Raw genomic sequence first — 57,505 nt, 5'->3', positions numbered from 1 at the left:
TTGATGCGATTACCCTGCTTATAGTAGTCAGAATAGTCTAATTGAATATCTAAAACAAGTGCTGGATAATTTTGGTCACGAATATGTAATTAATTTTGCCTAAGTACTTATCTTTGTCAGAGAATTAACGAATATTCTGCTTTAAGATTTTTTAGCAATTGCCTTTGTTCAAATTCGGATAAACTATCAAATATTTTTGGACATTTTTTATTCCGATATACATTTGAATATCTAAATCTTTCGGTAAGCATAGAATTTAAAACGCTTTTATTCTTTCTTGGTAGATCGATTTGAGGTTGGGAAACTGTGTTGGGCATTGTTTGATTTTTTTTAGTTTTATTGAAGTATTTAAAATGTAACTTGCAAGCAATGTCTAATTTGAAACCAAAATACTATTTGAAAGATCGATCGCATTACCGACTTTCCGCTTCGCCTGGTGTAAATCGCGGTCGACAATTGGCATTTCTTGCCAGCAGTGACGGCAGAACCAGTATTCTCTACGGTCGCTAAAATGATGTAATAAAGGAGTTGAGCAGCAAGGACAAGGAATTGAGGTATTCATAATTATTTAAACCAAGTTTTTATCAAAAATATTGAATGTCTCTAATTCTCTTCAAAACTAATTAGTCTATCTGTAGATCGTCACAGTTAATATTTTCTTGTAATATTTCTCTGCCGTTCTGTTTAAATGATAGTTTTTAAATCTGAAGAATCTGTGAGGATTCTGCACAAAACCTCAAAAATATTTATTATTTTTGGTCAAGATGTATAACAACTATTGAAGAATTTAAACAAAAAATAACTACAGCAAGAGATCTAAAATCTGTTTTTAAATGTTGGGGGGAAAATTGGCGATCGCCCAAATGAACTCAATACTCAGTTTAATCAAGAGCGTCAAATTACATATTACAAAGGAATTATTAGATAATGTGGCGGGTTTTGAGGCGTTAAATGGTTATTGCCAGCCGAGGAAGCCAGAGATTTGACTGGCGAGGGTAAGAGCATCGAAGGGTTTGTTGATTACTCCTTTTGCTCCTGCATTATAGAAACGACGACGATCGCTTGCTTGGGCTTTGGCAGTAATAAAAATAGTGGGGATATTCTTGGTTGTGGGGTTACTCTTTAATTTGGCTATAGTTTGAATACCATCAAGGTCGGGCATCATCGCATCTAAGAGGATGGCATCGGGTTTTTCTTGTTCGGCGATCGCAATTCCCTCTTTACCACTAGAAGCACTTATCATTAACCAGCCAGCTTCAGATTCTAGGCAAAACTGCGCCAGAGTCTTGATGTCATCTTCATCATCAATAAATAAAATACGTTTTATTTTCATCTCGCTCACAACTGACAGATTATAGAATCATACCCATCAAATATAATTATCCTGTGATGGTTTATTATTTCTAAGCTTAATACTACAGTATTCGGGAAATTAGAAATTAGAAATTAGAAGATAGGTAAAGAAAAACAGAAAGTACTCCCTTCCCCATAGACACTTTCTACCCAAATTTTGCCTTCATGTTGTTCGACAATATGGCGACAGATAGCCAAACCTAAGCCCGTACCACCTTTTTTACGAGCATCAGAAGCATCTACCTGTTGAAAACGTTCAAAGATAGTTTCGAGTTTATCTGTAGGAATACCTCTACCTTTATCTCGAACTGAGAATAGGATATTGTCTCCCTGTAATTGAGATGAAACCATAACCGTACTATCGCTAGAGGAAAACTTAATCGCGTTGCTCAAGAGATTAGTCAAGGTTTGAGTCAGACGATCGCAATCTCCCTGAAATTCAATCGAATCAGAGTTTGTTTTCAAGGTGATTTCTTGTTCTTTTGCCATGGAAGATACGGTGTCTATTGCCTGCTGGATTAAATTGGCACTATCGCAAGTAGTTTTATTAATCTCATCTCTGCCCGACTCCATACGTTCCAAGTCGAGAATATCGCTGACGAGGTTTGTCAGGCGATCGCTATTTCTTAATGCCATATCTGCCAACACTTTTCCCTGTTTGGTAAGTTCCCCCAAGCGACCCGCACAGAGTAATTTAACTACGCCGTGAATTGAAGTTAAAGGCGTTCGCATTTCGTGGCTAGCAATAGAAATAAATTCGCTTTTCATCCGATCTACGGTCTTGCGATCGGTGATATCATCCACCATCGAAAAGAACCCTTTGACCTGCCCATCAACACCGATATCGGGAATATAAGTCGCACTCATCCAGTAGGAACTACCATTTTCAGCTACAGGCTGACTTTCAAACGTGACGTTTTTACCAGCCAAAGCCGTTTCAATGTAAGGCAGCATTTTTTGATAGTTTTCTGGACCAACTAATTCTTTGACATGAATCCCAGTCAAACTGGAACGAGGTTTGCCGTACCAGGTTTCATAGGTGCGATTGGTGTAGCGATAACATTGTTGGTCGTCTATATAGGCAATTAATACTGGCAGGGCATCGGTAATCAACTTTAACTGTTCTTCACTCCGATGCAAAGATTTTTCAGCTTGAATGCGATCGCTCACGTCCATAATGGTCTCAAGAACCCTGAGGATTTTTCCCTCGGAGTCGAGGGTTGGTTCGCCTCTACTTTCTAGATACTTAAGCTTGCCATTGGGGTAGAGCAATCGATAGGCAATTTCCCAAGGTTCGCCCTGTCCGTGACCTGCACGCAGGGTATTTTTAACTAGACGAAGATCGTCGGGATGAACCAATGCTAGAATTTCTTGGCAAGAAGGTATGGGCTGGCTACTATCAAAACCCAAAATATTAAACAGCTGTTCTGACCAGCGTCTTTCATTAATTTCGTGGTCGTATTCCCAACTGCCGATTTTGGCGATTTTTTCCGCCTTTGCCAGCAGGGCTTTAGAAGTTTCTAGTTTCTCTTGGGTTTGTTGGCGATCGCTAATGTCTTTAAGCATAACCGTAAATAACATTCCCGATCTAGTTTGTTGTTTTGCCACAGATGCTTCAGCAGGAAATTCACGACCATCTTTACGACGACCCAAAACATTACTATTGCGCTCTGCCATCGTACGAGACTGTTCTTGCGCCTTGCCAAATTGATTGACATGGTTTCGATGCACCTGACGAAATATTGTAGGTAAGAGAATATCTAGGGGCTGTCCGATTATTTCTTCAGCTTGATAACCAAAAACCTTTTCTGCACTCCGATTAAATAGCTGAATCTGCTGTTGTTCGTTGATGGTAATAATTGCTTCGCCAGCATTATCGAGAATGCCCGCAAGTTTTGACTGATTTTCGATTAGATCTCGCTCTGTTTGCTTGCGTTCGGTAATTTCCGACTCCAATAGTGCGTTGATACTAGTTAACTCTTTTGTACGTTCTAATACTAGCTTTTCGGTATAGTCAAACAGTTGAGCTTGAGATAATGCTACACCCAAGCGATCGCCTATTTGGTTTAAAAGTTTAATTTCATTATCTTGCCACTGTCGCGGACTATGGCACTGATGGGCGATTAACAATCCCTTGAGTTCACCTTGAGCTAGAATCGGCACGACTAATTTTGCTCGAACCTGAAACTGTTGTAAAAGCTGCTTAATATCTGGATTGATTGAGGCATTAGCCAAATTATCGATCGCCAGCACTTTTCCCTGATGATATCTGGCTAAATGTTCCCCCGTTAATAAAGGATCGGCAATTTGATAACCTAGCATAGGTGTCAAATCGGGTAAAATTGCCTCACTAATAGGAATAACAGTATTGTGAGAATTAATTTCGACGATCAAAACGCGATCGCAAGCTAGAAGTTGTTGCACCTCAGTAACCGTAGTTTGCAAAATATCGTTTATAGCGATCGATATCCGAATTTTGTCGGTAATTTCGGTTAATAGTTTAGTTTGCCGATATTGAAATTCCAGCTTGTTCCATACTCTTCGCTGTTCGGTAACGTCAATCCCCGTAGCAATAATAAATTCTATCTTTCCCTCTCGATCTAGCAAAGCGGTATTCGACCAGGCAATTAAATGCTTGCTACCATCTTTTGCCAGCCAATAGTTTTCATATTGATTATGAAACTGTCCTGTAAGTGATTTTTCAAATACGGCTTTAACTACTGCCTTTTCGACCGTCGGAATTAAAAACTCCCAAACTTTTTTGCCCATAACTTCAGTAAAGCTATAACCTGTTACCCTTTCGCAGGTATGATTGAAGCTAACTATTGCTCCTTGGCGATCCAACACCGCTACTAATGCCCCGACGGTATTAATTACCGCCTCAGAGAAATCTCGTTCTTGCTGAAGCTGAATTTTTGCTTGTTTGCGTTCGCGAAGTGCAGCCTGCTGTTCGCTAATATCTTGTCCTGCTGCATAAATTAGTCCTTCATCTAGATCGGCTTCTGCCGTCCACAACAGCCAACGATACTCGTCATTTTTGGTACGATAGCGATTTTCAAAAGAAAATGTAGTTTTGCCTTGAGTTAATTTATTTACTTCGGCAACAGTAGCTGCGCGATCTTCGGGATGAACAAAATTAATAAATGGTTCCGCTAATAGTTCCTCAGCAGAAAAGTCTAGAATTCTAGTAAAAGCAGGATTGACACGCTTAAAATAACCATCTAATCCCGCAATGCACTGTATATTATTGGTCAGATTAAAGAATCTTTCTGTCTCTTCTTGGCTAATATTTCCCAATTTTTTATGACTGTTGATCGTCTTTTTTACATAACTTAATTCTAACTCTCCTACGAATAATATTTCTGCTGAAGTACTTTGTTACTAACATCTTCAGCAGAAATTAACTATTCAATGTTGAGAAAATTTTCAGATCTTCTGAAGTTCCCTATACTGCTTTAGTTTTCGCTGTGCAGCATTAAAAGCATCGCGAATGACAACATAGGCATTGTTATTGAAGCTATTTGAATTATTTCGGTCAATTACCAATTTTTCTCCAGGCAAAGTGAGGTTAATTCTGATGTGATACGAATTTCCTTTATGACAATGCTGATGAGGAATTTCTACTACCACTTGACAATTAACAATGCGATCGCAGAAATGGCAAAGTTTATCAAACTGCTGCTCGATTCTGGAGGCGATCGCTTCTGAATGAGGAAGATTGTGGAAAGTAATTTGTAGGGGAACTTGCATATTATCTCGTCTCCTCAAGGGAATTGATTCTGAAAGCTATTTATCTAGCTATAGTTTTAAAATAGGCTAGAAACTTGAGGAATTTGTGATGATCGATACGGTTGGTAGTTCTTGACCTTATTGCTTGCTGCGTTTCAAGCGATTGAGAATACGATTAGCTAATACTGAGCCAGTTACAGGCTTGCAAACATAATCATCTGCACCTATGTTGAAAGCTCTATTCTGAGTTTGTTGGTCTTGGTGGACACTTAGGAACATAACTGGTAGATGTTGCCAGTAGCGATCGCTTCTTAAGATCTGACAGAGTTCGATACCGTTAAGATCGGGCATATCGATGTCTAGGATCAAAATATCTGGCCCTACACTTTCGAGAACTTCCCAAAACTGAGTCGATTTATCTAAAGTAGTTATCTCAAAACCCCAGGGTTCGAGAGACATTTCTAAGGACAACAGCACTTGAGGATCGTCATCGATGATTAGGACTTTAGCAGCATTACCCAAATTTTCTAGTAATTCGGATACCGCTGTGATGGCAGCAATGGGTTCGACTGAATTTGGTAGAAATAAACTTCCTCCTTTTTGAACAAAGTTCAAGCGATCTAGTAATTGGGAAGATTGGGCGATCGCGACAACGGGTATGTTTGCTTGGCGTTGGTGTAGCTGTTGGAGAAATTCTAAGTCTTCGCCGTCAGGAAAAACTATTTTGTGCAGCAGAGCATCGATTGATTCTTGTGTCAGTATGGTTTTAGCTTCAGTTAGATCGTTAGCAATATAGGTTTTCATGCCATTATTATTAGCTTCTACGATCAATTGTCGATCTAGACTTTCATCATGATTGCGATCGATAATTAATAAAGAAATATTTTTGCTTAAGGCATTTTCAACAGTTTCTTCAAAGGGCTGATGTTGTAATTCAGCATTGAGAGAAGCAATAAGTCTGACTAGCTCTTTTAGGTCAACTTTAGCGATGGGACTAGGTACTAATAGCTGTTCGACTTGCTTAGCAATTCTTGAACCTTCAGGAAAGCCGAAACACCCTAAAGAACCTGCAAGTTTGTGGGCAGAACTTTTAGCTTGTTGATATAATTCACTCGTTTGGCTATTTTCTACCGCTGCCACCGCAAAATTTTCCAAATCTGCTAGTCTTTGGAATGCTTGCTCTTTGAACTTCGACCAAATTTTAGTAATAGTTGTTTGTTTGTCTTGCTCTTGGTTAGGTGTAGATAGTGATTTATCCTTCTGCTTAACATCATCATCAGACTTGAGACGATAACCTACACCATAAACCGTTTTAATCGTATCTTTCGCCATCCCCACAGTCTTAAGCTTCTGACGCAAACCTTTAATATGGGTTCTAACAGCTTCTTCCCCTGGAGGATCTTCTCCTGCCCATAGATTATTAATGATTGCCCCTGGACTAAAAACCTGTTGGGGATGGCGCATGAATAGTTCAATCATGCCGTACTCTTTGGGAGTTAGAGGTAAAAGCTGTTTTTGATACCTCACTTCATGAACTTTGGGATCGAGGCTCAAATCCTGCCATTCTAAAATCGGTGAAGATACGTTGATTTCACGGCGCAATAATACTCGTATTCTGGCAGTTAGTTCGTCAAAATCGAAAGGTTTGACTACATAATCATCTGCACCAGAGTCTAAGGCTAATACTTTGTCATTCTGGCTATCGCGGGCAGTCAAGAGCATAATTGGCATAGTGTAGCCTTTCGCTCTAATTTGTTGACAAAGCTCGATTCCATCAATATCTGGCAACATCCAATCGAGAACCACTAAATCGAAATCAAACAGCAAAACGAATTCCCAGCCCATTTCGCCGTTGTTGGCAATGTCCACAGCATAAAGCTGTTCGATGAGTTTGCTTGCCACAACTTCCATTAGCTGTTCATCATCGTCTATAAGTAGAATTCTCATTAATTGACCAGCTATCTTTCAGAAATATAGTATGCATATAATACATGTAGTGTTCAATCTCATTCTTCATCCAAGGGTAAGCCAAATCTAACTTTACCTCTGGCAAAATAACGACCAAACTGCATCATGTAAACTTCATCCTCATCTTGGGTTTCTACTTCCAGATCCGATCGCGGATAGCTGACGCAAAGTAAAGCATAACCTTGTTCTTTAAGTTTAGGAGAAAGTCCCATGGCTTCTGGCTGTTCTAGTTCGCCTGAGATAACTTTTACCGCACAACTAGTACAAGCACCATTGCGACACAAAAAAGGTAACTTAGCATCTTGCTGTTCGGCAGTCTGCAAAATGTATCTATCTTTAGGTACTTCTACGATGTGTTCTCTACCAGAGGCGCGATCGCGAACTTTAACAGTATAGGTTTGGCTCATAATGTTAATTATAAAATTAATTTAAGAATTCTACGCTTGTTTAAATTTGTGTGATTTATCCAATGGTCTCATTCGTAGTCTACAGCAAAAAAGAATTGCGCAAAACTTTGACACGGTCGATCTTCCATGTATAATGGTAAATCGTAACCTTGCCTGGAGAGATGGCCGAGTGGTCGAAGGCGCAGCACTGGAAATGCTGTAACGGGGCAACTCGTTCGAGGGTTCGAATCCCTCTCTCTCCGTACCCCCTGTCGGCTTTACGGTTTTTTTGAAATAAATTTAACCATCAAAATTTATACGCCGACATATCCCTTAATCAAATTGATAAACTTTTCTACGGCTACTGCACCAAAAACTAAGATAGATGTAGTTAGGGCTAGTCCTAAAGAACAAACAAACAAGCCTATAATACAGATTAATCCATCATCTTCGAGTAAACCAAAAGCAGTGACAAAAATGCCCATTGCCGGTAGAGTATTTGTCCCAGGGATGGGAATCATCATGGAAATCGACATTAAAGCGATCGCGCAACCCAGGATAATTTTACCTGGAATACTGGTGCAAAGATAAGCTAGGCGAGGTTTGGTAATCTTTTCAATTCTTTTTACCCAAGGAAGACCCATTTTGAGGAATTTCTGGACTGTTTCCAGTTTCATCGAACCTTGAAGCAATTTATCGGGAAACCAAGGGCGATCGCGTCCAACAACTAGCTGTATTGCCAAAAAAAACATCGCAATACCAAAAGGAATCGAGTAACCAGGGGCTGGAATAGGTAAAGCAGAAGGTAAGGATAAAACTGCTAGTAAAAAGCCAAATACTCTTTCTCCAGTTAAATTGAGAATGTCTGATAAAGTTACTTTTTCCGCTCTTTCCTCTTGAAAAAAATAACGATTCAGTTCCACAGAGAGTTTAGCCATGTTGTAATTAATTTTGATTTTTCTTAAAACAATATCAATAGATTAATAAATAACAATAAAGGAAAAGGTGAGCAAATGCCCACCTTTTTAAAATGCTTAATCGATTTTTAAAGCTTAGAGCTTTTTAATACTTATAAGCGTCAGTTTTGAAAGGACCATTGATAGGTACGTTGATGTACTTGGCTTGTTCGGCTGTTAATTGAGTAATTACACCATCGAATCCAGCAACCATATAGCGAGCTACTTCTTCATCAAGATGCTTGGGTAGCACTTCTACAGTAATTGCATTGGATTTTTCTGCATCCGACTTATTGGCAAACTTGCGTTCGTATAAGAACATTTGTGCTAATACTTGGTTAGCAAAAGAACCATCCATAATTCTAGAAGGGTGTCCTGTAGCATTACCTAAGTTAACCAAACGCCCTTCGGATAATAGAAGTAAGAAATCTTGAGGATCGTTACTGCGATAGACTTGGTGTACTTGGGGTTTGACTTCTTCCCAACGCCATTCCTTACGCATGAATGCAGTATCGATTTCGTTATCGAAGTGACCGATATTACAGACTACCGCGCCTTTTTTGAGTGCAGATAGCATATTAGAGTTACAGACATTGTAGTTACCAGTAGCAGTTACCACCATATCTAAAGAACCCAAGAGGTCTTTGTTGATACTGTTCATCGTGCCATCATTGACACCATTAATGAAGGGAGATACTACTTCAAAACCATCCATACAAGCTTGCATGGCACAGATAGGATCTACTTCAGCTACCTTAACGATCATGCCCTCTTGTTGCAGGGAAGCAACAGATCCTTTACCCACATCACCATAACCAATGACAAGAGCTTTTTTCCCAGCCATTAGGTGATCCAAACCACGTTTAATCGCATCGTTGAGACTGTGGCGACAACCATATTTATTATCGTTTTTAGTTTTCGTTACCGCATCGTTAACGTTAACCGCAGGTACTTTTAGTTCGCCATTTTCGAGCATTTCCCAAAGGCGGTGAACCCCAGTGGTAGTTTCTTCAGTAACACCGTGAATGTTGTTGAGCATTTGAGGATATTTCTCATGGATATGACCAGTCAAGTCACCACCATCGTCAAGAATCATGTTGGCATCCCAAAGATCGCCCTCTGGGTTGTGGCAAGTTTGTTCGATACACCAAATATATTCTTCTTCTGTTTCTCCTTTCCAAGCATATACGGGAATACCCGCAGCAGCGATCGCAGCAGCAGCATGATCTTGGGTAGAGAAAATATTACAAGAAGACCAGCGTACTTCAGCACCCAATTCAATTAGGGTTTCGATCAAAACTGCTGTTTGAATGGTCATGTGAATACAGCCGATAATTTTTGCGCCGTTTAAAGGCTTGCTTTGGCTGTATTTATTACGGATTGCCATTAATGCGGGCATTTCACCTTCAGCAATCGAGATTTCTTTGCGTCCCCATTCTGCTAAGGAAATATCCGCTACTTTATAATCTTGAATATTTTGTTTTTCTTTTGCTGGTGCTTGTGCAGTCATAGATTCTTGGGTTACTTAGAGTACTATTTGTTAGGTATTTTCTCTGTCAGTTTTGTCAAGGTCTAATGGTGAACTGTTAGTTACCTAAAAGCAGACCCTGAATGATAACTAAATCTTTATCTTATATAGGATATATAATTTGTCCCGTTTAATGCTATTGAAAATTAGATCTGAAGTTTTAATAGACTACAAAATCAGTCTAAGGAAATATAACATAGTTCTCAAAAATTAGACTAAGTATCTTGAAAGAATTTCAAGGTAATTAGAGACGATCTTAAGAGTTTCCCTAGTTATCTTCAAAAAGTACGATTTCCCGTTAACCTAGATCTTGTAATAAGATAATTTAACCCAATAAACTCATCTATTCTGTTTTTTTGAAGTATTTCAATGACAATCCATCGCATCTCAACGGGTATTTCTGGTTTAGATAGTATTTTGTCTGGAGGATTGATCGAAAATCAAGCTTATTTAATCAAAGGTCAACCAGGTAGTGGTAAAACCATATTGGGGTTCCATTTCCTCGACTGCGGAATAGATCAGCAAGAGAGTAGTTTGTTTATCAGCTTCGGCGAATCAGAAGCCAGGCTACGTCGTAACGCCAAATTGATTGGTATCAATTTAGAGAAGGTGGAATTCCTCGACTTGAGTACTGGAGAAGATTTTTTTACCGAAGATCGCAGATACGATATTTTTTCTCCTTCAGAAGTGGAAAAAGCTCCCGTTACCAAAAAACTTATTGAAGCGGTTGAACAAGTTCAACCGAAACGTGTTTTTCTCGATGCCATAACTCAATTTCGTTTCTTAGCATCGGACACTTTTGAGTTTCGCAAACAAGTACAGTCTTTTCTCCGCTTTGTAATCGATCGCGATATCACTCTTCTATTTACCTCCGAAGGTAGCGATCGCAATCCCGACGACGATCTCCAGTTTATGAGTGATGGAGTAATCGAGTTGCATAGTAATATTAATAAACGCTGCCTTCGAGTTAATAAATTTCGGGGTTCTGGTTTTGCCAAGGGTCATCACGATCTGAAGTTGGGCGATCGCGGAATGTCCGTTTTTCCGACTCTTATTCCCGAAGCTTATCAACGTAACGTGCCTTTCGAAGTTATTTCGGCGGGTATTCCAGAAATTGATGAATTACTTAATGGCGGTATCGAAAGGGGGACGACAACTATTCTCAGTGGTCCATCAGGAGTAGGTAAATCTACCTTTGGTATCCAGTTTATGAAAGAAGCTGCGGGGAGGGGCGAACGTTCGATATTATATGCTTTTGAAGAAGCTGAAGATACTATCCTCAAACGTTGTTCTGCGGTCAATATTCCCGTTCATGCCATGATCGATCGCGGAACTCTTTCCATAGTAAATATCGAACCATTAAAATATACTCCCAATCAATTCGCCCATTTGGTTCGTCAAGAAGTAGAGCAAAACCAGGTCAAAATAGTCATGATCGATAGTACTTCTGGCTATAAATTATCTATGGATGGGGAAAATTTAATTCGCCAGCTACATTCCCTCTGTCAGTATCTTAAGAATATGGGGGTAACGGTAATTTTAGTTAACGAAACCCATATCATTGCAGGAGGAGAGTTTAACGTCACGGAAGTAGGTTTATCTTATTTGGCAGACAATTTAATTTTTCTGCGTTATTTAGAAATAAATGGAGAATTGTGTAAAGCGATTGGCGTACTGAAAAAAAGAGTATCAGACTTTGAGCGTACCTTGCGGGAATTTGAGATTACTAAATACGGTATCAAGGTAGGAGAACCTTTGACTCAGCTAAGAGGAATTTTAAGTGGGATTCCTACTTCCATTAACAATCAGCAATAAAAAATGAACGATCGCAAAATACTTTTGTTAGTAGAACACCAACAGAATCGACAATTGTTAGCTCAATCTTTGGAACAATACTATCAAGTACTTGTTCCTAGGGCTGGGGAAGATTTTAATCTGGTTGGCGAGCAAATGCTAACTCAAGAGTTCGATTTATGTTTTATTGACTACACTGCTATTCATCATTTGCGCGAAAAAATGTTGGCGAGAAGAGAGACAGCCATCCCAACATTTTTACCCTTTGTTTTTCTGACTACTATCCAAGATATTGGCATCTCTACAGACCATTTAGAACCACTAATCGACGATATCATCTATCTTCCCATCGAAAAAGTGGAATTGCAAACTAAAATTCGAGTATTATTGCGATCGCGCTCTTATTCCCTACAACTCCAAGCAGCACAAAAAGAATTAAATCAAAATCTGATTAAGGAAAAAAAATTGAATAAAATAAAATCTAGCTTCGTTTCTACAGTCTCCCACGAATTACGTAATCCCCTCAATAGCATTTCAGGCATGGCGCAAATTTTAGAGACTTATGGTGACAAATTAAATCCAGACAAAAAAACAGAAGTATTAAGTCAATTACGACGTAACGTCACCAAAATGACCAATCTCATTGATAATGTGTTGATCGTTACTCAAAAAGATCTAGATAAACTTCAATTCAATCCCCAACCATTAAATTTAGAAATATTTTGTCGCGGTTTGATTGGCGAAATTCAAACCGCCTTTAATAATAAACAAACAATTAACTTTATCTATCAGGGGCAACAAGAAAAATTCAGCTTAGACGGTAAACTTTTAAGCCACGTCATGACAAACTTACTCACTAATGCTTGCAAATATTCTCCATCAAATAGCGAGATCGATTTTGAAATAAGCTCTCAAACTTCAGAACTAATCTTTAGGATACGCGATCGCGGTATTGGCATTCCTGCTGAAGATATCCCCCAATTATTCGATTCCTTTTATCGTGGTCGTAACTCCCAAAGCTATCAGGGAACTGGTTTAGGACTGGCGATCGCCAAAGAATACGTTGAATTTCATCAGGGTACTATATCTGTTGAAAGCGAATTAAATGTTGGTACTACTTTTACTGTTACAATCCCAATTATTAGTAGTTCTTTAGAATGAACAGTATACTATCAATTTTGATGTGCTTGAGCCATTTTTTTGATACTTTCAGGAGAAACACAACGACGTTCGGAACAATAAGCCATTAAGCTAACACCATTGAGCATTTGTACGGTACTAACCCTAACCCTAAAGTCATCGGTTAAAAACCAACAACGTTCTTGTCCTTGGTTATTGTCATAATCCGTATTAATCGTCAAAATGCCGTCTTCTCCAAACCAATATCGACTGATTGTAGGCAAACCATCAACATAGCCTTTATTGCGAATCAGTTTACCACTACGTCCCGTTTGATCGTCGGGAATATCAATCAGAATAGCTGCATAATTAGGGTTGGGTTCTTTTTCTTCTAAATTATCTTGCCAACTAAAGCTACCGCCACCCGTTGCTCGTGTCGGATCTATTCCTTGTATTGCGCAGACTTCTTTCACTCTGGGGTCATTTGGCTCGATAACTTTAACAATTAAGTTAGATTCTCCCGATTCATCAGCTACTATATCAAAGTGATGAACGCTACGTTCGGTGTACCATTTACCCTCACTCTTGCGAAAAAATTCCATCATATTCATGGGTACGGTTAAACGCATGAACAAACAACTCCTAAAATTTTTTTTATCTATAGGATATTATCTCAATCAAAGGTGGCGATTATCCCTAAATAAATGCAAAATTACATTTTTCTCTATCTCATCCAAATAAATTTACCACCGAGTTTACCTTTCGTCCCTGCGATCGATGCGATCTTTTGAATATAGTCAAAGAAAGCCTTATTTGATTCATACTAACCACTAAAAATTCATACGAAATATATCAATGAGCTTCTTATTTCTATCTAAATTACTGCCTTTATTCATTTATCCTTTGGGATTTTCTTGCATCCTATTATTAGTTGCGTTGTGGTTTTGCTTTAAACGATCGCGCTGGACTTTTATTCCTGTGTTATTAGCATTTATCGTTTTAATGACAGCTAGTAACGTTCAATTTAGCAACAGTTTAGTCACATCTTTAGAAAGACAATATTTACCCCAAGAAAAAACACCCCAAGCAGACGCTATTGTTGTTTTGGGTGGGGCTACCAGGAATGATGAATCTCCTCGTATTATGCCCGACATGAGCGAACGCGGCGATCGCCTTTTATACGGTGTCAAACTCTATAAAGACGGTGCAGCACCCTATATTTTGCTTACGGGGGGGCGTATTGAATGGTACGGGGGAGAATCATCAGAAGCAGAAAGTATGGCAACAATTATGGAGATTATGGGCGTTCCTCGGGACGCGATGTTGTTAGAATCGCGATCGCTCACCACCTATGAAAATGCCCTCTATAGCAAAGAAATTTTAGACCGCAGAAATCTCAAAAAGATCCTGCTCGTCACCTCTGCTGCCCATATGCCCCGATCTATGGCAATCTTTAAGAAACAGGGTATCGATGCTATTCCCGCACCAGCCGATTTTTTAGTCAGCGATCGCAATTTAATTGAAAGTAAAACCAGCGCGCAATCTAGAATCATCAGTCTTTTTCCCAATCCAGAAAGTCTTGATCGCACTACCCAAATACTCAAAGAATATATCGGTACATTTATTTATCGCTTGAAGGGATGGCTGTAATATGATTAATATAAATATTTATTAAGTAAATCCAATAAAATAAAATTGAATATGAAATTTAAAGCTTTAGTAACTGGCGTAATCTGCGCCTTTTTGTTTTTAATTGCTCCCCCTGTTTTGGCTCAAGATTTAGTTTCCCATGCTCCTAGTAATGCACGAGCCTATATTATCGAACCCGCTGATGGCAAAACTTTACCCGAAACATTTACAGTCAAGTTTGGTTTGTCAGGGATGGATCTTGCTCCTGCTGGTGTCGATCAAGATAATACAGGACATCATCATTTGTTAATTGATCGACCAGAATTCGATCCCACCACATCTTTACCAGCTACAGAACAAATTCGCCACTTTGGTAAAGCACAAACCGAAACCGAGCTTACTTTGACCCCAGGAGAGCATACACTACAATTAGTTTTGGGCAATTATGCTCACGTCCCCCACGATAACCCTGTTATGTCCGAAACGATTACCGTAACGGTCGAGTAAAGCAGATCCAACTATGTTTAAAGCTTCAAGTTTAATAATATTATCAACTTTAATATCCATACCTGCGATCGCTCACAATGTAGAAATATCCAATGAAGTAGCAGCGACATTTCACATTACACCCAATCATAATCCTCAAGCAGGGAAAAAAACCCAGGCTTGGTTTGCCTTGACTCGTCGCGGGGGTCAAACTATTCCTTTGTCTGAATGTAATTGTTTGCTTAATATTTATGCCGTACCCCCTGGGGATGATGCTGAACCAATATTGCAGCCAAAATTATCAGCAATTAATGTGGAGAAATATCAAGAAATACCAGGAGCAGAAATTGTTTTTCCTAATCCAGGAGCTTATGAACTGAAGATAACTGGTACGGCTAAAGATAATGCTAGTTTTTCTCCTTTTGAGTTGTCTTATACCGTTAATGTTAGACCCTAAAGTTTTATCTGTTAAGGAATTGCCAAAGATAAAAAAGCTAACAAGGTAGAAAAAAAAAATATTATGATAATCGCTAAAATCAACACTGCTAATAATTGAGAAATTTCTCTTAAAATCTCATCTTTAGTAATGGGAGAAAGCCTCTTTTTCATCTGCATGCAGGGAATATAAGTTGAATAAAGAGGTAAAACAGTTTTACGAATATTTTTATAGCCATTTGCTTTATAAAAACTATAGCCAGTCAAAGAAGAATATACCCACAAAATAGGTATTCTCTGTTCCATAGCTTCTGCTTCTATTCTCTGTAGCAGTTGTGTTCCAATCTGTTTTCGGGCGAATTTAGGATCGACAAACATCGCTCCAATAGTATTGAGAGGATGCAATAAAGAAGCAAAGCCCACAGGTTGGCGATCTATCTCGGCAATAAAAATAGTTTCGGGAGATTTTCTAGGAATACTTTTACTTCTTAATAGTGCATTTAATTGTCGGGGATTATAATCTTTAGCAGCCAGAACTTTTAAAGCATTATATTGAATATTCACTATTGCATATTTATCTTCGGGTTTGGCACGACGAATAACAATTTTTTGATTAATTTTTGATTCCATTAAAAAATATAGTAAGACTAAAAAATAAAAAATAATTTGCCTTACCATAACTTCGCCCCTGGTGTTGGTAGTGCGATCGCGATCTAGATTTAGCAATCTTAATTTAATCTATCAATTTGCCGTACCCAAAAAAATATTCCGCTAAATAAACTAAATAAAATTAAACAAGGAGTCAGCCAGTCTCCCCAACGCACATAAAGAGTTTTATTTTGGCGACGATAAATAGTATGTGCATGAATTGCATACCGATCTATTTCGGAAATCCAAAGAGTATTACCATGAGGATCGACAATCGCGCTATAACCTGTATTAGTTGCTCTAGCTGCCCAGCGATCGCTTTCTATGGCTCGCATGACATCCAGGGCATGATGTTGGGCGGGCATAGTCGTACTATAATGGGCATTATTCGATGCGGTAATGATAAACTCCCCCCCTGCTTTTGCTTGACGTAAGAAATGTTGGGGAAAAGCCGACTCGTAGCAGATAGCAATAATTGCTTTCCCAAAAGGAGTATCGAATATTTGATTCGATTTTCCTGCTGCTAAATGGGCATCTAAGGGAGAGAGACGATCTATTAGTTTGCCTAAAATAGATTCAAAGGGTATATATTCCCCCAAAGGAACTAGTTTATACTTATCATAGCGACTGTAGGTTTTTCCCTCACCCATCAAAGTAAAAATACTATTGGTATAGCTTTTGGCTTTTCTACCATTCGCCCCCACCCAGGCGGGTACTTTTTCCTTAATTACTGCTTGATAAAAACTAGAATTATCTAAAATATCTTGCCAATAAAAAGGTAGGGCAGTTTCAGGAGTTAAAACCACATCAACTCCCTGTTTGGCTAATCTTTGATAACCCGAAGTATAACCCGCGATCGCTTTACGCCATCCTCTAGAAAATAGCTTGATTTCATTAGCAATATTACCTTGAACAATACCAATTTTAAGTGGTTGTAGATCGTCCTGAGATACTGGTATTTGATATAAGTAATAACCGCCGAGATGACTAATAATTATAATTGTCAAAGGAGAGCTTAAAAGTATAAATTTGTTTTTAAAATTATTACTATTGTGCCAATATAAAAAAGCTTCTCCCAGTAAACAATTTACCGCAACTATTATAGCCGTGACAGTGTTAACTCCTGATAGTTTATTTAGCTGCAAGATCGCTAAATTATGAGGACTTTGAGTATAGGCGATCGCTGGCCACCATAACGGTGTGTGACTCCATAATGTTTCCAATCCACACCATAAGGCTGTGGCAATCAAAACTAAAAACAAATTATCAGATAAATTCTTCTTGCTAATTCTTTGATTGATAAATCCAATTATAATGCCCCAAAAAACAACAATTCCTGTCCCCCATAAAGTAATAAAAATCCAACAAAAAATAGCAATCAATAAACTGGCTAACCAAGGAACACCCATCCAAGTCAGGGGATGAACTCCCGTAATCCAAGATAAAGCCAAACCATCATAACCAATACCCCAACTAAGAGCGAGTAGAGCTATTTGTTTAGTAAACTTTTGCTGTCTAATTAATATCCATAAAGGAGCAAGAGCAAACCAAGCAAAATACCAAGCATTAAATGGTGCGGGAGCTAACCCCATTAAAATACCGCTAACTAAAGATATGGCGATCGCTCTTATTTTTTGGGGCATTACAAATTCGACTCAATATTGAATAACAATCAAAATAAACCAATTAATACTCAATCAGATATCATCAAGATATAAATATAAATAAAAAATATAACTATCATTTTAAATGGTTTTCAGCAAACTTTTTTCAGGCACTAAAGATAAATGGCAGCCAATCATCCAACAACTAGAAGCAATAATTGGTAAAGATGGAATAATACGTCGCAAAGAAGAACTGTTAACCTATGAATGCGATGGTTTGGCTAGCTACCGTCAACGTCCTGCTTTAGTAGTATTACCTCGCACCACAGAAGAAGTAGCAGCAACAGTCAAAATTTGTCACGATAACGATTTACCTTGGGTAGCTAGGGGGGCGGGGACTGGTTTGTCTGGAGGAGCATTACCCAGAGAAGATGGGGTGTTGATCGTCACTGCTCGCATGAATCGCATTTTAGATCGAGATCTAGATAACCACTGTATCACCGTTCAGCCAGGAGTGATTAATAATTGGGTAACTCAAGCCGTTAGTGGCGCGGGATTTTATTATGCACCCGATCCATCGAGTCAGATTATTTGTTCCATTGGAGGGAATGTAGCAGAAAATTCTGGAGGAGTCCATTGTCTCAAATATGGCGTAACTACTAATCACGTCTTGGGTTTGAAAATAGTTACTGCTGATGGCTCAATTATCGATGTTGGTGGAGTTGTCCCAGAAATGCCTGGATATGATCTAACTGGTTTATTTGTCGGCTCAGAAGGCACTTTAGGCATCGCTACGGAAGTGACATTGCGTATCCTCAAACGCCCCGAATCAGTCTGTGTTGTGTTGGCAAATTTCCCCACAGTAGAAGATTCTGGTGCAGCCGTAGCAGATATTATCAGTGCGGGTATTATTCCTGCGGGAATGGAAATTATGGACAACCTAAGTATTAATGCCGTAGAAGATATTACCGCTACTGGTTGTTATTCTCGGGACGCACAAGCAGTATTATTAGTAGAATTGGATGGTTTGCAGGTAGAAGTAGAAACTTATAAACAAAGAGTTAAAGCTATTTGTCACCAGAATAATGCGACAGGGATTACTACCGCTAACGATATTGATACTCGCGCCAAACTTTGGCAGGGAAGAAAAGCTGCTTTTGCTGCTGCGGGACATATGAGTCCTGACTATTTCGTCCAAGACGGAGTAATTCCTCGTACCAAGCTTGTCGAAATATTAACCGAAATCAATGCCCTTAGCGATCGCTATGGCTATAAAATAGCCAATGTGTTTCATGCTGGAGATGGCAATCTTCATCCCTTGATTCTTTATGATAATGCCGTTCCTGGTGCTTTTGAAATAGTAGAAGAAATTGGGGGAGAAATACTCAAGCTCTGTGTAGATGCAGGGGGAAGTTTGTCGGGAGAACATGGTATTGGTGCGGACAAAAATTGCTATATGCCCTATATGTTTAACGAAACCGATTTAGAAACCATGCAATATATCCGTACCGCATTTAATAAAAAAGGACTCGCCAATCCCGATAAGATTTTTCCCACTCCTCGCAGTTGTGGTGAAGCAGCTAATGCTCAAAAAATAAAGCAGTTTAAAGATGCAGAAATATATTAATTAACTTTATTTTAGTTTTTTAAGTTACTGTATCGTTCGATCAACAAAATAGCCACAATATCATCCACGGGGCGAGGAGGTACGCGCAATCCTTGAGGAATTAAACGCTGCAAACCCTGGGGTGGATAGATCAGCCAATAGCGATCGCGAGCTTCTAGAGTGCTATTCTTTTCGTTAACCGTTACGACAGGAATTTCTTTAGTTAAATGAGATTCAATTTTTTCGTACCATGCTTTAGAAGTCGTTCCATCTCCCATAACAATAAGATCGACACCATAATCTTGACATAGCTGCTCCATAATGGCGATCGCCTTAGCAGAATCAACTACTTGATGATAAACCACCTGCTTGTCATTGATTACCGCCAAACCGCATTTATCTCGTCCAGGATCTAAACCAAGAATAGTATTCATCACTCAGGTACTAAAGACAATTTCTCCGTTGCGAATAACCACAAAATCAATCTTCAAAGGCCCAGCAGTAAAAGTATTTTCCGTGACAATTGCTTTAATTTCACCGACTGGTTCTGTCGATTGAGTCACTTTGTTGACAAAATCAACAATACTTTCTATTTTATTATCGCCTATTTCAATATCTCCCAATATTCCCGCTCTTTGGGCGCGAAATTTAGATACAGCCAGCAACCAATTCAATCTTTCCTGTACTTCTTTACGAGTTACATTTTTAGAATCAATAGAAACAGTGGCAATTTCTTCTCCTTGAGGAAATACTTGTTTATTCAAGGCTAGATCGGCAAATACCTGCACTTGCTTTTCCCCTTGGACATAATTCCCCGCCGAAAGAATTCTAACCACATAATCTTCACCATCCTTAATCTGAGATATAAGTTGCTCTACTTGGGATCTGGTGATTTTGACAATTCCTTGGGTAGATTTAGAACCACTAAACTGTGTTGCTTTGACAGCATTACTATTCGCCTGACGCAACAAACTATCGATCGCTGATTTAGCAGCATTAGGTTCGATTATTCTCACTACCGCCGAAGATAAAACTTGACCTTTGACAATTGTAATTTTTTTCTCTCTTAATTCTTGATAAGACTGTTCTAAGGCTGCGACATTACGTTCGACAAATTTTAATTGAGATTCTAACTGCTCTAGTCGCCGAGTTCTTACCTGAATACTAGTTTCAGCCGTGGAGATTGCTTTATCCAGGGTGGCGATCGATTTATCTCTTTCTTGGACTTGAGCCTGTAATATTTCTTGTTGTTCTTCCAACTCTTGAAGACGAATTTCTTTTTCAGCCAAAATTTTATCTTGTTGACTAATTTGCTGTTCTCGTTGCTGCAATTGAGCTTGTAATTCTTGACTCTGTTGTTTTAGTTGATTTAGTTGGGCTAGTTGTTCTTTTCTTTGCACCAACAAATTATTTAACTCTTGTCTAAGTTTTCCCGCTTGAGCCGAAATTTTAGTTAGCTGTTGTTTCGATTCTTCAAAATCAAGATTGATTGCATCCAAATTACTAACAGCTTGGCTTTGCTCTTGTTTGACTCGACCGAGTTGTTTTTCTACTTCTGTTTTTTGTTTTTTAACTTGGGCTAACTCTTTTTGAATACGACGTTGTTCTTGTAGTATATCGTCCAGTTCAAAAATGCCTCTTCGTAAAGACTCGCTTAAGCTAAACAATATCCCCAAGGTAAGTGCAGAAATTAACATTCCCGTAATTACCGTAATCATCATCGCTGTTTGGCGCGGGCGGAGGTTAAACAATCTGAGCCGAGCTTTGCCAATTTTTGTACCCAAGCGATCGCCAAATGCTGCAATAATACCGCCCAAAATAAAAATCACTGCAATTAGAATATAACCAGTGGTCATTAGAAATGATTAAATAAAGGAATGATGACAATTAAGACAATTAATTTGTCACAAAATTGATGGACGATCGGGTTGCTACTGAAATATTCTAAGAAAATTGTTGACTCAGGGCGACAGGATTGTGTACGGTAATTTTTTTCTTGTGGATAGAAACCATTTCTTTATCTCGCAAATCTCCCAAAAGTCTAGTTACGGTGACTCGGGTAGAACCAATGGCTTCAGCGATCGCTTGGTGAGATAGTTTAAGATCGATTTTAATTCCCGCCTCGGTGGGTAAGCCAAAATCCCGACACAAAATCAACAAAAAACTAACCAAACGCGAACCCATATCCCGATGGGCTAAAGTTTCGATCATCATTTCGGTTTGCAAAATCCGAGAAGACAAACCCCGCAACATCAGTAATGATAGTTCGGGATTCTCTTGCAAAGCCTTTTCAACTTGTTCGATGGGTGCAGATAACAACTCTACGGGAGTAAATGCTACTGCATGATAAAAGCGATCGCTTTTTTGTCCTGTAATCAAAGAAAGCACACCAAACACAGTATTTTCTCTCAAGAGAGCTACGGTAATTTCTTCTCCCGCTTCGTATACCCGAGATAATTTGACTGCACCCTTAAGTAAAAAATAAACTCTCTCTGCTGGATCTCCTGGAAAAAAAATAGTTTTACCGCGCTCAAATCCTTCCACAATAGGAGGAAATGAACCACGACCGAGTTTGCGAAATACTGATGCTAAGGGCTGATTCTGTGTTAAGGGGATTTCCATATAATCTGAAGGTGTTGTGTTATGGATTTACTATCTTATGATAGTTATATATTCTCACACTACAACCTAGAATTCTTTTCCTTCCTCTGACTATTTAGTAATTAAGACTCCCAGGCAGTTGTAGGATAGATAATTGCAATGAAATAAAATTGAGAAAAGACCGTGCTAGATTTAACTGGAAAGAATGCTTTCGTTACAGGAATAGCTAACAATCGTTCTATTGCTTGGGGTATTGCCCAACAACTGCATAAAGCTGGTGCAAACATCGGCGTTAATTATCTCCCCGACGAGAAAGGGCGTTTCAAAAAGAAAGTCACCGAATTAGTCGAGCCTTTAAATCCTAGTATAATCGTTCCCTGCGACGTACAAGACGATGAGTTATTAGATTCTATGTTTGCCACTATCGAAGAGAAATGGGGCAAGATAGATATTTTAGTTCATTGTCTGGCATTTGCCGATCGCGAAGACTTGACGGGAGACTTTTCCGCTACATCCAGAGCGGGTTTTGCTAAAGCTTTAGATATTAGCAGCTACTCTCTCAACTGTCTGGCAGTTAGAGCCAAACCTCTAATGAAAGAAGGTGGGAGCATCGTTACCCTTTCCTATTTGGGTGGGGTGAAAGTAATTCCCAACTACAACGTCATGGGAGTGGCAAAATCTGCTTTAGAAATGAGCGTGCGCTATTTGGCTGCCGAATTAGGTCAAGACAATATTCGAGTTAATGCTATCTCCGCAGGGCCTATTCGTACCCTCGCATCCTCTGCTGTAGGCGGTATCCTCGATATGATTCGCCACGTAGAAGAAACTGCTCCCCTACGTCGTACCGTAACTCAAACAGAAGTCGGTAACACTGCTGCTTTTCTCTGTAGTGATCTTGCTAGCGGAATTACAGGACAAGTAATTTATGTTGATTCGGGATACGAGATAATGGGTATGTAAGATTTTTTAGCTAAACAAAGTCATATATTTTAGGAGTCAAAATGCAAACAAGCGATCGCCCAGCAACCTCAAGCAACAATCTACCTCTCAGTTTATCCCGCACTGCATCTGTAACCAGAAAAACAGGAGAAACCGATGTCACAGTAGAAATAAATATTGATGGTACGGGAAAATGTAATGCAGATACGGGTATTCCTTTTCTAGATCATATGCTAGATCAAATTTCTTCCCACGGCTTAATCGATCTTAATGTTAAAGCCAGTGGTGATATTGAAATTGACGATCACCACACTAATGAAGATGTGGGAATTACTCTAGGAATGGCATTAGCTGAGGCTTTAGGCGATCGCAAAGGTATTGTTCGTTTTGGTCATTTTGTTGCTCCTCTAGACGAATCTTTAGTACAGGTAGCCCTAGATTTTTCGGGTAGATCTCATCTTAGTTACAATTTAGATATACCAACTCAAAGAGTTGGAACTTATGACACTCAACTAGTGCGAGAATTTTTTGTAGCGGTGGTCAATCATTCTCAGATGACTCTTCATATCCGACAATTAGACGGGATTAATTCTCACCATATTATTGAAGCAACTTTTAAAGCTTTTGCTCGCGCTGTGCGCATGGCTACAGAAATAGATCCTCGACGTGCTGGTACGATTCCAAGTTCAAAAGGAGTTTTATAAGGCATGAGAAATGAGGGATTAAGGAACAAAAAAAGAAGAGTAGGTTGGGTAAGCACATAATTAAGTTAACTTTATTAATCAATTAAATTGAATATTTGCGTAACCTAACAGTTAATTTTTTTACTTCTTACTTCTTACTTCTGAGCCAATCATTTCGCCTATTTAAATTAAACTGTGTACGACCATTATGTGGGTTAAAGTTAAAAATCAAGATTTAGAAATAGATGCTTATTTAGCAAAGCCAGAAACACCTGGGACTTATAGCGCAGTTATTGTTGTTCAAGAGATCTTCGGGGTTAACGAACATATTCGAAATATCACAGAAAGATTAGCAGCAGAGGGGTATATTGCGATCGCTCCTGCTATCTATCAGCGTCAAGCACCAGAGTTTGAGGTGGGCTATGGAGAAGATGATGTAAAACTCGGTCGTCAATATAAAGTGGCAACACAAGCCGATGAATTAATGAGCGATATTCAAGCAACCATCGATTATCTTTACAGTCTGCCAGAAGTAAAGCAAGAGGGCGTAAGGACGATAGGTTTTTGTTTTGGCGGTCATGTAGTTTATTTAGCAGCAACCTTAAAAGATGTTACTGCTACAGCCTCATTTTATGGCGCGCAAATCGCTACTTGGTGTCCTGGAAAAGAAGAACCCACAATTTTCCGCACTCAAGATATTACAGGAACACTTTATGCTTTTTTTGGCACGGAAGATCCTTTAATTCCCAACGAACAAACAAAAGAAATAGAGAGAGAATTGCAAAAACACAATATTTCCCACCAAATCTTCCGTTATGAAGGTGCTACTCATGGATTTATGTGCGATCGTCGTCCTAGCTACGATCGAGCAGCAGCAAAAGATGCTTGGATAAAAGTGCTAGACTTGTTTAGCCAAAAACTATAAACAAATAAAGTAGTCTAAAATTGACTTTAGATTGGCTCTGTCTGTTACCATTTACTACTCACATTACTATGTCTGATTCTACACCCTCTCCTAATCCCGCTCAAACCTTCTCGATGGAGGATTTTGAGAACGCCCTAAAAAAATATGATTATGAATTCATTAAAGGGCAAAAAGTTAAGGGTACGGTAGTTCAAATTACCTCTGATGGAGCGTATGTTGATATTGGTGGTAAATCTCCTGGTTTTGTTCCTACCAATGAAGCAGCTTTGGGTTTTGTTAACAATCTAGAGAATATATTACCCACGGGGGAAATTAAAGAATTTTTAATTATTCGAGAACAAGATTCTGAAGGGCAAGTTACTCTATCTTTACGTCAGTTAGCACTAGATGAAGCTTGGGCAGATATCAAAGAAATGGCTGAGACTGGTAAGTCTACTCAAATCAGGATTACAGGGGCGAATAAAGGTGGTGTAACGGGTGAAGTTGCTGGTTTGCGCGCATTTATACCGCGATCGCATTTGCAGCAGCGCGATAACTTAGACTCTCTTGTGGGACAACTTTTGACGGCTACTTTTCTAGAAGTGAACCAAGAGAATCGTAAGCTGGTCTTATCCCAACGAGATGCTATGCGTGCAGTAGCGATGAATAACATCGTTCAAGGGGCATTAATGCCTGGCAAAATCGTTAATATTAAGCCCTATGGAGTATTTGTCGACCTTCAGGGTGCAACGGGTTTGTTACACATCAAGGAAATTAGTGGCGCACGTATTGAGTCCCTCGATCGCATTTTTGAAGTGGGACAAGAGATCAAAGTCGTCATCAAACAAATCGATGAATATCAAAATAGAATGTCTCTCTCTATTAAGGCTTTGGAAGAATATCCTGGGGAAAACCTGGAAAAAATCGAGCAAGTGATGGCAAACGCAGAGGAGAGATGGGAGAAAGCGCGAAATCCCGAATCTCAACCACCAGAGTCTAAGGCAGAGTCTAAACCGGAACCTGAAGCATAAGCAGAGGCAGAGGTAGAAAACTCAGAAGCTTAACTAACAGTAAGGTTTTAGTAGCTATTGTGAGGAAGAAATGAAACGAAGTAGTAGGGAAAAAAGGCATGCTTTTATCTAGATGGAGTAGGGAGGTTAGATAAATTAAATTGCTCCTCGTCTCCCTGTCTCCCTCTCTCTCTGTCTTTTTCACAGGACTACAATCAATTCTTGAATAACTTCACCTTCAGGATTCGTTAATTTAAGTACAGACAAATTACCTTCAATTTCTTCGTTGTATTCGCAATTAGACTTGATTAGGGGATTGAGGTCAGTTTTTAAAGTTTCTAGCTGACAGAATTGTTGAATGGTTAGGTTATTCATTATTAAATCTTGATAGTTGCTTTACTTAATCTTTACAATCGCTGCTATAACCTAACTCAAGATCGAAGCCTACTCTGTGATCTCAAACAACAATCATGGCGATCGCGATCGCACCAAAACAATCAATGGTGTGCTACTTGTCTTTCAGCAATCATTGCTTAAAGCAATAATTAAAATAAAAGACAAAGTTCTATTATCTTAGTTTGCAAGATTACTAATGCTTCTGAACCTGTTTTCAGGCTATATTCCAAGTCTAGAAGCAAGGGTAATGTCGATAAGAGTTGTTGTGGAGTATTTTGATATATTTCTTTGCGGATAAAATAAAGACGATTGGGATTATTAATTCCCGCAGCAGAAGAGATCGCTTTATTGTCTCTTTCTCCTGCTTCTTCCATTAGTTTTACGATCGTCCAAGTCCGAAATTGTCCTACTAGAGTAGCTACGATTTTTAATGCGGGTTCGTTACGGTTAATTAGATCAGTAACTAAACCCAAAGCTTGATCGGCTTTGCCATCTTTAATTGCTGCTGCTAATTTAAGACTATTTTGGGTATTGCAGAGTACTAATCCAACTACATCTGTTTCGTCTAAAGGTTTATCGCTTTCTCCTCGATATATTTTTAATTTGGCTAATTCATTCCAGATTTGCCTGGTATTATTACCGACTGAATCTGTGAGTAAGGCGATCGCTTTGGGAGTTAATTTAAGTTGTATTTCTCTAGCAATTTCTGTGATTTTGTTGGCAATTAAATCAGTTTTCCAAGGAGGAATCAGACTAAAATCTTTTACCTGGGCGTATTTATTAAATAGCTTGGTAGAACTCAATCTACCGTCGGGCTTTTTCTTGGTAGTTAACAATAAATGAGATGTATCGGGAATTACTTCTAGGGTGCGTTTTAACTCATCGATAATAGCATCGGCAGGTTTTTGCTGACAGAGATTAGTATCCGCCAACCATGTCAATCTTCCTCCCCCACCAAAGACAGGAGTCATGGCTTGATTCAACCCTTCTATTATCGCTTCAGTGCGATCGCCATCCAGCTTTTGATAATTGAATTGTAACCAACTAGGATCTAGAACTTTGTTCTGTAATTTTTCTATGGCTTGAGCGATCTCGAAATCGTCTTCTCCCCAATATAAATATATAGGCATTGTGATGACTGATTATTGACAACTAATAACAAATGATGACTATGTAACAAAATATGACGATAAAGTAGCTCGAATTAAGATTGTGTCTTAATAATTAATTCAAATAAATCCCAGTTATATAAAGATTAGGAAATTTTTTTATAGGTAATATGACTTAAGTATTATCTCTGATATATATTAAGTTCATGGAGATAATCAAAGGTTTTAAAATGCAGGACTTTTATAAAATTGGTATCGACTTGTTATATTGTTTAATCATTGGCTTTTTAATTATTCAAGCATCTAACTCTGCTCAACAGAATGAAGAAATATCAAACATTATTAGTATTGAATCTGCTCGTATTAGTGCCGATAATTTGAATTTCTACTAAACAATTGCAATACAAGCCAATAACTAACAATAATAAGATTGATTAGCTACTATATCAAACCACCAGTATTTATTTTCCATGTAACAATACATAAAAACAGGGAATAATAAATAAGGTTAAAAAAGTGGCTAAACCTAAACCAAAAAACACCACTATTCCTAAAGGTTGTAATAATTCAGAACCCGTACCAATACCCAGTGCTAAGGGAAGCATTCCCAATACTGTAGTAATGGTAGTCATTAATATAGGTCGGAGTCTAGAAGTTGCAGCTAGAACGATCGCAGTGGTAAAGCCTTTATCGCCTTGAATTTGATTGGCTAATTCTACCATGACGATCGCATTATTAACTACTATCCCCACCAGCAACACCGTACCCACCAAAACGATCGCACTAATAGGAGTTTCGGTAAAATAAAGCCCATAGACTCCTCCCGCCAAAGCTAAGGGTACGGTGAAAATAATAATCAAAGGATCGATTAAAGAGTTATATTGTATTGCCATCACCACAAAGACTAGAAATACAGCTAACCCTCCCATAATTCTTAATGAGGTTTGTATTTCTTGATTAGATGCTTCTGCATAGCTGGGTAATGCTGCAATTCCCGATGGTAAATTAGCCTCCGCAATGATAGATTTTAATTCCGCCATTGCTTCGTTAAAGCTTGCCCCTTCAGATAGGCTTCCTGCAATAATAAATACATTACGCTGGTTGATGCGTTGGATTTCTCCTGGTGCTTCTCCTAAGTTGATCTTAGCAACGTCACTTAACTCGATCGCATTATTGTTGCTGGTTAACAAAGGTAGCTGTTGTAATTGTCCGATAGATTGACGATAGCTTTTATCTAACTGTACTCTAATATCTATCAGACGTTGTTCTCTCCTCAGTTGGGATGCGATCGCGCCATTAACCGCAGTTTGTACCGTACTGCCCAATTCTGTGACGCTATAGCCCAAATCTGTCAAGCGAGTATAGTTAGGTTGGATTTGGATTTCTGGCTGCTTGCTGTCTGCATCTCCCCGATATCTAGCCAGAGTTGCTTTTTCGTCTAGTATTTTGAGGAGTTTTTCTCCTGTTTCTTCTAATAACAAATAATTTTTACCTTGTAAGATCAAATCTAGATCGGAACTTACAGGGGCATTATTGAGATTCAAACCCCGAACCTGACTGGGAGAAAGGCGCAAGCGAGTATCTACCAGGTTGAACTTATCGAATTCTTGATTGACTCTTTCTACATAAGCATCAAGATCGCTATTGGTGTCTAAAGTTATAGTACTAGAACTACGCAACAAGTTATCAATAGTGCTACTACCAAACAAAAAACCTCCTGTAGAAGTAAAGACATATTCGGTTTCTGGTTGACGCAAAAAAACCTCCTCTGCTGCTTCCATGACACGGCGGTTATCGTCTAAGTTTGTCCCAGAGGGAAAACGAGCATAAAGTTGTGCTTCTCCCGTATTGAGGGAAGGTAAAATTTCTTGGGGTAAATCTTGCCAAATTTGATAGCTACTACTGCCTAAAATAGAGAAGACTAAAACAATGATAATGATGCGGTAGCGAATCACTTTTCGGAGTATTTTGCCATATAGATTAGTAACTTTAATAAATTGACGATTAAACCACACTAAAAAAGGAAATTTATCTATTTTGCTGCTTTGGGGAATACTCAAAAGACGTGAAGCCATCATGGGAACTACAGTTAAGGCGATCATTAGAGATGCTGCGATCGCAAAACTGACAGTTAAGATTAATTCTCGAAATAACAGAGAGAATAAACCACCCATTAAAAGAAAAGGCAATACTGAAACTAAATTAGTAATGGTGGATGCAATCAAAGCAGATTCTACTTCTGCACTAGCAACAATGGCATTGTCGATCGCCCCATTCTTGCCTAATTCGCCTCCGTTAACATTATTGTGTCTCTCGGCAATATTTTCCAGCATGACGATGGAATTATCCACCACAATTCCTACCCCTAAAGCTAATCCTCCCAGGCTGAAGATATTAATCGACAGAGCAAACAACTTCATTAATAAAATCGCCATCAAAGTCGCCAGAGGAATGGCGATCGCGATAATAAAAGTCTGACGCAACGAACCCAAAAACAAGAAAACTGCTGCTGCGGCTAAAACCGTACCCATCCCTCCCGCACTAATCACATTAGCGATCGAACTGCGAATAAATACCGATTCATCTTTGGTAGTAACTAAAGTTATGCTATCGGGAATTATGCCAGATTCTTTGAGGTAAGCAATTTTAGTTTTGATTTGGTTAATAACTTCAATACTATTAGCGTCAGGCTGTTTTTGAATGCTGATTTTAACCGCAGGTTTCCCATTGAGGGTAACAAACAAAGTTTGTTCGGCAATGCCATCATTAATTCGAGCAACATCTGACAAATTGATCAAATTGCGATCGGGTAAATCTAGGCTTAAATTACGAATTTGTTCGATATTTTGCCATTGTCCGACGGTTCTAATGATCGGATCTCCTGCTTCCCCTCTCAATCTCCCTCCCGCCAAATCGCGATCGCCTTCTTGTAATTTATTGGTAATGGCATTGAAACCCAATCCCGCAGCCTGTAATCTTTCCAAATCTACATTTATGCCAATTTCTTCCGTAACCCCTCCTGCTACATCTACCGATGCTACCCCTGGAATAATATTCAACTCCCGACTCAACTCTTCTTCTGCAAAAACCCTCAGTGCAAGATCGTCTAAAGCAGCAGATTCGATCGCAAACTCATAAATCGCCTGTTGGGAAGGATCGAACTTAAACAAACTGCCATTAGTAACCAGATCTGGCAAACTATCTCGATTGCGATTAAATATAGCCGTCGCATCAGACAAAGCCTTATCAATATCATCTCCTGGGCGAAAATAAAGGTTTAAACGGACTCTACCTTCTCTAGTTTCAGAAAATATTTGTTCTAACCCTTCTGTCGCATTTAGGGCTTCTTCCAAAGGCTTGGTGACTTCTTCTAAAGCGACTTGTGGCGACGCACCAGGAATATTTACTACTACTCCAATACGAGGATAGGTAATGAGAGGTAATAGATCTACGGGAAGACGAAATACAAAAAAAATGCCTAGCACAATTGCCGAGAGGGCTAGCATTAACGTCCCAATATGACGGCGAATCGCGATCGCACTGATCAATTGCTGATTATTTGCTTTCATAAAGGGGATTGGCGAAATTTAGTCAAAAGCATCGCAGTAGCTTAAATTAGACTTATATCCTTTTCCAACCATGATAGTCTAAACCTTAAAATATACTTAAGACTATTGCCGATATTTTTTGATAAATATCAAAAAAAGAGCAAAAAAGTTATTTACTTTGATTGATTTTTTTGCTCTGATTAATTTTTTTTCCTAACGAAACTAGTTATTAGCAAATCTGCGAGTACCACCATTAGAATTACTAGATTCTCTTGGTCGTGCTTTATTTACTCGGATAGTGCGTCCCATCCATTCAGCCCCATCTAGGGTATTAATCGCTTCCGTTTCTTCTTCGTCTGTGTTCATTTCCACAAAGCCAAAACCCCGTTTGCGCCCTGTTTCGCGGTCTGTAGGTACATGTACGCGCTTAACCGTTCCGTATTCTCCAAAGACTTCATTTAAGTCTTCCTGCGTAACCTCATAGTTGAGATTACCAACATAAATCGACATTATTCTCGTTTCCTATTTTCATCTATTTACAATGCTATCGAAATTCAAGACATACCTCTTCACATCAATTAAAATTGTCTTGCTTATCCCGATATTTGACATTAATCTTAACATTCGATCTATAAAATTATTTAGTCAGAAACCTATCTTTGTCCTCAAGACCCCAAATAAAAAACTGTGGTATTTTAATCTTAGGTAAAGATAAGTAACGAAAATTAGAACCCTATTTGCCTAATCACCATCATCTTCAATATTTACTTGTGACCACATCTAGTTCTAACTGTCCCTCTACATCTCCCTCGACTGTTCTTGGTTTACCCCTAGAGCAAGGCCAAAGCAGTAAAGCTTGGCAAGTATTTTTGGCAGCTTCTTTTTTAGTATCCGTACCAGTATTTTTTCAAGCTCCTATCGTGCGGTTATTTCCCGTATTTAGCTTGGTCTTAACTCTATTTTGGGTAGGATTGGGCTGGTTTCTTTATCGTCGTCCCCAAAGTCGTTTGTGGGGAGACATAATTTTAGGCTTTAGCTGGAGTTGGCTGGCTGGCTCAATCTATTGGGGTTGGCTGAGAGCCGAACCTTTAATTCATATACCCATTGAGGCGATTGGTTTGCCTTTTGCTCTTTGGTGCTTGTGGAAAGGATGGGGCAAGATTGGAAATTTCTTTTATCTCGGCTCACTTTTGGGTACGGCTATTACTGACTTATATTTTTATCTTGCTAATGTCATTCCATACTGGCGCAAGCTAATGACGGTAGATGTCGATCCAGCTTTGGCTGCACCAATCTTAAAATCTGCCCTAGCAGAAGTACAAACTCCTTGGGGTATTAGCTGGGCGGTTGTCTTAGTAAATATATTATTAGCTGTCAGTTTGTGGTCTTTAAAGAAAACCGAGTTACACTGGTGGGCATTCGCTGGAGCAGTATTAAGTACAATTTTGGTAGATAGCTTATTCTTACTAGCTGCCTATATTGCTTAAAGATGTTGTTGATTCAAGGCATGAAATCGAGAACAGTACTGTTAGCTATTTGCTTTTTAAAATTCCTCGTACCTTATTTTTCATCCTCGTAAAAAATGACTCAAAGTAATGATGTTGTGGCTCAATCACCCCTATCTGCCCTACAAAATATTTTGAGGAGTGATACCACTCTATATGTAGTTAAAAGAATTTCTCAAGGTGCGTTAACTTTAATTTTGGCATCGGCACTATGCTTTTTTATCGTCGAGTTAGCCCCTGGTGACTATCTCGATACCTTGAAAGAAAATCCTCAGATAACCCCAGAAAGAATTGCCGAATTAACCCAACAGTTTGGTTTGGATCGACCCCCCATAGTTCAATATTTTTGTTGGCTATGGCGTATTGTCACTAGGTTTGATTTTGGCGAGAGTTTTGTTTATTTTCGTTCTGTATCTTCCTTACTAAAAGAAAGAATTCCTGCAACCCTTTTACTGGCACTATCTTCTTTTATTTTAACTTGGGCGATCGCAATTCCTTTAGGGATGTTGAGTGCAGTTAAGCAAAATACTCCCATCGATAAAGTTTTGCGAGTGCTGAGTTATTTTGGTCAAGGTTTTCCTAGTTTTATTACTGCGCTGATTTTCTTGATTATTGCTCAATTTTTGTCCCCTCTATTTCCTGTAGGTGGGATGACTAGCATTAACCACGACGAACTATCTATATTCGGCAAAATACTCGATATTGGTTGGCATATGGTTTTACCTACCATCGCTCTTAGTATAACCAGTTTTGCTGGGCTGCAACGCCTAACCAGGGGGCAATTATTAGATGTCTTACGTCAAGACTATATTCAAACAGCAAGAGCGAAGGGTTTGTCGGAGGATAAAGTTATCTACGTCCACGCTCTCAGAAATGCCATCAACCCTCTAATAACTCTCTTGGGTTTTGAATTTGCTAGTTTGCTTGGTGGTTCATTTATTGCTGAATTCTTCTTTAATTGGCCAGGTTTGGGGACTTTGACTCTCCAGGCGGTGACTGCTCAAGATAAATATCTCGTGATGGCTAGCCTGATGATGGGTGCAGCTATGCTGATTGTAGGCAATTTACTAGCTGATTTACTTTTGAAAACAGTCGATCCCAGGATTAAACTAGAAGATCTTAAATAAGTAAAGAGGAACAAAGAATCAGAAAAGTAAAAGGAGCAAGCAATGTTATTACAAGTTAATTATTTAATTCGTTCTAGAAAAGATGGAAAATATTTAGTTGCTCGTCTGCCAGAAAAAAGCGGAATTGAGGCTAGCTATTTGCTCGTATTCCAGCAAGATTATGATGCTCTAAGTTATATTAACACCCACGGAAAAGAATATGGCGATCTCTTGACTGTGGAAACAGCATCTCCCACCCAGTTAAAGAGTTTGATGTTACGTTGGAGTTATGCAGGTTTTGGAATTGTCAAAGATCCCCTCGTACCAGATATTCAATTTGTTTCTTAGTCATAATAGTTATTAGTTATTAGTTATTAGTTATTAGTTATTAGTTATTAAAAACTCGTCCACCAATTTGATTCGACTAAGATTCCTTTGTATTCTCTGATTTTTTCTGGAGTCATAAAATAAGCCCAGGCTAAATCTATCAATTGATCCTCTAAACTATAAACTGAAACTAAGAGTCGATAATATTCATTTAAGCCAGATTTTCTTTGGGGTTGATAGCCTTCTAGTCGATCTAAACTAGCCAAAATATCAGAATTTTTGCAGGTTAATAATATTCCTCTTACTTTATTATTCCCCTCTACCATTGCAGGATAACCAATAGGTAAAGCATATAAAATACCTTTGGTATAAGCGATCGTTTGAGATTCTACATAACCATTGCAATAATGAGAATAATTGGCTTCTCCTGGTTTTAGAGTGCCATAAACAAAAACTTTGAGGGTAGATGCTTCGGGTTTCATTGCATAATTAATATCTGAAGCATTAATTATAGTAAGGATTTTAGGCATTGAGAGTAGCTACTTGGAACGTTAATTCAATTCGGAGTCGTCAGCAAATTGTCATTGACTGGCTACAACAACATCAGGTAGATGTGCTTTGTTTGCAAGAAACCAAGGTTCAAGACCATCAATTTCCGCGATCGCCTTTTGAAGATTTGGGTTATAAATTATATATATCTGGTCAAAAGTCCTATAATGGCGTAGCTATTTTTAGCTTGAAACCTCTAGAAAAAGTTAGCTGCGGTTTTAGTCCTATTATTGGTGATATTGCAGCAGATTTTGACGAACAAAAGCGAGTGATTAGCGGTATTTTAGATGGCGTTCGCATTGTTAATCTCTATGTTCCTAATGGCTCATCTCTCGGTAGCGATAAATATGAATATAAATTAAGCTGGTTAGAGTTGCTCGGTCAATATCTCCAAAAACTGCAAACTGAAAAACGAGAAATATCTGTCTGTGGAGATTTTAATATTGCTCTAGAAGATAAGGATATATATACTGCCAAAAATAGGGAAAAACATATCATGTCTTCCCCTGTAGAAAGAGAAGCTTTGAACAAAGTATTGGCATTAGGTTTTCAAGATGTTTTTCGTAAATTCAACCCAGAAGAAGGACATTTTAGTTGGTGGGATTATCGTGCTGGTGGTTTTATTCGCAATCGTGGCTGGCGTATAGATCACCATTATTTAACAGATAAACTATACCAACAAGCAATTAAATGCTGGATCGATCCCGAACCGAGAAAATTAGAAAAACCCAGCGATCATACTCCTGTAATTCTAGAATTTTAATTGTTCAGTCTTTATTCTTCATTTTCTTTCCACAAGCGACTTAATTTATCTCGCATCGCTTCTAAAGCTTGTTGCTTTTTTGTACAGTCAGTACTCTATGTAAATATTTTAGAAATTAGGCATCTCGCGATCGCTTAACATAAAACTAAAAAGCGATCGCTTTGACCGTAGAAAAAGATTTTAAGAAATTAAGCTATTAAGCTATTTAAAATCTCGCCAAACTCGGCTGATACTGACGAATCAGCAGGAATTTCCCTTGGTGGTGTAATGGGATCTGATGGAGGTGGTACGATAGGATTGCTTGCTCCTACTAAGGGTTCGACATAGAAACCAATTCCGCCATTACTTTCTAGTTGATAGTCTGGTAAGTTTGCGAGGACACTATCTCTTTCTTCTGCCGAAGGGGTATAGAAGTGAGCGTCAATAATTGGGTTATAAAAGCGATATAAAGGAGTGGTATTTTCTTGTGCTTCGGTATAACCATAATATGCCACTCCCTCTAATTGATAGTTGGGTAGGTTGGCAGAAATACTATCTCGCTCGACTTCGGAAATAGTATAAAGATGAACTCCCGTATTAGTATTGAAAAAGCGATAGACAGGTGCAACCCCCGTCAAAGAGTCGGATTCGGGAGCAGAAATATACGAACCACCTTCAAAATTGTATTGAGGTAAATTTTCTGCAACGTTATCCCTTTCGGCTTCTGATGTAGTGTAGAAATGTACGCCCACATCAGTATTGAAAAAGCGATAGACAATATCTCCTTCTAAAACATCGTCACCATTTTCAGGATCGGGGTTATTCTCAGGGGGAGTGTCGGGATTATTTTCAGGAGGAGTATCGGGGTTATTGTTAAGATCTTCTTCCGTGAGAACAAACTCATAAGCACCAAGATCGACGGTGTCCTTAGCAATTCTGGCATTACCAACTAAATCCGTACTAATACCTTCAATTGCACCATTGTTCCCCCCATCAACAGCAGGAGAATCTGCTTGTAGACTATAGTTATTATTCTCAGGATCGACAAATAAAGGATCGGCATCAATAATTCCTTGTCCCGCACCATCAAAACCACCCTGGACAATACTTTGATTGATGGTTATCAAATCGTCTTCAATTACGATTGCTTCACCACTTCCAACAGGATTCTGTCCGACAATACTGTTGTCGATCTCAATCCCATCTCCACCCGATATATTGAAAGTGCCAACTGCTGATGCGATATCGGCTTGGTTTTCCGCAAAGGTACTATTGGTAATACTCAGATTAGAAGTATCCCGATTGAAAAAGTTATTCGCGATCGCCCCACCATAATCTGCTCGATTATTAACGAAAAGGGAATTGGTAATTTCTCCTGTAGAATTAGCGGAATAGAATCCACCACCATTATCATTGGCATTGTTATTGAAAAAAGCCACATTACTCAAATTTACGTTAGAGGATGAAAAACTCGCTCCTCCACCATTATTAAGAGCAAAATTATTGGCAACAATCAGGTTTCTCAATTCGGCATTAGTGCCTCCATCAGAGTAAATACCACCTCCTTCGCTACGACTTCTAACATCGGCTTGTCCGTCAGTAATGGTAAAACCATCAAAAATAGTAAAGAAGGAGGTATCTGAAATATTAACGACGTGATAGCTATTGTCAGAGCGATCTCCTGGATTACCAATATTACCGCTGAGGATTACTTGATTGTTAATCCAGTCTCGTTGAGATAATTCGGTTTCGCCTCCTGCAAAACCACCATAGACTTCAGTACCTGTTTTAATCGTAAAAGATACATCCCGATCGCCATCAGTAGTAGGTAAATAAGTCCCTGCTGCTACCCAGATTTGGTCTTCTGTTTGAGATGCTGCTATGGCTGATTGTAAGTCTGTATAGGCATTATCCCAGGATGTTCCGTTGTTATTTCCTGTGGCGTTTTGGTTGACATAGATAATTCCCCCAGGATTATTTATGTTGATGCCATTTTCTTCATTCATGGTAAAAAGCTCTTTGATTGAGATAGATTAATAAAAATTATTTTCGGTCGCTATTGAAGTTACAATTGACCTTCTATGTTTTAGGTTTGATATTAATAATTTATGTAATCAAAGTAAATCCAGTATCACCCTAAATTGCTTGGCGGAGTAAAATATAGTACATGGAAAAGCTTCTATTTGAAGAATATATGTGCTTGGTAAACCTCAAAAACGACATATATTTTGTTAAACGCCAGTAATTCTCATTTTGAAGAAAAAAAAATAGACACAGAAATACTCTCTCAACTGAAAAAAGATCCGTTCAATAAATTGGGACGGTTTTACGCTTCACTATCGTAATTGATTCTATGAATTGCCAAGACGATAACCTTTGCCATATACAGTATGAATTAATTGAGCTTCGCCCTTAATTTCAACCTTGCGTCGTAACAAACGTACCAAAGCAGCCAAAACATTACTACTCGGTTGTTCTTCTGCTTGCCATAAATAACTATAGATCTCCTCGTGGGTCAAAAGTTGATCGCGATGCTGCATAAAATAAGTTAATAACTTAACCTCCTTCTCTGAAAGATCGATCGCCTTCCCTCTACGATAAGCTAGCTGATTTTCCACATCTAACTCCAAATCAGCAACTTTTAAGCGATCGCTTATATTAGTTTCAGAACTATTACGACGCAATAAAGCCCTCACTCTAGCTAATAATTCTCTTAATTCAAAAGGCTTGACCAGATAGTCATCCGCCCCCGCATCCAAACCATCAACGCGATCGTCTATAGTATCTTTGGCAGTGAGAAATAATACTGGCGTATCGATAGAATGCGATCGCACTTCGCGACAGATTTCCAATCCTGATTTTCCTGGCAACATCCAATCTAAAACCAACAGATCGTATTGACTTTTTAATGCCAATTCCATTCCTACCGCACCATTATCGGCAATGTCTACCTGATATCCTTCTTGTAATAAAATTCGACTCAAAGGATCGCTTAATTCGATTTCATCATCAACTAAAAGTATTTTCATAAATGGTTTATCTTGATTATCTTGGTTGAAAACGTAAAAATAAAAGAAAGATACTAGTTTGATTATGCAATATCGGCGATTTGGTCGTACAGAATTACAGATGCCCGTTTTTTCCTGTGGAGGTATGCGGTATCAATATAAGTGGCAGGATTTGCCCCAATCTGAAATACCCGAAGCTAATCAACACAACCTAGAAGCCACAATACATCGAGCTTTTGACTTGGGCATCAATCATATCGAGACAGCCAGGGGTTATGGTAGTTCAGAAATGCAGTTAGGGCAAGTATTACCTCATTTACCTAGAGAGAAATTAATCTTTCAAACCAAAGTATCTCCCAAAAGCGATCCTTTAGAATTTCGCCGTCAATTCCAGCAATCTCTTAACTTTTGCCAATTGGAATACGTCGATCTTTTGGGGCTACACGGTATTAATAACGAAGAGACATTGCATAATAGCGTGCGCCCTGGAGGATGCTTGGATGAGGCGAGAAAATTACAAGCAGAAGGAAAAGTCCGTCATATAGGTTTTTCTACCCACGGATCGACCAAAATCATCACTAAAGCGATCGAAACGGGAGAATTTGATTATGTAAATCTCCATTGGTATTACATCAATCAATGGAATTGGTCGGCAATAGAAGCAGCCAAGAGACATGACATGGGCGTATTTATTATTTCTCCTTCCGACAAAGGGGGACATCTTTATAACCCTCCGCCAAAATTAGTCGAGTTGTGTCAGCCTCTCAGTCCGATGGTGTTTAACGATTTGTTTTGTCTTTCCCATCCTGAAGTCCATACCCTCAGTTTGGGTGCATCTAAACCATCAGATTTTGACGAGCATCTCAAGGTACTGTCTTTATTAGATCGAGCGGATCGAATATTACCGCCTATTTTAGAACGTCTGGAACAGGCAGCGATCGCCGTGTTAGGTAAAGACTGGTTGGAAAATTGGCAAAAAGGGCTACCAAGCCATGAAGACACCCCGAATAATGTCAATATTCAAGTTATTTTATGGTTGCGTAATTTAGCTCTCGCTTATGACATGATTGAATACGGTCAAGCAAGATATAACCTATTAACAAACGGCGGTCACTGGTTTCCTGGAAATAAAGCGAATAATGTTGCCCAACTAGATTTTAATTCTTGTCTGTCTGCGAGTCCTTATAAAAAAGAGATACCCAAGTTATTAGCCGAAACGGATGGCATTCTTGGTGGCGCACCCGTTCAGCGTCTTTCTCAAAGTTGATTAACGAGGGTTTGAGCTTACTTGTTAGTTAAGTAGGTAAACGAAATTAAGTGGTTACTTTTTCTTTTGACCAAATGCCATTGTCGTCTTCATCATACTTATCTTTAATTTCTGTCCAAGCTTGTTGTTCTGCTTTAGTTTCATCGTTAGTTTCATCTAAAACTTTGTTGTAGCTGGCGATAAAGTCTTGCTGGGCTGCTTCTGATAAATGAGAGCGTATTTCGGGAGATAGGTCATCGACTCCATTACATCTGCCAGTGCAAGGACGAGGTAAGGTAGATTCGTTGACGTGAATTTCTTCACCCCCTGCACTTTCAATTAATAGTTGATATTCTCCAGACTTATCGGCGGGAACTTCTGCCATTAATAAGAATTCTCCTGCTTTGACGCGAGTTTCATAAACTGCTGCCTTTTCCTTGGGCATACCCAAGGTGGCTAAGGCAGAGGCTAACCCCGCACCAGCACTACCTGCGATCGCCCCAGAGGCTGCTCCCAATAGTACCGAAGTGATGGGTCCCGCTGCGACTACCGAACCAAGGAAGGGGATAAACAGCACTCCCATACCAGTAAACAAACTGAGAAGAGAGCCGAATAAAGAGCCGAATACCGCCCCAGTACGCAAACCACCCAGAATTACATCTTTCTTAGAAATAAAGCCAGCAATACGGGTTTTGGACTCGAAATTTTGACCCATCAGGGAAATATGATCTGAGGGTACACCGCGATCGATCAGACGACGAACTACCTTATCTACTTGTTGTTCTTCTTTTAATACTGCGGTAATGGTACGTTCTGCTTTGTATTCTTCTGCCATTTGATTAAACTTTTCTTTAACTAAATTTTGTTTATAGTATTTTTGGGGAGTGTTTATTTTTTCTGATTAGACATTTACTGCGGGTTTGGTTTCTGTTCCAGTTAGATTACCACTACTATCCAAACCTTCTCCTTCAAGGAAAGAACGTAACATCCAGGCCATTTCTTCATGCTGTTCCATTAGCCCTGTTAAGAAGTCAGCAGTACCTTCGTCGTGGAACTGTTCGCCACACTTATCAATGTCTTCTCTCAAGTTGCGAATAACTTGTTCGTGATCCTGTACCAAACGAGCCACCATTTCGTTGGCGGAGGGAAGATCGTTGGGATGTTCTTTGAGAGAACCATATTCTATAAATCCTGCTGCTGTGCCGAGGGGATAGCCACCTAATTGGCGGACTCTTTCTGCTGTGGCATCAATATTTAAAGTGATAGCGTTGTAATGTTCTTCCCAAAGTGTGTGTAGAGTGCGGAACTGAGGCCCAATAACATCCCAGTGATATTTTTTGGTTTTAATAATTAGTAAATATTGATCTGCTAAGTCTCTGTTTAATAGTTCAATTACCCCGTGACGCTGTTCTTCGGTCAATCCAATATTTAAGTTAGGCATAAAATTTTACTTCAAATAACTTCATCTTCATTAGACCAATTAAATTGGCGATCGCGCATCTGTAAGAAGAAAGAATATTTTATTTGTAACTCTTACCTGAGATATACCTATTAAGTTAGATAAGAGATTGAGGTTTTAAAAGGATTTGCTCGCTTCGGCATGACTATCTGGACGAATCTTTTGGCCGTATTTACGAGCGTATACTTGAGTAAATTCTGCTCCAAATAGGAGAATTTGAGCCGAATAAAACACCCAAGCTAAAAAGACAATTAGAGATCCAGCAGCACCATAAGCAGAACCAAAGCTACCTCTACCTAGATATAAACCGATGAAGAATTTACCTGTTGTAAACAGTATGGCAGTGATAATTGCTCCTACCCAAACATCTTTCCAACGAATTTTGACATCGGGAAGATAATAATAAATCAAGGCAAACAGTAAAGAGATAAAGCCGAAGGAAATAGCAAAGTTAAGTAATTGCCAAATAGGAGTTAATCCTGGAAGCAGATTGATTTCTAGCTTTCCAATTCCCGATAACATTGCACTGAGGACTAAAGACACTAGTAATAAAAAACCAATTACTAATACCATGCCGAAAGATAGCAATCGTTTGCGAATAAATTCTCCGATACCCGCACCAGGTTTTACTTTCACATCCCAGACTGTATTTAATGCTTCTTGAAGTTGAGCAAATACTCCAGAAGCACCAATGAGTAGAATGACTACACTGATTATCGAAGCAACACCGCTTAATTGTGGTCGATCTGCATTGGCTAAAGCTGTTTCAATTGCTTTTGCTCCTTGATCGCCAACTAAATTATTGATTTGAGCGACAATTTCTCCTTGGGCTGCATCTTGACCAAAAACCGCCCCTGCAATTGCGATCACAATCACTAACAAAGGTGTAATTGAAAAGACTGTATAGTATGCTAGTGCTGCTGCCAATAAGGAAACTTTATCTTCTTGCCATTCTTTAAATGCTTCTTGTAGAAGCTTAAAAGTCGCTCGGATTCTGATATTCATTAAATAATACAAAATTATATACTTGTGCATAATCTTGCATATTTTTTTAGCGATCGCATCTAGCCAGAGAAGTACTTCATGACTAATAGTCATTTGTGACAAGGTATTCCAAAGTACTTTGTCACGAATGACGCATAACTAATCAAAAAGCTCGCTCAAGGTAACGACACGGTAATTTTTTTGTCTCAAATCTTCTAAAATTGTTTTAAGTGCGACTGCCGTATTATTTGCCACCCGAATTGAATTGGCGTGAAAGACTAAAATAGCCCCAGGGAAAATCATTTGTTTGGCATACATAGCAGTTAACCAAGGATGGGAAATCGAGTCAAAAGTATCAAAAGGAATCATCGAAGCGAGTACTAGTTGGAGATCGTAATCATCTTCAGCGGTTAAATTGGCGATCGCTTTGAGCATTGTTTGGTTATAAAAACCTCTCCCAGGACGATACCAGCGAATAATTTGGTTGTCTGTTAGTTCTAATAATTTAGGACTTACGCATCGTACAAAATTACTATATTTTGACAAGATATTAGTTTTATTGGAATAAATAATTAATCGGAAAAAATAATATGTTGCCTATCGTTCGCAATCTGATTACAGTTGGAGAATCCGTTAATTTTAATACGGCAACTAATGAAGAATTAGCTTTAGCTTACAGCGAAATCTTACCTCCTAATTCTAAAGAATTAATGGGATTGAGGAAAAAACTGGCGCGAATCAAGTCTAGTTTAGTCAAATCTCCCAATATGGGTTGGTCGCAATTCGGAAGTTTGCTGGGTCGAGAATTTCAAGAGTCTCTTTATAAATCGGAAAAATAAATCTAGCTGTTTTTGTGATAGTAAGCCCATCAACAAACTATTGTATTGCTTTTAACTCTTGCTTTAAAGACAAGGGTTGATAGCCAAGGGCAAAAGCTTTGCTATTATCTAAAGAAGTATCGGGCGATCGCTTTGCTACCATTTTTACATCTGCTTGTTTGCCTGGTTTAATTAGCTCTTTAGGTAAGCTCAAGATATCTGCTAACAATAAGCCAAACTGATAACGGGATATTCTTTCTTTTCCTCCCAAGTGTAATATTCCTTTTATTTCTTGTTCGATTGCCAACAATAAACCAGCCGATGCAGTAGTCGCACTAGCGGGAGTACGAAATTCATCGGTAAATAAATTGATTGCTTTTCCCTCTTTTAAATTACTAATCATTCCTTGAATAAAGCTAGGAGAAACAGGAGAAGCCCGTCCAAACATTAAGGGCATTCTACATAAGGCAAGATCCTCAGTGATTTCGCTCATCTTTGTTTCAGCAGTTACTTTTTGTTCTCCGTAATAACAAATAGGAGAAACGGGGTCGCTTTCTTTATAAAAAGGATTTTTTCCATCAAAAACTAAGTCAGTAGAAGTAAAAGCACAGGGGATCTTATATTCATTACATAAACGAGCAATATTAATCGACGCAGTAACATTAATTGCATAGGATTCTTCGGGATAAGTTTGACAAAAATTAGGCTTGGCAGCAGCAGCAGTGTGAATTACAGCATCGGGTTTAATTGTCTTAAACACTTCTGCTATCTCTTGATACTTCCTAAGATCGCTCTTAAATAAATTTACTTTAGGCAGGTTAACTTTTTGACTAAAATAAGTTCCAGATACTTCCCACTGTTGGGAAGCAGTTTGACACAAATTCCAACCCAAAAAACCGCTTGCTCCCGTTACTAGTAATTTTTTCATCAGTTTTTTTAATTAATGTTTTGACCAATAGTAATTGACTAATGCCCAATGCAACAACAGAGGTTATAACAGAGATGATAGTTAAACGTCCGTTACTTTTTTGTAGTTTGGGGAAGTTAATAATAATGAATGATAATTACTCAATCGTGATTCAATGGTCGCAAAAAGATAATTGTTTTGTTGCCAGCCTTCCAGAATGGAATAATCAAAATACTCATGGAGAGTCTTACGAACAAGCTCTCGACAAAGCGCAACAAGTCCTGGCTTATTTGATTAAATCATCTCTATCCCAAGGCAAATCCTTACCCAAAGCCAGAACCTTCCAGATTAAATCTGTTGCTCAATAGTCAGTCTTGATTTACTATTTCACAAATAACTCCTTCCTCGCCATTTTGTTGGCTTGTTGAGGGAGGATAAAAAGATGCGTAAGACTGCTGGGATATCGGCAAAAGGAGATAGCCAAAAGAAAAAGGAAGATCCAGAATAGGAAGGAGCGATCGCTATTAACATTCCGTAACGTAATAAAGACAAAAAAGCATTTAAACTAAATATGGTTACTATTGTGGGGTAGGTGTTGCCAAAATATAATAACCAAGCACTCAACAACAGCATTGGTAGAGGTAAAGCCTGGACGCACAAAAGAAATAATAGATCGCCCCATACTTGAGAGGAGTTCGCAGCATCTTTAAGGTCGAGGGATCGCCCCCATTCATGCCAAGTTTCTTTTGCTCCCTGATACATTCTGACTTTAATCGTCTTCGAGCCATCGAAAAAGCCTACTTTATAACCAGCCGTTGCAATGTTGCGAGCTAAGGTAACATCATCGCAAAACGAACCCGCAGCAGTGGTATAGCCATCAAGCTTTGCCAATACCGAACGACGGCACAAAAAACACTGTCCGTTTGCCATTACTCGACTGGAACTACTCGCATCAACTCCTGCCGACTCAAAACGAAATAGCAGCGTCATCAAGAGTGCGGGCTGCAAACACCATTCCCCTGGATATTGCAAAATAAACTGGGGTGCTAAAGAAACCATATCGTAGCCTTCCGCTTCTGCTACCCTAACGATACTAGCAATTAAGCCTGGTTGTGGTTCGGTATCCGCATCCAAACCCAAAAACCACTCGCTATGCTTTGATATGTTTAAATATCCCGTATGTAAAGCCCAAGGACGACCAACCCATCCAGGGGGGAGAGTATCGTCTGTCATAACACGAAATCGAGGATCATTTTGTTGCGCTGTCACCACTAAATCAGGGGTACCATCTTGAGAATTGCTATCTACGACAATAACTTCTCGTAGTTCGTAACTTTGACGACTCAAACCTGCCAAACAAGGACTAATTCTTTCAGCTTCATTGAGAGTGGGTACAACAACACTTACTTTTCCCATGAGATCGGGATCTGCTACTTGGGGTAACAAAGGAGATCGTCTTTTTGCTCCTTTGAGTAAGCGAGATAACAAAATTGCAGTAGCTACTATTTGAGATAGCAAAACAAAAAACGCCAACACATACCAAAAATCAGCATAATTCATGTAAAAAATTCTTATTAGTTGTTGATAATCAATAAAGGATACTTTTCAGCCAAGGCGATCGCCTGTTTCCAGGTCGAACCAATGAATTTTACTAGGGTTGAGAGCGAGGGAAATAGTTTTATCTTGCCAATCTTCCTCCCTGGATAACAATGCTCTAATCGTTTTTTCGGAGTTATTAATTTTGATACTGACTAAATTTTCTTTACCCAATTGTTCGACTAAATAAACTCGACCCATGATAGTTGTTTCTGCTTCATTAGAGGCAATGGTTACATCTTCTGGGCGAATTCCCAAGACGATCCGAGTTGGATTGTTGGCAAATCTAGGTAAAGCTAGTTGATATTCTCCTAAGATTGCTCTGTTTTCTTGACAAGAGAGGTTGAGTAGATTCATTTGGGGACTACCAACAAAACTAGCGACAAACTCGTTAGCAGGATGGGAATAAATGCGACTGGGGGGATCTAATTGTTGGATCGTACCCTGATTTAGCACTGCCACTTTAGTAGAAAGAGTCATGGCTTCGGTTTGGTCGTGGGTAACATAAACTACAGGCTTGTTTTGCTCCTTGAATAACTGTTTCATTTGCGCTCTAACTTGTTCCCGTAATAGAGCATCCAAATTACTTAAAGGCTCGTCCAATAAAAAAACTTCAGGATCGCGGACTAAAGCTCTGGCTAAGGCTACTCTTTGTCTTTGTCCTCCAGACATTTGCCCTGGTTTGCGATTGAGTAAACTAGTTAATTCTAACTTTTGAGCAGCTTCGTTGACTCGCCGTTTAATTTCATCTACGGGCATTTTACGCAATTTTAAAGCAGTAGCTATATTTTCTGCTGCGGTCATGTGGGGATAGAGGGCATAACTTTGAAATACCATAGCCATATTGCGATCGCCTGGAGGGGTGCGATTGACGTTTTTTTCTCCAATAATCACCTGTCCTTTAGTGGGAGCTTCTAAACCTGCAATCAACCGCAATAATGTCGATTTTCCACATCCTGAAGGACCTAGTAGAGTCAAAAACTCGCCGTCATTAATTTCTAAAGAGATATCTTTAACAGGAATAACATCAGGACGATATTTTTTTTGGAGATTTTGTAAGGTTAGTTTTGCCATATGCTGATTAATATTTCAATTAAATTAACTTCTACAATGGGAAAATAGCAGAGCAAATTTATTAGATCCAGCTTAGATCGCAATGGCAGTAACTATACAGCAATTAATTAAATGGAAACAAACAGGGCGATCGATTATTTCCCTGACAGCTTGGGACTATAGTTTGGCAGAGATATTAGATCTAGCAGGAGTTGATCTAATTTTGGTAGGTGATTCTTTGGCAATGGTTGGCTTGGGATACGATAGTACTTTGCCCGTCACCCTCGATGAAATGATTCATCATGCCAAAGCAGTCTGTCGGGGGGTTAACCGTGCGTTAGTCGTCTGCGATCTTCCCTTTATGAGCTATCAAGTTAATCTCGATCGCGCCATCGAAGCAGCAGGAAGAGTCCTCAAAGAAACAGGTGCATCTGGGATTAAAATAGAAGGCGGACATCCTAAAATGTTGGAGATAGTTAGAGAGTTGACTGCTATTGGTATTCCTGTTATGGGTCATGTGGGCTTGACTCCCCAATCATTTCGGGTATTGGGTTACAGACAACAGGGAAAAACTGAAAAGGAAGCTAATTTGATTGTCGATCACGCCGTCGCCCTAGAACAAGCGGGAGCATTTTCGATTATCTTGGAACATATTCCCCAGGATCTGGCAGCCACCATTACTGATAAGCTGGCAATTCCTACTATTGGCATTGGTGCGGGAAATAAATGTGATGGACAAGTGTTAGTAACTGCCGACTTTTTGGGTTTATCGGCAAAACAACCGCCCTTTGCTAAATCTTATGTCAATCTACGGCAAGTAATTACTAGTGCGGTAGAAGAGTTTACTACCGAAGTTCGAGACCAAAAATTTCCTCCTGCTTAGGGTGTTGCAGATTAAATGACCAATGTTAAATGACATGACTTATCTTATTGCTACTTTTTATAAATTTGTGACCATTACTGGCTTAAAAACTAAAAAAGCAGAGATTTTGGCTTTGTGTCGAAAATTAGGGGTTAAAGGTACGATTATCTTGGCACAAGAGGGCATTAACGGCACGATTTCAGGAAGCCAAAAAGCGATCGCCGATGTTTTAGCTTATCTCCGTAGTCTGGAAAATTTGGCAGATCTAGAACACAAAGAATCTACATTCCAAAAGCTACCTTTTTCTAGATTAAAAGTAAAAATTAAATCAGAAATAGTTACTCTTGGTTTGCCAGAAGTCAACCCCAACCAACAAGTAGGTACTTATGTCGATCCTCAAGATTGGAATAAGATTATTAGTGATCCTGAGGTAGTGGTAATAGACACGAGAAATGACTATGAAGTAGAAATAGGCAGCTTTCAACGAGCAAAGAACCCCAATACGGAATCTTTTCGCGAATTTCCTGAATATATAGAGGGCAATCTCGATCCCACTCAACATCCCAAGGTAGCGATGTTTTGTACTGGAGGAATTCGTTGCGAAAAAGCCTCTTCTTATATGCTTTCCCAAGGATTCAAAGAGGTGTATCACCTCAAAGGGGGTATTCTTAAATATCTTGAAAATGTATCTCCTGAAGAGAGTATGTGGGAGGGAGAATGTTTTGTTTTTGACGAAAGAGTCGCAGTCAAAGAAGGATTAGAACCTGGAAGTCACCAGCTTTGTTATGGTTGCGGGCATCCCATATCAGAAGAAGATAAACAATCTCCCCATTATGAATCAGATATTTCCTGTCCCCACTGTTACCATCAACTAACTCCAGAAAAAAAAGCCCGTTTAGAAGATCGTCGCCGACAACGGGAATATCTGAAAAAGGCTGGGAAATTAGGAAAGGGATTTTAATGTTTGTTGGTTGGGTTGCTAAAAAGGCGGAAGTAGTTGGCAACGCAGAATTCTTTGATGGGGAAAAGAATATAGGTTAAGGGATTGATCGTAACGATGATGTTGCGAACATCTCTTTTTGCTAGATTGACAATTTGCTTGGCTACCCAGTCAGCAGACATTACCCCGACAGGATTGAGCTTACTTTTAAATGGTCCTAATATTAGTTTGCGTATAACACAGGGGGCATCTAAACGACTCATGGTAACAATATCCCCTGTCGCTCTTTTACTCAACTCATATAAAGGACTCAAAGCGGGATTTACCTCCGCCTCGGAGGTATTAACCCAGATTTCTTTTCTAATTTTATCGCGATCGCTTTTAATGGTTTTATAGAACGCTTCTATCAATCGTAGAGTGGAAAAGGTATTAATTTCATAAGACTTGGCGATCGCATCTCCATCTCTTTCTCCGTAAACATTAATCCCGTGATTGATAATCAAAATATCAATTTTATCTAGTTGAGCGATTAATTCTGCTTCTTTGCCAATTTCCCAAGATATAGTAGTAATGGGTAACTCCTCTCCTGAAAGATGCAAACTAATCTCTTTTGGGGAAGAAGTTAAGGCGGTAACTTTTGCCTCTGCTAAGTGCAATTGAGTCAATAAAGCCCTACCTAGAGTACCCGAAGCCCCAGTAACTGCAATACGTTTGTTTTTTAGAGATAGTGCCGTACCGAGTAACTTATCGATTAATGTTAGAGTGCCAGAAAAATAAGCATCTTGGTTATCAAAATGATGTCGCCAATGATAGGGACGATTGACAAACCACTTGGAAGGTAAACTAGTAAACTCCCCTGGGCGATGAGTCAGATCTGTCAACTCGTCTACCATCGGCATACCCATCCCGCGAGCGATCGCGCCGAATAAAAAAGTGAGAGTATATAAAGATCCCGCCCCAGCCGTCCATTGAGGGGCGATCTCCCAAGTATGCACAATACCCCAGGGTAAAATACTAAACACCAGCATTACCAGGGATTCTGGCACATCATTGTACCAATGAGCCTGACGATAAATAGTATCGCTCACCACCGATAGATCGCGACGAAAAACTTTGTGATGCCAAACGTGGAGGCGATATAAAGGTTGCCACAAATGGGATAGAGTATGATACAAATCCCTGACTATTTCGACCCACAATACTGAAGCCAAAGCGATCGCCAACGCGGTGATTGGATAAGCTCCTTGTAAAGCAGCATCCCTCAACGCCAATCCCATTTCCACACTATTCATCATGTAACAATTTTGTTATAAATTTAACTTAAATTAAAACTCTTCAATATTATCGCCGATTAATCTCATCAAAAAAAGGTGAATAAACCAGAAAAAATTGGATCTAATACATTAAATATTAAATCTTAGTTAATAAAGTTTACAAATTTAGATACAATTGAGCCAGCGAGATTGTACGATAGACGCGATCTCGATTCTATAAACCCCAGGGTAGGAATAATAAAATAATAATTATGGCAGAGAATTATTGGCGCGAAAAAGAATCAGAATCAGAATTTGACCCCATTAATTCTCTCCTCTCTGAATTATCAGACTCTGAAGATGCGGAAGCAGAATTTCGGGCTGATTTTTTTCAGGGTTTAGCAGGGCGCAGGCAAAAAGCTGCTTTTCTGTTGCTGGTTATTTGGATCGTTACTATCTCTCTGCATTTAGTCTCTTGGGGATCTTGGTTTGTCTTGGGCTTTGCTGGTTTAGTAGGCATTCAGATCTTGCGCTATCTCTTCGCCAAACCAGATATTTCTCACATTCTTCTGCCTTTAGAAGATTCAGCATCTGTTCCTAAAGTATCTTTGTTAGTTGCAGCCAAAAATGAAGAAGCTGTGATTAGCAATTTAGTAGCAATGCTTTGTAACTTAGACTACCCTGGGGATAAATACGAAATTTGGGCGATAGACGATCGCAGTACTGATAATACCCCCGCAATTCTCGATCGCCTCGCCGCAGAATACCCTCAACTAAAAGTCGTCCATCGTGCTGCTAATGCTGGGGGTGGTAAATCTGGGGCGTTGAATCAAGTTGTCCCCCAAACTTTTGGCGATATTATCGGGGTATTTGATGCCGACGCTAAGGTTTCTCCTGACTTACTCAGAAAAGTTGTTCCTTTGTTTGCCGAGTCTAGAGTAGGTGCGGTACAAGTAAGAAAAGCGATCGCCAACGAAACCGAAAATTTTTGGACTAAAGGACAAGCAGCAGAAATGGCACTAGATAGCTACGTCCAACAACAACGTATTGCGGTAGGGGGTATTGGTGAATTACGGGGTAACGGTCAATTTGTCAGTCGCAAAGCATTAAATAGCTGTGGTGGTTGGAATGAAGAAACGATCACCGACGATCTAGATTTAACCATTCGCTTGCATTTAGATAATTGGAAGATAGGTTTACTTTCAACTCCTGCTGTGTACGAGGAAGGCGTAACTGATACTATTTCTCTTTGGCATCAGCGCAACCGTTGGGCAGAAGGAGGCTATCAACGCTATCTCGACTACTGGCGTTATATATTTGGCACGCCGATGGGTTTTGGCAAAAGAATTGACTTATTATGCTGGATGTTTCTGCAATATATCGTCCCCGCAGCTAATGTACCAGATGGTATCATGGCGATCGCCCGTCATCGTCTGCCAGTTTTAAGCCCCATAACGGTATTATTATTTGCCTGGGGTTTCACAGGAATATTCCGTGGTTTGGTCAGAATTAATCTTGCAGAAGGTAAGTCTTTTAATATAGCAACACTGCTTGAGATTACTTGGAAGTCATTACGGGGTTTAATTTATATGGTTCACTGGCAAGTGGTAATGTTGAGTATCACCGCTAGAATGTCTATTCGTCCTAAAAGGCTTAAGTGGGTTAAAACTGTTCATGAAGGAAGGACTAGTTTTAATAACGGATAGTAAGCTATTTGATTATTGGTTATTGGTCTGGGAAAAGGGAAAAGGGAAATAAGATGTGGTACTTAGTTTCATGACATATTCGACTAATATTAAGCAATAGAGCTTCCCGTATTAGGAGGAACATCTTGCCAACGCCCATCTCCAACTGCCCGTACGGCTTCTTTGAGGCTAACATCTCCAGTATAAATCGCTCGACCGACGATCGCGCCAGTTACTCCAATAGATTCTAAACTCAATAGGCTCAATAAATCAGTTAAAGAACTTACTCCTCCTGAAGCTATTACGGGTATATCGATGGACTCGGCTAGTTCTCGTAATGCATCCATGTTGGGTCCTGCAAGCGTACCGTCACGATGGATATCTGTATAGATAATTGCTGCTGCACCTTCTTTTGCCATACTAGCAGCTAATTGGGTGGCTTCTATTTCAGAAGTTTCTAACCAGCCTCTAGTAGCTACCTTACCATTACGAGCATCGATACCTACCACAATGCGATTGGGGAATTCGTTACACAATTGAGTGACTAATGCTGGTTTTTCAACCGCTACAGTACCCAAAATAGCTCTTTGTACCCCTGTGTCTAATAGTCTAGATACTCCGTCGCGATCGCGCAAACCGCCCCCCACTTGTACGGGAATATCAATCGCTTTAGCGATCGCTTCTATCACGGATAAATTAACTGATTTTCCTGATTTTGCTCCATCTAAATCTACTACATGAAGTCTAGTTGCTCCTTCTGATGCCCATTGACGAGCAACTTCGACGGGGTTCTTGCTAAATGTCGAAGCTTGATTATAGTCTCCTTGATATAGACGAACGCATTTACCGCCCAATAAATCGATTGCTGGGATAACTTCCATAATATTTTATTTTATTGCTTTAAACTTTAGAATAAATCTTTTCTGCCCAAAGCTGTACCGACTCAGAAAAGAGAGAATGATAGTTTTGTAGTTCGATGTTATTCATGCCCATCCGTCGTGCCTTATCAAACAATCTTACCAGCGATCGCGTTGCTTCTTTGGCTGCACTTTCGGTTTCAGGAGATATTTTCAATAATGCTTCTAATTCTTTCTTGATGGGAACTACTGCGGTATTGTCACCGCAAGATACATAGGATCTGACTGTATCATCATCATCTAATAGCTGTCCTTCAGGAGGAATATATGTATGCGTCCGAGCATCATAAGCTAGAACTTTGCCTGTTTCGACATTATAAATCCAAGCATATATTTTCAACCTACCTTGATGGAGTCTGGATCTGATAATGGGATAGGTTTTGAGGTTATCAATTTGAATTAAAACGTTTTCTGCCACCAAAACTTCAATCAGATCGTCTCCTTCATAATGAGGATAAGTTTCCTGCACCATACGACGAGTTGACTCGGCATGTTTGAGCCAGTCATAAACCAAGGGCATATCTTTTTGAAGTTTATTGAGCTTCAACAATCCCTTCATCGCACCACAATTGGAGTGTCCGCAGATGACTATTTGTTCGATATTTAAGGCATTAATGGCATATTCAATTGTTCCGCCTTCACCACCATTAGCTGCACCGTAGGGAGGGATAATATTACCCGCGTTGCGAATTACAAAAAGTTCTCCAACATCAGTATCGGTAATTAAGTTAGGAGCTACTCTAGAATCGGAACAGGTAATAAATAGAACTCTGGGGGTTTGACTATGAGCAAGCTGCCCCAAAAGCTCTTGATGGCTATCAACATATGTTTCCCTAAACTTATCTAGACCGCGAATTAACTTTTTCACTCTTTTCCTAATCCGTATTCAAAACCGTAGTTCCTATTATCGGATAAAAGCAGTAAAGATTAAGCCGATCTTAAAATTTTTTTAGCTACAGGACTTTAAAATCGGTTATGTCAACTATTTAAAATACTCATATTCCTTGGTATGACATCAATACGTAGTTTCTCGATTTAAAGAAAATTCACTTTGTAACTAATTAACTCTGCTGCATAGGTCAATTTCAAATGACATAGATAAACACATAAATTAATCTATCCTCTCTAAGTTATTTTTGACACCTTATGATGTTAGTAGAAACATGCAAACTATTTTCAAGTTTAGGATACAAAACAATGAATAAGATATTACGTTCTTTGTTATTGCGATCGCCCAAAACTTACGAGTTAATTCACAATTTAAAAAACAAACATTTTATTAACTTCTATTTAGGAAAAGTACACGAGCCAGATTTTAATGCTTTTAAATTAATTTGCCAAAATCAACCTCAGCTTTTTGTCGATATTGGGGCAAATGTAGGTATGTCTGCCCTGTCTTTTTTTACCCTAAAATCTAATGCACGAGTAACATCTTTTGAACCAAATCCCCTCAATTATCCCTATCTAGATAAGTTAGCAGCCAGATTTGCCAATTTTCAATATTTACCTGTAGGAATAGGAGAAAAACAGACATCTCTAGATTTTTATTATCCTGTTTATAATGGAAAGGTGATGACTGCTTTGGGGTCGTGTGATCGCCAGTCGGCGGAAAGTTGGCTGAATCAGAAAACTGTTTATTTTTTCAACGAAAGCAAGTTAGAAATAGCCAAAATAAATATTGAAGTTAAAACCCTCGATAGCTTTGAATTAGAGCCAGAATTCATCAAAATAGATGTTGAAGGATTTGAATATCAAGTACTATTAGGAGCAGAAAATACGATTAATACCCATCGACCTATTTTATTAATTGAAGGTATCGCTCAAGGCGATCGCGTTCACCAGTTGCTTAAAGCATGGAGATACGATATTTATAAATTTGAGGACAATCGCTTTTATTTGAATAGTTTTGATTGTGCCAATAACTTTGTCATTCCCCAAGAAAAAACAGAGTTAATTCAGCCTTATCTTGCTTTAAATTCAGCACAAACTTTAGAACCTGTTTGTTGATTAGCGATCGCACTATTCTATTTTCAAAGAAGCATCTTTCAAAGAAGTATCGGAAGCAAACAATCCTAGTATCGGTGCTAAAATTGCCCCTGCAATGAATCCTCCTGCGTGAGCCCAATAAGCGACACCACCACTTTCCATTCCTACACTAGCAGTTACTTCAAGGGATGTAACACCATTAAAAGCCTGTTCCAAAAACCAAAAGCCGAGAAAATATACTGCGGGTATTCTAAAAATTGGAAAAAAGAAACCTAGAGGAACTAAAGTAACAATTTTCGCTTGAGGAAACTTCAATATATATGCTCCCATAACTCCTGCGATCGCGCCACTAGCACCTAAAGACGGAACATCTGACAATGCGGAAAAAAACCATTGGGCGAATACAGCTAAAATTCCACAAGATAGATAAAAAACTAGAAATTTGATTCTTCCTAATTGTTCTTCAATATTATTGCCAAATATCCACAAAAAGAGCATATTAAAAGCGATATGAGTAAATCCAGCGTGGAGAAATTGAGAAGTGATGGGAGTGACTATTTCAGGGATACTTTGATGTAAATCAACTCCGCTAAAACTACCCGTTAACTCTCTGGGGACGACCGCAAATAAATGAAAAAAGACATCTAGCCGTTCGGGGTTTAAACTAAGTTCGTAAACAAACACCAAGATATTAATTGCGATTAAAAGATAAGTAATATAAGGTGTGATTTTAATGGGGTTTTCGTCTTTTAAAGGAACCATGGTTTTAAGGAACGAGGAACGAGGAAAATTAATTGTTACTAGTGCTGATAAATCAGTACTTATTATTTACTATTTATCATTTATTTAAAGCGATCGCCTTGTCATCAATCAAATGATGGGTTTGTGGAGTTAGAGGACAGTGTAAACTAATAATATCTGACTGTTGGAGCAAAATTTCCTTTTTGATTAAATTAGTCGGGTTAAATCTAAAATAAAAATAGTTTTATTAATATTATTTTCCCCTTCGATAGCCGTCACATGACTGGCAATTTCTAGAGTATCTGCATGACGATAAGAATCGGGAATGAGGCGTATTTTTGTTGTCGCTACATCAATTAATGCAGGAGCTTCAGATACAAAAATCCCCAGTGGTTCGGTGTTTATATTTTTGGTTATTATAAAATATCCTTGATTAGAAGATACTTCGGCAAGACTAATCTTAAATAGCTTTTGATGTAGGTCTACAATAGCAACATCTCGATTATCGAAATGGGTTAGATTAACATAACTCAAACCACTACCGTGAAGGGGATTATATTTGATAACTTTTTGTACTTGCAAAATAGGCAATGCCAAGGTCAATTTTCCTATGTCAAATACCAATAATTTTATATTTATAGAAGTTTTCTTACTCTCTAATATTAATCTTGAATTAATATCTGCTGTTAAATTATTCATTACTTAATTCATTACTTACTATACTTGTTGATAAAACCATCTAGATCTTGAATAAACTTATCCTCAATATAAGGTTTTGTAAAATAACCATTCGCTCCTAAGTTAGTAGCTAAAGAACGATGTTTATCCGTACTACGAGAAGTTAACATGACGACAGGAATACCAACTAGGTTTGGTTCTTGGCGACGAGCAGTCAGAAATTCAAAGCCATTCATATTAGGCATTTCTACATCACAAATAACTAAATTAGTTTGCAAATTTTTGCGGAGTAAGTCCAGCCCTTCAAGTCCATCTCGTCCTTGTAAAACGTTATAACCTTTATTCTCCAAACTAAGAGCTAAAGTACGTCTTAATGCCGAAGAATCATCAATAATTAATAGAGTTTTTTGCTTAACTACCCTGGAACTAACTTTCTTATTATTACGATTGCTATTTTGATTGTTTAAGATCTTGTTGACTTCTAGAATAAATTCTTGTTCTACATAGGGCTTAGTAAAATAACCATCCGCACCCAGTTGTGTTGCCAAATTACGATGTTTTGCGCCACTGCGGGAAGTTAACATGAATGTGGGAATTTTAGATAGTTGGGAATCTCGACGACGCATACCCAGAAATTCAAAACCATTCATGGTGGGCATTTCTACATCACAAATAATCAAATCCAGATTGGGATGTTTGCTAAATCCATCTAGTGCATCTTTACCATCTTTCTTCTGAATAACTCGATAACCGTGCTTTTCTAAAGTCAAAGCCATAGTACGGCGCAAGGCTGTAGAGTCATCAACCACCATGATAGTTTTGGTAGATGCTATTTTATGATTAGCTGTATTATTACCATTATCGATCGCCTGTTCCTTTGATAGTTGTTCGGTTGCAAATTCACTATCAATTTCTAAGTCTGGTGCAAAATTAACCCCAGAAGCAACGGATATTACTTCTTCTCCTAAGATAGTACCGATCAAAGCTGCACCATCAAAAGTGGGAATTAGAGTTCCGTCGCCCAAAATAGTACAACCATAACTATACTGCGGCGCTGCGATCGCTTTACCATAGGGTTTAATTACTAATTCTTGCTCGCTAACCAAGCTAACTACTTCTAGGGCAAATAACTTTTGTCCCCGTCGTAGTAACAACAACGGTGCAAACCAATCTTCAGGAGAAGCAATAGTCTTAAACGCTTTACTAGTTGCATCTACATCGGGAACGGGACAATTATAGTTTAAGATCTCCTGAAGACAATAAATAGGAATGAGTTTGTTATTGAGAGACAAAAACTTTTGCTCGTTAGAAATTTTAATTTGTTCTTCTGTGGGAATAACAATTTCTTCGATACTATCAGAAGCGATCGCAAATGCAGTTGTCCCCAACGAACATACTAATAATTTAGCAATAGTTAGAGTCAAAGGTAGACGGAGAGTAAAGTTAGAACCTTCCCCAGGAGTAGAAGTAACGGTGATTTTACCCTTCAGCATTTCAATTTGCGATCGCACAATATTCATTCCTACCCCTCTACCAGATAGTTCGCTGACTTTGCTGGCGGTAGAAAATCCTGGTTCAAAAATTAAGTCATATAGTTCTTCTTTGGTTGCATTCTCCGCTTCAACAGCCGAAATCAAACCCTTCTCAATTCCTTTTTGGGCAATTTTTTCTACATCTAAACCCTTACCATCATCCTTAACTTCAATAACAGTTTGATTGCCTTGATAATAAGCATGGATTTCGATTGTACCACTAGCAGCTTTTCCTTGACTGGTGCGTATTTCAGTCGATTCAATCCCGTGATCGAAACCATTGCGTAACAAATGCAGTAAAGGATCGGATAATTTTTCTAATACTGCTTTATCTACTAATACTCCAGTTCCATTTAATTTGAGATCTACTGGTTTTTTATGCTTGGTTGATAAATCTCGAAGAGTGCGAGGAAAACGCTGTAGAATCTTATCTAGAGGTAACATTCTGACCCACATCAATTCATCTCGCATTTGTCCCAACATCTGACGCTGGCTATTAATTGTGCGATCTGACTGCTTGGCAAAAATAGTTATATCGTCAACACTTTCTTCTAGCTGTACTACTTCTTCTAAGACATTTTGAATAGAAGCATATAAACCGCTATAACTATCCATTTCTAAGGTATCAAAATCAGTCAAGTTATCTTGAGAAGTAGTTGAAGAGGATCGATCCGATACCGATAAAGAAGAATGATGCAAACTATTCGAACGTTGCTCTAAAACTATTCGATCTGATATTTCTCTTAATTTTTGAGTAACTTCCCTAAAGCGGATAAATTTCTGTCCTAATTCTGAGACGTTTTCCTGTAGTTGTTCGTTTTGCAGAGACAGACTATTACGGTTGATGGTTAACTCCCCAACCAAGTTATTCATTCTTTCCAAACGCTCTAGATCTACTTTGACAGACAATTTAGCAACAGCTTTTGGCGATTTAGCAGGTTTGACTGTTTTCGGCTGGAATACTTCAGCTTTTTTAACTGCTTTTTCGGCGGGTAAAGTTAAAGATGCGGGAGCAGTTTCAACGCTAGGGAGGCTATCAAAAATTTGTTCAATTGATTCAACAGCATCTTGTATATTTTCAGATCGAGAAGTATCTTCTACTGGTTCATCTTCGGCTACAACTGGAGTATCGGGAATTGTACCAAAAATATCATCAATATTATGATCGCTCAAAGCAGCA

The 57,505-nt window shown here is 38.9% G+C and carries 57 protein-coding genes, 1 tRNA gene and 1 pseudogene; 24 read left to right on the top strand and 35 right to left on the bottom strand.

Annotated elements, in window-relative coordinates:
* Window positions 1-373: 373 nt before the first annotated feature.
* The 6 genes from I4641_RS06925 to I4641_RS06900 form a co-directional block, all read right to left on the bottom strand.
* Window positions 374-562: a hypothetical protein gene (locus I4641_RS06925; RefSeq protein ID WP_229639746.1), complete on the bottom strand. Its 189-nt coding sequence runs from the start codon at window positions 560-562 to the stop codon at window positions 374-376.
* A gap of 393 nt (window positions 563-955) precedes the next feature.
* Window positions 956-1,333 (bottom strand): response regulator, encoded by a 378-nt coding sequence (locus tag I4641_RS06920; RefSeq protein ID WP_229639745.1) that lies wholly within the window; start codon window positions 1,331-1,333, stop codon window positions 956-958.
* A 113-nt stretch (window positions 1,334-1,446) separates the two neighbouring features.
* Window positions 1,447-4,650, bottom strand: a complete 3,204-nt coding sequence (locus tag I4641_RS06915; protein WP_229639744.1) for a PAS domain S-box protein — start codon at window positions 4,648-4,650, stop codon at window positions 1,447-1,449.
* 129 nt (window positions 4,651-4,779) lie between these two features.
* Window positions 4,780-5,103: an HPF/RaiA family ribosome-associated protein gene (locus I4641_RS06910; RefSeq protein ID WP_229639743.1), complete on the bottom strand. Its 324-nt coding sequence runs from the start codon at window positions 5,101-5,103 to the stop codon at window positions 4,780-4,782.
* A 117-nt stretch (window positions 5,104-5,220) separates the two neighbouring features.
* Window positions 5,221-7,029, bottom strand: a complete 1,809-nt coding sequence (locus I4641_RS06905; protein WP_229639742.1) for a response regulator — start codon at window positions 7,027-7,029, stop codon at window positions 5,221-5,223.
* 59 nt (window positions 7,030-7,088) lie between these two features.
* Window positions 7,089-7,457 (bottom strand): 2Fe-2S iron-sulfur cluster-binding protein, encoded by a 369-nt coding sequence (locus I4641_RS06900; protein ID WP_229639741.1) that lies wholly within the window; start codon window positions 7,455-7,457, stop codon window positions 7,089-7,091.
* 155 nt (window positions 7,458-7,612) lie between these two features.
* Here I4641_RS06900 and I4641_RS06895 point away from each other — a divergent pair.
* Window positions 7,613-7,699 (top strand) — tRNA-Ser (locus tag I4641_RS06895).
* Window positions 7,700-7,750: 51 nt separating this feature from the next.
* Here the strand turns inward: I4641_RS06895 and I4641_RS06890 are convergent.
* Together I4641_RS06890 and ahcY are read right to left on the bottom strand one after the other, a co-directional pair.
* Entirely contained in the window at window positions 7,751-8,374 is a 624-nt protein-coding gene (locus I4641_RS06890) for an exopolysaccharide biosynthesis protein (protein ID WP_229639740.1), read from the bottom strand.
* 124 nt (window positions 8,375-8,498) lie between these two features.
* Window positions 8,499-9,902 (bottom strand): adenosylhomocysteinase, encoded by a 1,404-nt coding sequence (gene ahcY, locus I4641_RS06885; protein ID WP_229639739.1) that lies wholly within the window; start codon window positions 9,900-9,902, stop codon window positions 8,499-8,501.
* 387 nt (window positions 9,903-10,289) lie between these two features.
* On the opposite strand from ahcY, the gene I4641_RS06880 reads away from it, so the two are divergent.
* Window positions 10,290-11,735, top strand: a complete 1,446-nt coding sequence (locus tag I4641_RS06880) for an ATPase domain-containing protein (protein ID WP_229639738.1) — start codon at window positions 10,290-10,292, stop codon at window positions 11,733-11,735.
* A 3-nt stretch (window positions 11,736-11,738) separates the two neighbouring features.
* Window positions 11,739-12,875 (top strand): ATP-binding response regulator, encoded by a 1,137-nt coding sequence (locus tag I4641_RS06875; RefSeq protein ID WP_229639737.1) that lies wholly within the window; start codon window positions 11,739-11,741, stop codon window positions 12,873-12,875.
* An 11-nt stretch (window positions 12,876-12,886) separates the two neighbouring features.
* Here I4641_RS06875 and I4641_RS06870 read toward each other — a convergent pair whose 3' ends face one another.
* On the bottom strand, window positions 12,887-13,462 hold the full coding sequence (locus I4641_RS06870; RefSeq protein WP_229639736.1) for a phycobiliprotein lyase: 576 nt from the start codon (window positions 13,460-13,462) through the stop codon (window positions 12,887-12,889).
* 226 nt (window positions 13,463-13,688) lie between these two features.
* On the opposite strand from I4641_RS06870, the gene I4641_RS06865 reads away from it, so the two are divergent.
* Genes I4641_RS06865 through I4641_RS06855 form a run of 3 tightly spaced genes read left to right on the top strand, consistent with a single transcriptional unit; the run spans window position 13,689 to window position 15,405 of the window.
* A complete protein-coding gene (locus tag I4641_RS06865) occupies window positions 13,689-14,483 on the top strand; it encodes a YdcF family protein (protein ID WP_229639735.1) in 795 nt (264 codons plus the stop codon).
* A gap of 51 nt (window positions 14,484-14,534) precedes the next feature.
* On the top strand, window positions 14,535-14,969 hold the full coding sequence (locus I4641_RS06860; RefSeq protein ID WP_229639734.1) for a DUF4399 domain-containing protein: 435 nt from the start codon (window positions 14,535-14,537) through the stop codon (window positions 14,967-14,969).
* Between the two features lie 13 nt (window positions 14,970-14,982).
* Complete coding sequence (locus tag I4641_RS06855) at window positions 14,983-15,405, top strand: hypothetical protein (protein ID WP_229639733.1); 423 nt, start codon at window positions 14,983-14,985, stop codon at window positions 15,403-15,405.
* An 11-nt stretch (window positions 15,406-15,416) separates the two neighbouring features.
* Here I4641_RS06855 and I4641_RS06850 read toward each other — a convergent pair whose 3' ends face one another.
* Together I4641_RS06850 and lnt are read right to left on the bottom strand one after the other, a co-directional pair.
* The gene (locus I4641_RS06850; protein WP_229639732.1) at window positions 15,417-16,109 is read right to left on the bottom strand and encodes a GNAT family N-acetyltransferase; all 693 of its coding nucleotides are present in this window, start codon (window positions 16,107-16,109) and stop codon (window positions 15,417-15,419) included.
* A 2-nt stretch (window positions 16,110-16,111) separates the two neighbouring features.
* The gene (gene lnt / locus I4641_RS06845) at window positions 16,112-17,674 is read right to left on the bottom strand and encodes an apolipoprotein N-acyltransferase (protein WP_229639731.1); all 1,563 of its coding nucleotides are present in this window, start codon (window positions 17,672-17,674) and stop codon (window positions 16,112-16,114) included.
* Between the two features lie 106 nt (window positions 17,675-17,780).
* Between lnt and glcD the strand changes: the two genes are divergently transcribed.
* On the top strand, window positions 17,781-19,262 hold the full coding sequence (gene glcD, locus I4641_RS06840) for a glycolate oxidase subunit GlcD (protein WP_229639730.1): 1,482 nt from the start codon (window positions 17,781-17,783) through the stop codon (window positions 19,260-19,262).
* An 11-nt stretch (window positions 19,263-19,273) separates the two neighbouring features.
* Here glcD and I4641_RS06835 read toward each other — a convergent pair whose 3' ends face one another.
* From I4641_RS06835 to ntcA, 3 genes are all read right to left on the bottom strand, one after another.
* The gene (locus I4641_RS06835; RefSeq protein ID WP_229639729.1) at window positions 19,274-19,675 is read right to left on the bottom strand and encodes a pre-16S rRNA-processing nuclease YqgF; all 402 of its coding nucleotides are present in this window, start codon (window positions 19,673-19,675) and stop codon (window positions 19,274-19,276) included.
* Window positions 19,676-19,678: 3 nt separating this feature from the next.
* A complete protein-coding gene (locus I4641_RS06830; protein ID WP_229639728.1) occupies window positions 19,679-21,097 on the bottom strand; it encodes a DUF3084 domain-containing protein in 1,419 nt (472 codons plus the stop codon).
* A gap of 88 nt (window positions 21,098-21,185) precedes the next feature.
* A complete protein-coding gene (gene ntcA / locus I4641_RS06825) occupies window positions 21,186-21,863 on the bottom strand; it encodes a global nitrogen regulator NtcA (protein ID WP_263858159.1) in 678 nt (225 codons plus the stop codon).
* 162 nt (window positions 21,864-22,025) lie between these two features.
* On the opposite strand from ntcA, the gene fabI reads away from it, so the two are divergent.
* The 4 genes from fabI (at window position 22,026) to I4641_RS06805 (ending at window position 25,399) form a co-directional block, all read left to right on the top strand.
* Complete coding sequence (fabI, locus tag I4641_RS06820) at window positions 22,026-22,802, top strand: enoyl-ACP reductase FabI (protein ID WP_229639727.1); 777 nt, start codon at window positions 22,026-22,028, stop codon at window positions 22,800-22,802.
* A gap of 41 nt (window positions 22,803-22,843) precedes the next feature.
* A complete protein-coding gene (gene hisB, locus I4641_RS06815; RefSeq protein WP_229639726.1) occupies window positions 22,844-23,485 on the top strand; it encodes an imidazoleglycerol-phosphate dehydratase HisB in 642 nt (213 codons plus the stop codon).
* Between the two features lie 187 nt (window positions 23,486-23,672).
* On the top strand, window positions 23,673-24,389 hold the full coding sequence (locus tag I4641_RS06810) for a dienelactone hydrolase family protein (RefSeq protein ID WP_229639725.1): 717 nt from the start codon (window positions 23,673-23,675) through the stop codon (window positions 24,387-24,389).
* Between the two features lie 68 nt (window positions 24,390-24,457).
* Window positions 24,458-25,399 carry a S1 RNA-binding domain-containing protein gene (locus tag I4641_RS06805; protein WP_229639724.1) on the top strand — a complete coding sequence of 314 codons (942 nt, stop codon included), beginning with the start codon at window positions 24,458-24,460 and terminating at the stop codon, window positions 25,397-25,399.
* Between the two features lie 180 nt (window positions 25,400-25,579).
* On the opposite strand, the gene I4641_RS06800 is transcribed toward I4641_RS06805, so the two are convergent.
* Window positions 25,580-25,753, bottom strand: a complete 174-nt coding sequence (locus I4641_RS06800; RefSeq protein ID WP_229639723.1) for a hypothetical protein — start codon at window positions 25,751-25,753, stop codon at window positions 25,580-25,582.
* A gap of 9 nt (window positions 25,754-25,762) precedes the next feature.
* Here I4641_RS06800 and I4641_RS06795 point away from each other — a divergent pair, with 9 nt between their 5' ends.
* Window positions 25,763-25,915, top strand: a complete 153-nt coding sequence (locus tag I4641_RS06795) for a hypothetical protein (RefSeq protein WP_229639722.1) — start codon at window positions 25,763-25,765, stop codon at window positions 25,913-25,915.
* 8 nt (window positions 25,916-25,923) lie between these two features.
* On the opposite strand, the gene holA is transcribed toward I4641_RS06795, so the two are convergent.
* On the bottom strand, window positions 25,924-26,904 hold the full coding sequence (holA, locus tag I4641_RS06790) for a DNA polymerase III subunit delta (protein WP_229639721.1): 981 nt from the start codon (window positions 26,902-26,904) through the stop codon (window positions 25,924-25,926).
* 209 nt (window positions 26,905-27,113) lie between these two features.
* Between holA and I4641_RS06785 the strand changes: the two genes are divergently transcribed.
* Window positions 27,114-27,275 carry a hypothetical protein gene (locus I4641_RS06785; RefSeq protein WP_229639720.1) on the top strand — a complete coding sequence of 54 codons (162 nt, stop codon included), beginning with the start codon at window positions 27,114-27,116 and terminating at the stop codon, window positions 27,273-27,275.
* Window positions 27,276-27,344: 69 nt separating this feature from the next.
* Here I4641_RS06785 and I4641_RS06780 read toward each other — a convergent pair whose 3' ends face one another.
* Window positions 27,345-30,452 (bottom strand): efflux RND transporter permease subunit, encoded by a 3,108-nt coding sequence (locus tag I4641_RS06780; protein ID WP_229639719.1) that lies wholly within the window; start codon window positions 30,450-30,452, stop codon window positions 27,345-27,347.
* Between the two features lie 201 nt (window positions 30,453-30,653).
* Window positions 30,654-30,941, bottom strand: a complete 288-nt coding sequence (gene rbp, locus I4641_RS06775; protein WP_229639718.1) for an RNA-binding regulator — start codon at window positions 30,939-30,941, stop codon at window positions 30,654-30,656.
* A 260-nt stretch (window positions 30,942-31,201) separates the two neighbouring features.
* Between rbp and I4641_RS06770 the strand changes: the two genes are divergently transcribed.
* The 3 genes from I4641_RS06770 (at window position 31,202) to I4641_RS06760 (ending at window position 33,390) form a co-directional block, all read left to right on the top strand.
* Window positions 31,202-31,918, top strand: a complete 717-nt coding sequence (locus I4641_RS06770) for a DUF3120 domain-containing protein (protein ID WP_229639717.1) — start codon at window positions 31,202-31,204, stop codon at window positions 31,916-31,918.
* Between the two features lie 95 nt (window positions 31,919-32,013).
* A complete protein-coding gene (locus tag I4641_RS06765; protein WP_229639716.1) occupies window positions 32,014-33,063 on the top strand; it encodes an ABC transporter permease in 1,050 nt (349 codons plus the stop codon).
* A gap of 42 nt (window positions 33,064-33,105) precedes the next feature.
* A complete protein-coding gene (locus I4641_RS06760) occupies window positions 33,106-33,390 on the top strand; it encodes a hypothetical protein (protein ID WP_229639715.1) in 285 nt (94 codons plus the stop codon).
* 47 nt (window positions 33,391-33,437) lie between these two features.
* On the opposite strand, the gene I4641_RS06755 is transcribed toward I4641_RS06760, so the two are convergent.
* Window positions 33,438-33,899, bottom strand: coding sequence for a gamma-glutamylcyclotransferase family protein (locus I4641_RS06755; protein ID WP_229639714.1), 462 nt, complete (start codon window positions 33,897-33,899; stop codon window positions 33,438-33,440).
* Between I4641_RS06755 and xth the strand changes: the two genes are divergently transcribed.
* A complete protein-coding gene (gene xth, locus I4641_RS06750; RefSeq protein ID WP_229639713.1) occupies window positions 33,899-34,681 on the top strand; it encodes an exodeoxyribonuclease III in 783 nt (260 codons plus the stop codon). The two genes, I4641_RS06755 and xth, sit on opposite strands and share 1 nt — an antisense overlap.
* Window positions 34,682-34,869: 188 nt before the next feature.
* Here xth and I4641_RS06745 read toward each other — a convergent pair whose 3' ends face one another.
* A complete protein-coding gene (locus I4641_RS06745; protein ID WP_229639712.1) occupies window positions 34,870-36,666 on the bottom strand; it encodes a choice-of-anchor Q domain-containing protein in 1,797 nt (598 codons plus the stop codon).
* A 345-nt stretch (window positions 36,667-37,011) separates the two neighbouring features.
* Window positions 37,012-37,689 carry a two-component system response regulator RppA gene (gene rppA, locus I4641_RS06740; protein WP_229639711.1) on the bottom strand — a complete coding sequence of 226 codons (678 nt, stop codon included), beginning with the start codon at window positions 37,687-37,689 and terminating at the stop codon, window positions 37,012-37,014.
* Between the two features lie 64 nt (window positions 37,690-37,753).
* Between rppA and I4641_RS06735 the strand changes: the two genes are divergently transcribed.
* Window positions 37,754-38,935 carry an aldo/keto reductase gene (locus tag I4641_RS06735; protein WP_229639710.1) on the top strand — a complete coding sequence of 394 codons (1,182 nt, stop codon included), beginning with the start codon at window positions 37,754-37,756 and terminating at the stop codon, window positions 38,933-38,935.
* 46 nt (window positions 38,936-38,981) lie between these two features.
* Here the strand turns inward: I4641_RS06735 and I4641_RS06730 are convergent, their stop codons facing one another.
* The 4 genes from I4641_RS06730 to I4641_RS06715 all read right to left on the bottom strand — a co-directional run bounded on the left by I4641_RS06730 (window position 38,982) and on the right by I4641_RS06715 (window position 41,903).
* On the bottom strand, window positions 38,982-39,749 hold the full coding sequence (locus tag I4641_RS06730; protein ID WP_229639709.1) for a ChaB family protein: 768 nt from the start codon (window positions 39,747-39,749) through the stop codon (window positions 38,982-38,984).
* Window positions 39,750-39,815: 66 nt separating this feature from the next.
* A complete protein-coding gene (locus I4641_RS06725) occupies window positions 39,816-40,355 on the bottom strand; it encodes a Dps family protein (protein WP_229639708.1) in 540 nt (179 codons plus the stop codon).
* Between the two features lie 135 nt (window positions 40,356-40,490).
* Window positions 40,491-41,378: a YihY/virulence factor BrkB family protein gene (locus tag I4641_RS06720; RefSeq protein WP_229639748.1), complete on the bottom strand. Its 888-nt coding sequence runs from the start codon at window positions 41,376-41,378 to the stop codon at window positions 40,491-40,493.
* A gap of 138 nt (window positions 41,379-41,516) precedes the next feature.
* Window positions 41,517-41,903, bottom strand: a complete 387-nt coding sequence (locus I4641_RS06715) for a polysaccharide deacetylase family protein (RefSeq protein WP_229639707.1) — start codon at window positions 41,901-41,903, stop codon at window positions 41,517-41,519.
* A gap of 44 nt (window positions 41,904-41,947) precedes the next feature.
* Between I4641_RS06715 and I4641_RS06710 the strand changes: the two genes are divergently transcribed.
* Entirely contained in the window at window positions 41,948-42,196 is a 249-nt protein-coding gene (locus tag I4641_RS06710; protein WP_229639706.1) for a hypothetical protein, read from the top strand.
* 37 nt (window positions 42,197-42,233) lie between these two features.
* On the opposite strand, the gene I4641_RS06705 is transcribed toward I4641_RS06710, so the two are convergent.
* Window positions 42,234-43,103 (bottom strand): SDR family oxidoreductase, encoded by an 870-nt coding sequence (locus tag I4641_RS06705; protein WP_229639705.1) that lies wholly within the window; start codon window positions 43,101-43,103, stop codon window positions 42,234-42,236.
* Between the two features lie 125 nt (window positions 43,104-43,228).
* Here I4641_RS06705 and I4641_RS06700 point away from each other — a divergent pair, with 125 nt between their 5' ends.
* Window positions 43,229-43,450 carry a type II toxin-antitoxin system HicB family antitoxin gene (locus I4641_RS06700; RefSeq protein WP_229639704.1) on the top strand — a complete coding sequence of 74 codons (222 nt, stop codon included), beginning with the start codon at window positions 43,229-43,231 and terminating at the stop codon, window positions 43,448-43,450.
* Between the two features lie 19 nt (window positions 43,451-43,469).
* Here I4641_RS06700 and cruG read toward each other — a convergent pair whose 3' ends face one another.
* Both cruG and I4641_RS06690 read right to left on the bottom strand, forming a co-directional pair.
* Complete coding sequence (gene cruG / locus I4641_RS06695) at window positions 43,470-44,642, bottom strand: 2'-O-glycosyltransferase CruG (RefSeq protein WP_229639703.1); 1,173 nt, start codon at window positions 44,640-44,642, stop codon at window positions 43,470-43,472.
* A 45-nt stretch (window positions 44,643-44,687) separates the two neighbouring features.
* Window positions 44,688-45,752, bottom strand: a complete 1,065-nt coding sequence (locus I4641_RS06690; RefSeq protein WP_229639702.1) for an ABC transporter ATP-binding protein — start codon at window positions 45,750-45,752, stop codon at window positions 44,688-44,690.
* Between the two features lie 82 nt (window positions 45,753-45,834).
* Here I4641_RS06690 and panB point away from each other — a divergent pair, with 82 nt between their 5' ends.
* Window positions 45,835-46,614 carry a 3-methyl-2-oxobutanoate hydroxymethyltransferase gene (gene panB / locus I4641_RS06685; protein WP_229639701.1) on the top strand — a complete coding sequence of 260 codons (780 nt, stop codon included), beginning with the start codon at window positions 45,835-45,837 and terminating at the stop codon, window positions 46,612-46,614.
* A gap of 34 nt (window positions 46,615-46,648) precedes the next feature.
* Window positions 46,649-47,554 carry an oxygen-dependent tRNA uridine(34) hydroxylase TrhO gene (gene trhO / locus I4641_RS06680; protein ID WP_229639700.1) on the top strand — a complete coding sequence of 302 codons (906 nt, stop codon included), beginning with the start codon at window positions 46,649-46,651 and terminating at the stop codon, window positions 47,552-47,554.
* Here trhO and I4641_RS06675 read toward each other — a convergent pair.
* Window positions 47,551-48,810 (bottom strand): bifunctional sterol desaturase/short chain dehydrogenase, encoded by a 1,260-nt coding sequence (locus I4641_RS06675; protein ID WP_369426733.1) that lies wholly within the window; start codon window positions 48,808-48,810, stop codon window positions 47,551-47,553. The genes trhO and I4641_RS06675 overlap by 4 nt on opposite strands.
* A gap of 248 nt (window positions 48,811-49,058) precedes the next feature.
* On the opposite strand from I4641_RS06675, the gene I4641_RS06670 reads away from it, so the two are divergent.
* Window positions 49,059-50,492: a glycosyltransferase family 2 protein gene (locus tag I4641_RS06670; RefSeq protein WP_229639698.1), complete on the top strand. Its 1,434-nt coding sequence runs from the start codon at window positions 49,059-49,061 to the stop codon at window positions 50,490-50,492.
* Window positions 50,493-50,581: 89 nt separating this feature from the next.
* On the opposite strand, the gene hisA is transcribed toward I4641_RS06670, so the two are convergent.
* Window positions 50,582-51,352: a 1-(5-phosphoribosyl)-5-[(5-phosphoribosylamino)methylideneamino]imidazole-4-carboxamide isomerase gene (hisA, locus tag I4641_RS06665; RefSeq protein WP_229639697.1), complete on the bottom strand. Its 771-nt coding sequence runs from the start codon at window positions 51,350-51,352 to the stop codon at window positions 50,582-50,584.
* 19 nt (window positions 51,353-51,371) lie between these two features.
* Window positions 51,372-52,256, bottom strand: a complete 885-nt coding sequence (locus tag I4641_RS06660; protein WP_229639696.1) for a carbonic anhydrase — start codon at window positions 52,254-52,256, stop codon at window positions 51,372-51,374.
* A gap of 329 nt (window positions 52,257-52,585) precedes the next feature.
* Between I4641_RS06660 and I4641_RS06655 the strand changes: the two genes are divergently transcribed.
* The gene (locus tag I4641_RS06655; protein WP_229639695.1) at window positions 52,586-53,395 is read left to right on the top strand and encodes an FkbM family methyltransferase; all 810 of its coding nucleotides are present in this window, start codon (window positions 52,586-52,588) and stop codon (window positions 53,393-53,395) included.
* A 12-nt stretch (window positions 53,396-53,407) separates the two neighbouring features.
* On the opposite strand, the gene I4641_RS06650 is transcribed toward I4641_RS06655, so the two are convergent.
* The 4 genes and pseudogenes from I4641_RS06650 to I4641_RS06635 form a co-directional block, all read right to left on the bottom strand.
* Window positions 53,408-54,136: a rhomboid family intramembrane serine protease gene (locus I4641_RS06650; RefSeq protein WP_229639694.1), complete on the bottom strand. Its 729-nt coding sequence runs from the start codon at window positions 54,134-54,136 to the stop codon at window positions 53,408-53,410.
* Window positions 54,137-54,215: 79 nt separating this feature from the next.
* Window positions 54,216-54,314: pseudogene (locus I4641_RS06645) on the bottom strand (NAD(P)-dependent oxidoreductase); the annotation flags it as partial.
* Between the two features lie 8 nt (window positions 54,315-54,322).
* Window positions 54,323-54,814, bottom strand: coding sequence for a chemotaxis protein CheW (locus tag I4641_RS06640; RefSeq protein ID WP_229639692.1), 492 nt, complete (start codon window positions 54,812-54,814; stop codon window positions 54,323-54,325).
* 11 nt (window positions 54,815-54,825) lie between these two features.
* Window positions 54,826-57,505, bottom strand: a 2,680-nt coding sequence (locus I4641_RS06635) for a hybrid sensor histidine kinase/response regulator (protein WP_229639691.1), incomplete at its 5' end; no start/stop codon positions are given.

The sequence above is a fragment of the Waterburya agarophytonicola KI4 genome, assembly GCF_020640915.1.
GTDB lineage: Bacteria > Cyanobacteriota > Cyanobacteriia > Cyanobacteriales > Xenococcaceae > Waterburya > Waterburya agarophytonicola.
The sequence above is the reverse complement of the archived record's forward strand: the minus strand, read 5'-3'. Positions and strand labels throughout refer to the sequence as shown.

Bases quoted from the DNA above. Each gene is read 5' to 3' on its own strand.
- I4641_RS06925 (WP_229639746.1), bottom strand. From the start codon at position 562: ATGAATACCTCAATTCCTTGTCCTTGCTGCTCAACTCCTTTATTACAT.
- I4641_RS06920 (WP_229639745.1), bottom strand. From the start codon at position 1,333: ATGAAAATAAAACGTATTTTATTTATTGATGATGAAGATGACATCAAG.
- I4641_RS06910 (WP_229639743.1), bottom strand. From the start codon at position 5,103: ATGCAAGTTCCCCTACAAATTACTTTCCACAATCTTCCTCATTCAGAA.
- I4641_RS06905 (WP_229639742.1), bottom strand. From the start codon at position 7,029: ATGAGAATTCTACTTATAGACGATGATGAACAGCTAATGGAAGTTGTG.
- I4641_RS06900 (WP_229639741.1), bottom strand. From the start codon at position 7,457: ATGAGCCAAACCTATACTGTTAAAGTTCGCGATCGCGCCTCTGGTAGA.
- I4641_RS06890 (WP_229639740.1), bottom strand. From the start codon at position 8,374: ATGGCTAAACTCTCTGTGGAACTGAATCGTTATTTTTTTCAAGAGGAA.
- ahcY (WP_229639739.1), bottom strand. From the start codon at position 9,902: ATGACTGCACAAGCACCAGCAAAAGAAAAACAAAATATTCAAGATTAT.
- I4641_RS06880 (WP_229639738.1), top strand. From the start codon at position 10,290: ATGACAATCCATCGCATCTCAACGGGTATTTCTGGTTTAGATAGTATT.
- I4641_RS06875 (WP_229639737.1), top strand. From the start codon at position 11,739: ATGAACGATCGCAAAATACTTTTGTTAGTAGAACACCAACAGAATCGA.
- I4641_RS06870 (WP_229639736.1), bottom strand. From the start codon at position 13,462: ATGCGTTTAACCGTACCCATGAATATGATGGAATTTTTTCGCAAGAGT.
- I4641_RS06865 (WP_229639735.1), top strand. From the start codon at position 13,689: ATGAGCTTCTTATTTCTATCTAAATTACTGCCTTTATTCATTTATCCT.
- I4641_RS06860 (WP_229639734.1), top strand. From the start codon at position 14,535: ATGAAATTTAAAGCTTTAGTAACTGGCGTAATCTGCGCCTTTTTGTTT.
- I4641_RS06855 (WP_229639733.1), top strand. From the start codon at position 14,983: ATGTTTAAAGCTTCAAGTTTAATAATATTATCAACTTTAATATCCATA.
- lnt (WP_229639731.1), bottom strand. From the start codon at position 17,674: ATGCCCCAAAAAATAAGAGCGATCGCCATATCTTTAGTTAGCGGTATT.
- glcD (WP_229639730.1), top strand. From the start codon at position 17,781: ATGGTTTTCAGCAAACTTTTTTCAGGCACTAAAGATAAATGGCAGCCA.
- I4641_RS06835 (WP_229639729.1), bottom strand. From the start codon at position 19,675: ATGAATACTATTCTTGGTTTAGATCCTGGACGAGATAAATGCGGTTTG.
- I4641_RS06830 (WP_229639728.1), bottom strand. From the start codon at position 21,097: ATGACCACTGGTTATATTCTAATTGCAGTGATTTTTATTTTGGGCGGT.
- ntcA (WP_263858159.1), bottom strand. From the start codon at position 21,863: ATGGAAATCCCCTTAACACAGAATCAGCCCTTAGCATCAGTATTTCGC.
- hisB (WP_229639726.1), top strand. From the start codon at position 22,844: ATGCAAACAAGCGATCGCCCAGCAACCTCAAGCAACAATCTACCTCTC.
- I4641_RS06810 (WP_229639725.1), top strand. From the start codon at position 23,673: ATGTGGGTTAAAGTTAAAAATCAAGATTTAGAAATAGATGCTTATTTA.
- I4641_RS06805 (WP_229639724.1), top strand. From the start codon at position 24,458: ATGTCTGATTCTACACCCTCTCCTAATCCCGCTCAAACCTTCTCGATG.
- I4641_RS06800 (WP_229639723.1), bottom strand. From the start codon at position 25,753: ATGAATAACCTAACCATTCAACAATTCTGTCAGCTAGAAACTTTAAAA.
- holA (WP_229639721.1), bottom strand. From the start codon at position 26,904: ATGCCTATATATTTATATTGGGGAGAAGACGATTTCGAGATCGCTCAA.
- I4641_RS06785 (WP_229639720.1), top strand. From the start codon at position 27,114: ATGCAGGACTTTTATAAAATTGGTATCGACTTGTTATATTGTTTAATC.
- I4641_RS06780 (WP_229639719.1), bottom strand. From the start codon at position 30,452: ATGAAAGCAAATAATCAGCAATTGATCAGTGCGATCGCGATTCGCCGT.
- rbp (WP_229639718.1), bottom strand. From the start codon at position 30,941: ATGTCGATTTATGTTGGTAATCTCAACTATGAGGTTACGCAGGAAGAC.
- I4641_RS06765 (WP_229639716.1), top strand. From the start codon at position 32,014: ATGACTCAAAGTAATGATGTTGTGGCTCAATCACCCCTATCTGCCCTA.
- I4641_RS06760 (WP_229639715.1), top strand. From the start codon at position 33,106: ATGTTATTACAAGTTAATTATTTAATTCGTTCTAGAAAAGATGGAAAA.
- I4641_RS06755 (WP_229639714.1), bottom strand. From the start codon at position 33,899: ATGCCTAAAATCCTTACTATAATTAATGCTTCAGATATTAATTATGCA.
- I4641_RS06745 (WP_229639712.1), bottom strand. From the start codon at position 36,666: ATGAATGAAGAAAATGGCATCAACATAAATAATCCTGGGGGAATTATC.
- rppA (WP_229639711.1), bottom strand. From the start codon at position 37,689: ATGAAAATACTTTTAGTTGATGATGAAATCGAATTAAGCGATCCTTTG.
- I4641_RS06735 (WP_229639710.1), top strand. From the start codon at position 37,754: ATGCAATATCGGCGATTTGGTCGTACAGAATTACAGATGCCCGTTTTT.
- I4641_RS06730 (WP_229639709.1), bottom strand. From the start codon at position 39,749: ATGGCAGAAGAATACAAAGCAGAACGTACCATTACCGCAGTATTAAAA.
- I4641_RS06725 (WP_229639708.1), bottom strand. From the start codon at position 40,355: ATGCCTAACTTAAATATTGGATTGACCGAAGAACAGCGTCACGGGGTA.
- I4641_RS06720 (WP_229639748.1), bottom strand. From the start codon at position 41,378: ATGAATATCAGAATCCGAGCGACTTTTAAGCTTCTACAAGAAGCATTT.
- I4641_RS06710 (WP_229639706.1), top strand. From the start codon at position 41,948: ATGTTGCCTATCGTTCGCAATCTGATTACAGTTGGAGAATCCGTTAAT.
- I4641_RS06705 (WP_229639705.1), bottom strand. From the start codon at position 43,103: ATGAAAAAATTACTAGTAACGGGAGCAAGCGGTTTTTTGGGTTGGAAT.
- I4641_RS06700 (WP_229639704.1), top strand. From the start codon at position 43,229: ATGAATGATAATTACTCAATCGTGATTCAATGGTCGCAAAAAGATAAT.
- cruG (WP_229639703.1), bottom strand. From the start codon at position 44,642: ATGAATTATGCTGATTTTTGGTATGTGTTGGCGTTTTTTGTTTTGCTA.
- I4641_RS06690 (WP_229639702.1), bottom strand. From the start codon at position 45,752: ATGGCAAAACTAACCTTACAAAATCTCCAAAAAAAATATCGTCCTGAT.
- panB (WP_229639701.1), top strand. From the start codon at position 45,835: ATGGCAGTAACTATACAGCAATTAATTAAATGGAAACAAACAGGGCGA.
- trhO (WP_229639700.1), top strand. From the start codon at position 46,649: ATGACTTATCTTATTGCTACTTTTTATAAATTTGTGACCATTACTGGC.
- I4641_RS06675 (WP_369426733.1), bottom strand. From the start codon at position 48,810: ATGGGATTGGCGTTGAGGGATGCTGCTTTACAAGGAGCTTATCCAATC.
- I4641_RS06670 (WP_229639698.1), top strand. From the start codon at position 49,059: ATGGCAGAGAATTATTGGCGCGAAAAAGAATCAGAATCAGAATTTGAC.
- hisA (WP_229639697.1), bottom strand. From the start codon at position 51,352: ATGGAAGTTATCCCAGCAATCGATTTATTGGGCGGTAAATGCGTTCGT.
- I4641_RS06655 (WP_229639695.1), top strand. From the start codon at position 52,586: ATGAATAAGATATTACGTTCTTTGTTATTGCGATCGCCCAAAACTTAC.
- I4641_RS06650 (WP_229639694.1), bottom strand. From the start codon at position 54,136: ATGGTTCCTTTAAAAGACGAAAACCCCATTAAAATCACACCTTATATT.
- I4641_RS06640 (WP_229639692.1), bottom strand. From the start codon at position 54,814: ATGAATAATTTAACAGCAGATATTAATTCAAGATTAATATTAGAGAGT.